Here is a 54757-nt window from a genome sequence, read left to right as displayed (position 1 = left end):
CACTGTTTCCCTTCTTTCTTCCCCCCTGTACGTATGTCTGCCTGGCTGTTGCCGGATCACATTGCCGATGTCTTGCCCTCCGAGGCGCGGCACATCGAAGAGCTGCGCCGCGGCCTGCTCGACACCGCGCGCTGCTATGGCTACGAGCTGGTCATGCCGCCGCTGCTGGAGCACCTGGAGTCGCTGCTGACCGGCTCGGGCGAGGCGCTGGATCTGCTGACCTTCAAGCTGGTCGACCAGCTCTCGGGGCGCACGCTGGGCCTGCGCGGCGACACCACGCAGCAGGTGGCACGCATCGACGCCCACCTGCTCAACCGCCGCGGCGTCACGCGTCTGTGCTATTGCGGGTCGGTGCTGCACACGCGCCCCGATCGTCCGCACGCCACGCGCGAGCCGCTGCAGTTCGGTGCCGAGATCTACGGCCACGCAGGCCTTGAGGCGGAGATCGAGGCGCTGCAACTGGCGCTGCACTGCCTGCGCGGCGCGCCGGTGGCCGATGTCAGCGTCGACCTGGCGGACGTGCGCATCGTGCGCAGCCTGCTGGCTGGCGTCCCGGTCGACGCGCAGGTGCTCGAACGCGTGCACGCGGCGCTGGCGGCCAAGGACGCCAGCGAGCTGGCGCAGCTCACGCGCAGCTTTCCGGTGGCCTCGCGCGAGGGGCTGCAGGCGCTCTTGCAGCTGTACGGCGGCGCCGAGGTGCTGGACGAGGCCGAAAAACGCCTGGGGGCGGTGGCCGGCGTGGCCCGCGTGCTGGCCGACCTGCGCAGCATTGCCGCGCGCCTGGCGCAGGTGCGCGTGAGCTTCGATCTGGCCGACCTGCGCGGCTACGCCTACTACAGCGGACTGCGTTTTGGCATGTACGTGCCCGGCGCCAGCGACGCGCTGGTGCGTGGCGGGCGCTACGACGAGGTGGGCGCGGTGTTCGGGCGCAACCGTCCGGCGGTGGGCTTCAGCCTGGACGTCAAACAACTGGTGGCCGTGGCGCGCTCGCGCCCGCTGCAGGCGGCCATTCGCGCGCCCTGGGGCGACGACGCGCTGCTCAACGCCGAGATTGCCGCGCTGCGCCAGCAGGGCCAGACGGTGGTGTGCACGTTGCCGGGCAGCGGCAGCGAAGTGGACGAATTCTCTTGTGACCGCGAACTGGTCAACGTGCAGGGCCGCTGGGTTGTGCGCGCGCTTTGATTTCTTCAGAAAAGTCGGGTTGAACATGAACACAGTCAAAGGACGCAACGTCGTCGTGGTCGGCACCCAGTGGGGTGACGAGGGCAAGGGCAAGCTGGTGGACTGGCTGACCGAGAGCGCGCAGGCCGTGGTGCGCTTTCAGGGCGGCCACAACGCGGGCCATACCCTGGTGATCAACGGCGCCAAGACGGCGCTGCATCTGATTCCCAGCGGCATCATGCGTCCAGGCGTCAAGTGCTACATCGGCAACGGCGTCGTGGTGGCGGTGGGCAAGCTGTTCGAAGAGATAGAAGGGCTGGAGCGGGCCGGCGTGCAGGTGCGCGACCGTTTGCGTGTCTCCGAGGCCTGTCCGCTGATCCTGGCCTTTCACCAGGCGCTGGACATCGCGCGCGAGGCTGCGCGCGAACGCGGCGGCCAGCAAAAAATCGGCACGACCGGCAAGGGCATCGGCCCTGCCTACGAGGACAAGATTGCCCGCCGCGCGTTGCGCGTGCAGGACTTGAAGCACCCCGAGCGCTTTGCCGCCAAGCTGTGCGACCTGCTGGCGCTGCACAACCACGTGCTGGTGCATGTGCTGGGCAGCCGCGAGCTGGACTTTCCGGAGGCGCTCAAACCTTATATGGCGGACGGCGAGGTGCAGTTTGGCGCCGTCTACGACGAGGCCATGCGCCAGGCCGACGCCCTGAAGCCGATGATGGCCGACGTCTCGCGCGAGCTCAACGACGCCTTTGCCGCCGGCGGCAACCTGCTGTTCGAGGGCGCGCAGGGCACGCTGCTGGACGTGGACCACGGCACCTACCCTTATGTCACGTCGAGCAACTGCGTGGCGGGCAACGCCGCCGCCGGAGCGGGCGTGGGCCCGGGCATGCTGCACTACATCCTGGGCATCACCAAGGCGTACTGCACGCGCGTGGGCAGCGGCCCGTTCCCGACCGAGCTGGACTGGGAAAAGCCCGGCACGCCCGGCTACCACATGAGCACCGTGGGCGCCGAGAAGGGCGTGACCACCGGTCGTGCGCGCCGCTGCGGCTGGTTCGATGCGGCGCTGCTCAAGCGCTCCGCGCAGATCAACGGCCTGTCGGGCCTGTGCATCACCAAACTGGACGTGCTCGACGGCCTGGACGAGCTCAAGCTGTGCGTGGGCTACGAGCTGGACGGCGAGCGCATCGACATCCTGCCGATGGGCGCCGACGACATCGAGCGCTGCCGGCCCGTCTACGAGACCATTCCCGGCTGGAGCGACTCCACCGTCGGCGTAACCGACTACGCGCGGCTGCCGGCCAACGCGCGCCGCTATCTCGATCGCATCCAGGAGGTGACCGGCGTGCCGATCGCCATGGTCTCGACCAGTCCGGACCGCGACCACACCATCTTGCTGCACAACCCCTACCAGGGCGCCTGAGCGCCGCGCTTTTCTCTCCCAAAGCCCAGGAGCCACGAACCATGCTCACCGAAGACGGCAAGCACCTGTATGTCAGCTACGACGAGTACCACAGCCTGATCGAGAAACTGGCACTGAAGGTGCACCAGTCGGGCTGGGACTTCGACACCATCCTGTGCCTGGCGCGCGGAGGACTGCGCCCGGGCGACATCCTCAGCCGCATCTTCGACAAGCCGCTGGCCATCATGTCCACCAGCTCCTACCGCGCCGAGGGCGGCAAGCTGCAGGGCCATCTGGACATCGCCCGCTTCATCACCACGCCCAAGGGCGAGATCGCCGGGCGCGTGCTGCTGGTCGACGACCTGGCCGACTCGGGCCACACGCTGCACTCGGTCGTGGACATGCTCAAGACCAACTACCCGCCGATCAGCGAACTGCGCAGCGCGGTGATCTGGACCAAAGGGCTGTCGACCTTCCAGGCCGACTACTCGGTCGATTTCCTGCCGACCAACCCCTGGATCCACCAGCCGTTCGAAGGCTATGACGACCTGACGCCGGCGAAGCTGCTGGACAAGTGGCGCGTCTGAGCGACGCATGAACGCCTGAGCGCGCACCCCGCTGCGGCCGGCCCACCTTCGCGCGACGCGGGTGGGGTCTTGCGGCGCAAGGGCATTGCCCCCCGGGTACCATCGCGCCTTGGGCCGGCGCAGCCGCCTTGCCGGCCAGTGAGACACCATGAGCGCTTCCACCTCTCCCACGCACACCATTACCCGCACCGCCCCGGGCACCAAGTTCGTCAGCCCCCAGGGCACGACGGCGATCAAGGACGGCATCAAGGTCAACGCCATTGCCCAAGTGCCCGACGCCCAGCGCAAGCCCGAGTGGCTGCGCATGAAGTTGCCCACCGGCGCCAAGTACCACGAGGTGATGGAGATCGTGCGCAGCCACCAGCTGGCCACGGTGTGCGCCGAATCCAAGTGCCCCAACATCGCCGAATGCTGGGGCCGCGGCACGGCCACGCTGATGCTGATGGGCTCGGTGTGTACGCGCGCGTGCAAGTTCTGTTCGGTCAGCACCGGCAACCCCAACGGTTGGCTGGACCACGACGAGCCGGCCAAGGTGGCCGACGCGGTGGCGCTGATGAATCTGCGCTACGTGGTGCTGACCTCGGTGGACCGCGACGACCTGGCCGACCTGGGCGCGGGCCACTACGCCGCCTGCATCCGCGCCATCCACGCGCGCACGCCTGACACGGCGGTGGAGGCGCTGACCCCCGACTTCCAGGGCCGCGAAGACCTGGTGGCCCAGGTGCTCGATGCTGGCCTTGCCACCTACGCGCAGAACCTGGAGACCGTCGAGCGCCTGACGCACCCGGTGCGCGACGTGCGCGCCGGCTACCGGGTGACGCTGGACGTGCTGGCATTTGCCAAGCGCCACGCACCGACCACCGTGACCAAGACCAGCATGATGCTGGGCCTGGGCGAGACCGATGCCGAGATAGAGCAGGCGCTGGCCGACGTGCGCGCGGCCAACGTCGATGTGGTGACCATGGGCCAGTACATGCGCCCGACCAAGAACCACCTGCCGGTGCAGCGCTACGTCACGCCTGACGAATTCAAGCGCTACCGCGACCTCGCGTTGTCTATGGGCTTTCTCGAAGCCGTGGCAGGCCCGTTCGTGCGTTCGAGCTACCGCGCCGAGCGCGTGCTGGAGCACAACAACGTCGGCCTGGATACGCACGCCGTGCTCGACGGCATCCGCGAGTCGGCTGCGTCCAGCATGCGTTGCTGATACCTATCGGCGCCTGTATGGCGCGTGTGTAGGCTGTCATGGAGCCTGCTTGCGGGCCATCGGAACATCCATCGCGGCGAGGGCGCTGCTCTCACCACAGCAGGCCCCGGTCAGCGTCCGGTAGGAGCGGTGTCCTCACCGCGATCAGCACTGGCGCAGCACTTGTCGACCTGCCCCCGGATCAGGCCGGCTCCCACGGATCGGCCTCGGCCAGCCAGGCGGCAAGTGCGGCGTCGTCGGCCGCGTCCAGCTGCTCCTGTGCCTGCGCCAGGTATTCGGCCTGCATCAGGTGCTGGCGAAAGCCGCTGCCGTGTTCCGGGCTGAAGATCAGCAGCACCTGGCCGTAGGAGGCCTCCAGCAGCGCCGCCTGCCAGCGCCGGTTCTGGGTGTCGTCGAACATTCGCATTGCAATCAACCTTCCTGGCGCAGATAGCGCACGAAATCGAACTGCAGGCCGCTGGCGTCCACCTGGTGGCTGCGCTGCGCCTCGCGCCATCCGGCGCCCAGCTCGGGGGCAAAGGTGTCGCCATCGAAGGCCTGGGCAATCTCGGTCACTTCGGCGCGCTGCGCCAGCGGCAGCGCGTCGGCAAAGACCTGTCCGCCGCCAATCACCCAGGCGGTGGCAGTGCCCGATTGCCGTGCCAGCTCCAACGCCTGCGCCAGGCTGGCTGCGCGCTGCGCGCCGTCGGCATGCCAGTCGGGCTGGCGTGTGATCACCAGGTTCAACCGCCCGGGCAGTGGCCGAAAGCGCGGCGGCAGCGAGTCCCAGGTCTTGCGCCCCATCAGCACCGGCGCGCCGTGGGTGAGCTGCTTGAAATGCGCCAGGTCCTGCGGCAGGTGCCAGGGCATGGTGCCGTGCTGGCCGATCACGCCATTGGTGGCGCGGGCGTAGATCAGTGCAATTTCCATCGTCATTCCTGTGTGCCGACGCGGGCCCAAACCTGGGCCTGCAGCGCCTCGGGAAGTTCCATCGCCAGCGCGTTGTGCTCGCGCTCATGGTGGTGTTCGATTACATGGCGCAGCGCATGGGCGCCGTCGATCAGCGCCAGAGCGGTGCGCCGCTGCTGCAGTGCGTCGGTCGGCGGGCTGGCGGCCACGGCCTGCAGGCGGGCCGTGTGTTCCTCGGCCAGCAGGTCGATGCGCTCGTGCTCCAGCAGGTAGACGCGCGCGGCCCAGCGGGCGCCTTCGGGCAGGTGGGGCAGCAGTTGCTGCTCTTCGACGGCAATGTGCTGCGCCAGCGCCTGGCGCCACGCCTGCAGCTGCGCGAGCGCCTGGACGAAGTCGCCGCCGATCACGTTGAGCAGGTGGGCGTGCAGCTGTTCTTCCAGGCGTTCGTGCTCGCGCTGGAAATACGGTGGGGCGCTGCGCTCGTCCATGGCGGAGCCTGTGTCAGACGGCTACCGGCGCCTTGATGGCCGGGTGGTGTTCGTAGCCAATCACCTCGAAGTCCTCGTATTCGTAATCGAAGATCGACGCCGGGCGGCGTTTGATGTGCAGGGTGGGGTAGGAGTAGGGCTGACGCGCCAGCTGCGTGCGCACCTGCTCGAAGTGGTTGCTGTAGATATGGCAGTCGCCGCCGGTCCAGATGAAGTCGCCCACGGCCAGGTCGCACTGCTGCGCCAGCATGTGGGTCAGCAGCGCGTAGGACGCGATGTTGAACGGCACGCCGAGGAAGATGTCGGCGCTGCGTTGGTAGAGCTGGCAGCTCAGCTTGCCGCCCGCCACGTAGAACTGGAAGAAGGCGTGGCAGGGCATCAGCGCCATCTGGTCGAGCTCGGCGACGTTCCAGGCGGAGACGATGATGCGGCGGCTGTCGGGGTTGGTCTTGAGCTGGTCGACCACCTGGGCGATCTGGTCGATGTGCGTACCGTCTGCCTTGGGCCAGCTGCGCCACTGCACGCCGTAGACCGGGCCGAGGTCGCCGTCTGCCCTGGCCCATTCGTCCCAGATGGTTACGCCGCGCTCCTGCAGCCAGCGGGCGTTGCCGTCTCCGCGCAGAAACCACAGCAGCTCCAGGATGATGCTCTTGAGGTGCACCTTCTTGGTCGTGACGAGCGGAAAGCCCTCCGACAGGTCAAAGCGCATCTGGTGGCCGAACACGCTGCGCGTGCCGGTGCCGGTGCGGTCGCCCTTGGCCACGCCGTGCTCGTAGACGTGGCGCATCAGGTCTTCGTATTGGTGGCGGATGGGGTGAGTCATCGGTCAATAGCTTCCGAACAGGAGATCCATGGCATTTTGAATGTCCAGCTGCTGCGATGCCAGGTTGCCGACTTTGCGGCGCAGAAAGCTGTCGGGAACGGCGCCCAGGGCGGCGGTTTCCATTACCACGCGCTGGCCGCCCACCTCCAGGGTGGGATGAAGATCTTGTGCACGTTGGCTGACCTGGCCTTCGGCGTACAGCGGCACCACGATGCGCGTATGCAGCCCCTGCACGAAGTCGCTCTGCACGTCCAGGAAGTACGGGATGCGCGACTGTTCCTCGGAGTCGGGATTGGTATAGACGTCGAAGCGGGCCATGCGATTCACTCGCCCGCCTTGCCGTCTCCCAGTTGCTTGCCGAAGCTGCGGTAGCGGGCCAGCGGCAGGCCATATTGCGCAATGCGTGCGTTGTAGGCGGCGATGGCGTCCTTGTTGCGCTCGTTCCATTGCTCCCGGTAGCGCCGCCTGACCTCCTCGGCCAGCAACTCGTCCACGGTCTGCGAGATATTGAGCCCCAGCTCGCGCGCCATCTCCAGCACCTTGCTGTTCAAGCTGAGGTTGGTGGCTTTCTTGGGGGCGTTGTCGAACTGGAGCATAAAACCCTCCATGGCGAATGCGCATATCTTATGCGCATTCGCTCGGGCGGTGAAGCCGTGCCGTACGCTGGGCCAGCCTTGGCGACCGGCCGGGCCGCTTGTCACTCCACCGCCAGAATGCACCCCGGGTTCATGAGGCCCTGCGGGTCGAGCGCCTGCTTGATCGCGCGCATCATCGACAGCGCCACCGGCGATTTGTAGTGCGTCAGTTCCCCGGTCTTGAGCTGGCCCACGCCATGCTCGGCCGAGAACGAGCCGCCAAACTTCGCTACCGCGTCGTAGACCAGCTGGTTGACGCGCGCTTCCTGCTCGCGCAGAAAGGCCTTGGCGTCGCCGCCCTCGGGCGCCTGCACGTTGTAGTGCAGATTGCCGTCGCCCAGGTGGCCGAAGTTGACCAGGCGCACGCCGGGGATCTCGCGCTGCAAGAGCGCGTCGGCGTATTCCACATAGGCAGGAATGCGCGATGCGGCAATCGAGATGTCGTGCTTGATGTTCAGCCCTTCCTCGGCCTGCGCCAGCGGGATGCTCTCGCGCACGTGCCACAGCTCATGCGCCTGGGCGAGACTCTCGGCCACCACGGCGTCGAGCACGCAGCCGTCGTCGATGGCCTGCTCCAGCAGGTGCTCGAAGCGCTCGCGCGCGTGGGCCTCGCTCTCGCTGTCGCTGTTTTCCAGCAGCACGCAGTAGGGCGCGCCCTCCATGCCGGCAAACGGCACGCGCAGCTGCGGCATGTGCCTGGCGACCAGCGACAGCGCGAACTGGCCCATGGCTTCGAAGCCGGTCAGCCCCGCGCCCAGGTGCCGGTGCGCCAGGCCCAGCAGGCGCACGGCGGCCTTCATCGACGGCACGGCGGCCCAGGCGGTGAGCTGGGCGGCGGGCTGGGGAAAGAGCTTCATCGTCGCCGCGGTGATCACGCCCAGCGTGCCTTCGCTGCCGATGAACAGATGGCGCAGGTCGTAGCCGGTGTTGTCTTTCCTCAGGCCGCTGAGGCCGTCCCAGACCTCGCCCTGCGGCGTGACGACTTCCAGCCCCAGGCACAGCTCGCGCGTGTTGCCGTAGCGCACCACCTGCGTGCCGCCGGCATTGGTGCCCAGGTTGCCGCCAATGGTGCAGCTGCCTTCGGCGGCCAGGCTGAGAGGGAACAGCAGGCCTTCCTTGTCGGCGGTTTCCTGCAGCGTCTGCAGGATGCAGCCGGCCTCTACGGTCATGGTCAGGTTGTCGCGGTCGATGGTGCGCACGCGGTTCATGCGCGTGAGGCTGAGCACCACCTGGGTGCCGGACTCGTCGGGCGTGCTGCCCACCGACAGGCTGGTGTTGCCGCCCTGGGGAATCAGCGGCGTGCCCGCATCGGCGCAGGCGCGCACCACGGCGGCCACCTCCTGCGTGCTGGCCGGGCGCACCACGGCCAGCGCGCGGCCGGTGCGGCGCCCGCGCCAGTCGCGCGTGTAGGCGGCAAGATCGCCGTCGGTCAGGACATGGTCGGCGCCGACGGCGGCGCGCAGGTGTTCAAGAAGTGCAGAGGTCATGGCGGCAATCTCAGGCGGCAGGAGCGGCTTGCGCCCGTGCCCTGGCCGCGCGCTGGCGCAGCCGGATGTGCAGGATGCAGGCGAGAAACAGAATCAGGGTCAACGCCACTTCGAGCAGTGCCAGCCAGCGGCTGGGCGCCGGGTCGCTCCAGGCACGCACCACGCCCTCGGTGAAATACAGCCACAGCACCAGGCTGAGCCAGCGGTAGGTGTACATGCGCCGCTTCAGGAGCCCCGCCAGCGGCAGCGCCAGCGGCAGCGCCTTGAGCACCAGCCATGAGCCGCCCGGGCGCAGCGGCGCCAGCCACAGCTCCCAGGCCAGGCACAGCAGCGCCAGCGCCAGCACGCTGGCGGCGGCCAGCCAGCGGGTGGCTTCAATGGCGGGGGCAATGGTTGCGTCGGCAGCGCGAAGATCGGCGGTGTGGGAAGTCATGGGAGCGTGCGGTGGCGAATCTGCGATCATATCGGCCATGCCTTTCCCCCAGACCCTGACGCAGCGTTTGCATGCGCTGCCCCACGATCTGCTGAATTTTCCCTGGCGCAACACGGCGCGCGTGCTGCTGGAGCGCTACCGCGAAGACCGCCTGGGGCAGACCGCATCCAGCCTCACCTTCACCACCTTGCTCGCGCTCGTGCCCTTCGTCACGGTGGCACTGGCGCTGTTCACCGCGTTCCCCATCTTTGCCGAGATGCAGGAGGTGCTGCAGAAGTGGCTGATGCAAAGCCTGATTCCCGAGAGCATCGGGCAGCAGGTGCAGGGCTATCTGACGCAGTTCGCCGCCAAGGCCAGCGGGTTGGGGGCGGCCAGCTTTTCGTTCCTGATCGTCACCGCGCTGTCGCTCATCCTGACGATGGATCGCACGCTCAACACCATCTGGCGCGTACCGCGCCTGCGCCCGCTGGGCCAGCGCGTGCTGATCTACTGGGCGGCGATCACGCTGGGCCCGCTGGTGCTGGCTGGCGGCCTGGCGCTGACCATGTCGGCTGCGTCGGCCGCATCGCACAGCCTGCGCGGCACGCTGCCCGGCGGCGTGCGCCTGCTGTTCGGCACCATCGAATTTCTCGTCATGGCCTGCGGCGTGGGGGCGCTGTACCGCTACGTGCCCAACACCCAGGTGCAGTGGCGCCACGCGCTGGCGGGCGGAGTGTTCGTCGCGCTGTGCCTGGCGCTGGCCAAGAAGGGCCTGGGCATGTACCTGGCGTCGGTGCCCACGTATTCGGTGATCTACGGCACCTTTGCCACGCTGCCCATCCTGCTGCTGTGGATTTACATCGCCTGGATCGTCGTGCTGCTGGGCGCGGTGGTTGCCGCCTACCTGCCCAGCCTGCTGGCCGGCGTGGCACGCAAAAGGCCGGCGCACGGCGGCGTCTTCCTGCTGGCGGTCGAGCTGCTGCAACTGTTGCACGCGGCGCGCGGCGGCGAGCGCCACGGCCTGACCGCGGCGCAGATGGCGCATGCGCTGCTGGTGGACGACCTGCAGCTGGTGCCGGTGCTGGACGCGCTGACCACACTGGACTGGGTGGCGCAGGTCAACGAGCAGGCCGGCGGTGCCGCGGCGTCCGAGCCCGCACGCTATGTGCTGCTGGCCGACCCGGCGACGACGCATATGGAGCCGCTGGTGCGCCGCCTGCTGATCGATCGCGGCGATGTGCTGGAGCGCTTCTGGGCCCATACGGGCATGGAGGTGCTCAAGCTGGCCGACGTGCTGCAACGGCCGGAGTGAGGCGCTGCTCGACATCGCTTTCGAGCAAGCCGGCTACTGCCGCGCCATCTCCGCCTGACCGATGCCGTGGCCGTCCAGCGGCTGCTGCGGCTGCAGATCCACCGTCACGCACAGAAGCCGCCCGGTGAAGACGAACGGCGCTGCGTAGTGCGACACCGGACTGGCGCGGTCGCGGCCGATGTCCAGACCCGACCAGGAGATCAGCGTGGCGAAGCCGAAGCGGCATGGCCCTTCGGCGACGCAGGCGTCGTCGATCCACAGGCGCGCATGGCGGCTGGCCGGGACGATGGCCTGGCCGTGGCCGGGCAGCGGCACGCGCTGCAGCGGGCCCAGTTCCATCTGCACCGCCAGGCGCCGGCGGCCGGGGGCGACCGGGCGGTCCGAGCGCAGCACCTGGTGCACGCCGCCGACGTTCAGGTCGTGCACCAGGTGGCCGTCCTGCAGGTACAGGCTGTAGCCGCTGGTGGCGTCGCCGTGGGCGACGAGCACGCCCTCGGCGCCGCCTTCGGGAATCAGCACCTGCGCTTCGATCCGGTAGGCGCGGGCGCGCAGGTCGGGCGCCACGTCGCTGGGCAGATGGCCCATGCCGTGGTGGAAGACGAAGCGCGTGCGCGCCCCCTGCGCGCGCTGCGCGTTCTCGGCAAAGCGCGCGCCGAAGCGGTCATCCAGCGGCAGCACCTGGTGCGCCTCGGCCTCCTGCCACCACAGCGCCTGCAGGCGCGCCAGGCGCTCGGGCTCGGCGGCGGCCAGGTCGTGGTTTTCGGCGAAGTCCTGGTCCAGGTGGTACAGCTCCCAGCGGTCTGCGTCGAACGGCGTGCCGGGCGCGTGCCAGGCGACGGCCTTCCAGCCGCCGTGCCAGAGACCGCGGTGGCCGAACATCTCGAAAATCTGCGCGCCCTGGCGGCTGCGCGGCGCGGGGTCGGCCAGCGTGGCGCGCAGGCTCTCGCCGGTGACGGGCTGCTGGGCGATGCCGTGGATCGTCTCGGGCGGCGTGACGCCGCAGACGTCCAGCAGCGTGGGCAGCAGGTCGCGCGCGTGCCAGAAGCCGTGGCGCAGCTCGCCGCGCGCGGCGATGCCCCGGGGCCAGGCCATGACCAGCGGGTCGCGGATGCCGCCGCCGTGCGTGTTCTGCTTGTAGCGCTTGAGGGGGGTGTTGGACGCCATGGCCCAGCCGTGCGGAAAGTTGGCGTGCGTGCCTGGGCCGCCGATTTCGTCGATGCGCGCGAGCTTCTCGGCCATCTCCTCGCGGCGCAGGTTGTACGGGCCCATGGCGTTGACGAAGCCGGCCACGCCGCCTTCCTGGCTGGCGCCGTTGTCCGACAGCACCAGCACCAGCGTGTCGTCCGCCATGCCGCTGGCGTCCAGAAACTGCATCAGCCGCGCCAGTTGCTCATCGGCGTGCGTCAGCATGCCGGCGTAGGCGCTTTGCAGCCGGGTGAAGACGCGCCGCTCGGCCTCGCCCAGGCTGTCCCAGGCGGGCACGCCGTCGTTCCTCGGCGGCAATTCGGTGTCGGGCGGCACCAGGCCCAGCGCCTTCTGGCGCGCCAGGCGCTGTTCGCGCTCCACGTCCCAGCCGTGGGCGAACTGCGCGTCGTAGCCGCGGATCAGCTCCTGCGGCGCCTGGTGCGGCGCGTGGCAGGCGCCCAGCGCGAGCCACAGCAGCCAGGGCGCATCGGGCGCATCGGCCTGGTGCTCGGCCAGCATGCGCATCGATTGGTCGACCAGGTCGCTGGTCAGGTGGTAGCCGCTCTCGAAGCTGCCGGGCGGGTCGACGTGGGTGTTGTCGCGCACCAGCTCGGGGGCGAACTGGTCGGTCTCGGCGTCGAGGAAGCCGTAGAAGCGGTCGAACCCCCGGCCCAGCGGCCAGCCGTCGAACGGCCCGGCCGGGCCGCTTTGCGTGAGCGGCGTGACGTGCCACTTGCCCACCATGTAGTTGCGCCAGCCGTGCGGGCGCAGCATCTCGGCGAGCGTGCCCGCGTCCGGACTGATCTTGCCGCGGTAGCCGGGAAAGCCGCTGTCGAAGTTGGCGAGGCACCCGACGCCGACCGCGTGGTGGTTGCGCCCGGTCAGCAGCGCGGCGCGCGTGGTCGAGCACATGGCCGTGGTGTGAAAGCCGCTGTAGCGCAGGCCGCGCGCGGCGATGGCGTCGATGGCGGGCGTGCGGATGCTGGAGCCGTAGCAGCCGAAGTCGGAGAAGCCCACGTCGTCGAACAGCACCAGCAGGATGTTGGGCGCGCCCGCCGGGCGCCGGGGCGCGGCGGGCCAGTGCGGCGTGGAATCGTGGATGGTCTTGCCGATGCGGGGCTGGGTCATGGAAGTCTCCCGATGGGGTGGCTGTTTTGATGGCTGCTGACGCTTGCTGGGTAAGCGCTAAATGGTGATTTGGCTTGAATTTCTCCCTCCTCCTCTGGGGGAGGGCTAGGGTGGGGCCAGCAGTGTCTTGTGGCTTCGCCTCCCTTGCCCATGGCCGGCCGGCCCCCATCCCGGCCTTCCCCCAGAGGGGGAAGGAGTCAAGCGGGGGCACTGCTGCGCCCCAGGATCAGATCGGCCGCGCGCTCGGCGATCATGATCGTGGGCGCGTTGGTGTTGCCGCCGATCAGGCTGGGCATCACGCTCGCGTCCACCACGCGCAGCGCCTGGACGCCGCGCACGCGCAGCGCGGCATCGACGACCGAGTCGGCGTCGGCGCCCATGCGGCAGGTGCCGACCGGGTGGTAGATGGTGTCCACGTGCGCGCGCAGGAAGGCTTCGATTGCCTCGTCACGGCCCTGCCAGTCGGGCTCGGGCTGCAGCGGTGTCTGCGCATACAGGCCGAGCGCCTTGGTGCGCAGCAGCTCGGCCGTCTTGCGGGCCGCGCGGGTGAGGGCCGCCACGTCGTCCGGGTGCGTCAGGAAGGCCGGGTCGATCAGCGGCGCGGCCAGCGGATCCGTGCTTGCCAGCTTCACGCTGCCGCGCGACTTGGGCCGCAGGATGCAGGCGTGCAGGCTGAAGCCGTGGCCCAGGTGGCGCTTGCGGCCGTGGCTGTCGACCATGCCCATCACGAAGTGCCACTGCGCGTCGGGCCGCTCCAGATCCGGCTGCGTGCGGAAGAACCCGCCGCTTTCGGCGTAGTTGGTCGAGAGCATGCCGGATTGATCTCGCTTGTATTGCCCCCAGGCGCTCCAGAGCGTGCGCAGCCCGGCGAGGCTCAGGCCGAAGAGCCGGGTGTCGTTCAAGCGGCGCGAGAGGATGGCGTCAGGATGGTCCTGCAGGTTGGCGCCCACCTGCGCGCGGTCGGCCACGCAGGCGATACCCAGGCGCTGCAGCTCGGCGCCCGGGCCGATGCCCGACAGTTGCAGCAGCTGCGGGCTGCCGAAGGCGCCGGCGCTCACGATGACCTCGCGGTGCGCCGCCAGGTGCCGCTTGCTGGCGCCCTCGATGATTTCGACGCCGCTGGCGCGCTGGCCGTCGAAGGTGATGCGTGCGGCGTGCGCGTTCGCCATCAGCGCCAGGTTGGCGCGGCCGCGCACCGGGTCGAGGTAGGCATGTGCCGCGTCCGAGCGCACGCCGCGCTCCTGCGTCACGTGGTACAGGCCCACGCCGTCCTGCTGTGCGCCGTTGAAGTCGCCGTTGCGCGCGTGGCCGCATTCGGCGGCGGCGTCGAGCATCAGCCGGTTGAAGCCGCTGGGCGAGCGCAGTTCGCTCACCTTGAGCGGCCCGTCGAAGCCGTGCACGCTTGCGTCCGCGTCGGGCACGAGGCAGCCTTCGGCGCGCTTGAAGTAGGGCAGCACCTCGCTCCAGCCCCAGCCGGTGCAGCCGCCCGCCGCCCAGTCGTCGTAGTCGCTGGCGTGGCCGCGGATGTAGCACATGGCGTTGATGGCCGAACTGCCTCCCATCACCTTGCCGCGCGGCTGGTAGCCCCTGCGCCCGTTCAGCCCTGCCTGCGGCACGGTGTCGAAGGCCCAGTTGAGCCTGTGCGTGGGCACGGTGCCGATCAGTCCCGCCGGGATGCTGACCCAGCGCCCGCCGCTGGCCGGGCCGGCTTCGACGAGAGCCACGCGCACGCCCGGGTCGCTGCTGAGCCGGTGCGCCAGCACGCAGCCGGCCGAGCCGCCGCCGACGATCACGTAGTCGAAGGTGAGTGCGTCATCCATCGCGCGTTCCTCATTGCTCTGCGTGGGCGGCATTGACCACGGGGAAGGCGCCGCTGAACCGATCCAGCAGCCCCAGGAAGCGCGCCAGCAGCGGCAGCTGGCCGCCGACCTGCAGGCGGCTGCCGGCCAGCGCGTCGGCGGGCGCGAGCTGCTGCGACAGCAGCGCGTCGAGCGTGGCGCGGTCGGTGCGCACGCTGGCGTCGGCGGCGGGCGGCGCGTCCAGCGCGATGCTGCTGAGCGCGCCGTGGGACAGGCTGGTCAGCCAGTGCTCGCCGCTGTCGCTGAAATGCCAGGCGATGTCGAAGGCCAGCCCCTCGGCGCGCGGCGCGACCACGCGCATCGCCAGCAGGTCGAACAGCAGGCCGTTGGGCAGCGCCCCCAGCATCGCCGCACCCGCGCCGGGCTGGGGCTTGGGCGGTCCGTTGCGGTATTCGTGCGCGCCCAGCAGGTAGGCGTTGCGCCAGGTGGCCGATTCGGCCTGGAAGCCCATCTGCTCCAGCGCCGCCGCCGCCAGCGCGCGGGCCGCCTCGTTCTGCGGCTCGGCGTAGACCAGGTGCGCCATGACTTCCGCCACCCAGCGGAATTCGCCGCGCTCGAAGTCCTCGCGCGCCCGCGCCAGCAGCGCGCCGGCGCCGCCCATGTAGGCGACGTACTTGCGCGCCGCATGAACCGGCGGCAGCCGGTTCAGGTTGGCCGGGTGCGCGTCGTACCAGCTCAGGTAGTGCTGGTAGATGGCCTTGACGTTGTGCGAGACGGTGCCGTAGAAGCCGCGCGCGTGCCAGCGGCCGGCCAGGCCCGGCGGCAGCTGCAGGCGCTCGGCGATCTCGGCGGGCTTGAGGCCGTGGTTCATCAGCCGCACCGTCTGGTCGTGCAGGTAGCGGTACAGGTCGCGCTGCTCGGCCAGGAAGCGCACGGCCCGCTCGCGGCCCCAGGTGGGCCAATGGTGCTGGCCCAGGATGACCTCGGTGCGCGGGCCGTAGCGGTGCAGCGCCTCGTTCAGGTATTTGGACCAGGCCAGCGCGTCGCGCACCTTGGCGCCGCGCAGCGGGCACAGGTTGTGCAGCGTGTGCGTGGCGTTCTCGGCCAGGTTGAGCGCGCCCTCGCTCGGGATGAACAGATGCATCTCGGCCGGCGCTTCGGTCTCGGGCGCCAGTTGAAACTCCAGCACCAGGCCGTCGATTTCGATCACCTCGTGCGGCTGGGCGATCTCGCGCGTCGGCGCGATCAGCCCCGGGCGCCCGCGCGGCATGTTCTTGCCCAGGCCGGAATCGACCTGCCCCGCCGGCCCGACGGGCAGCGTGTGGCCGAACTGGAACTGCGCGCGCCGCGCCATCGCCGGGCCGGCCATCACGTTCTCGGCCACCGCGGCGTGCAGAAAGCCCGCCGGCGCGATGATCTGCACGCGCCCGGCGTCCACGTCCGCCTGGCGCACCAGGCCCGGCGCGCCGCCGAAGTGATCGACGTGGCTGTGGCTGTAGATCACCGCCAGCAGCGGCCGCTCGCCCCGGTGCGCGCGGTAGAGCGCCAGCGCGGCGGCGGCGGTCTCGGGTACGGTGAGCGCGTCGAACGCGAGCACGCCGCTGTCGGTCTCGATGAAGGTGATGTTGGCCAGGTCGAAGCCGCGCACCTGGAAGATGCGCTTGGTGACCTGGAACAGCCCGTGCTCGCGGTTCAGCCGCGCCTGGCGCCACAACAGCGGGTTGACCGTGTCGGGCGCCTGTTCCTCGGCCAGGAAGCCGTAGGCCGCCAGGTTCCAGACCGGGGCGCCGTCGGGGCGCAGGATGGCCGCGTCCGGAATGCTGCCGAGAAAGCCGCGCCGGGCGTCGGCCGCGTCCTCGTCGTCCGGGGGCGGCTGCTGGCCGGCCACCAGGCGCTGGAAATCGACGGTGGCGGGGTGGGCGCAGTGGGTGGGGAGGTTCATTGCATGCATCCTTGTCGTCGCGCTCATTGCCAGCGCAGCAGCCAGCGCTCCAGCCGCGCCATGCCCTTGACCACGACCATGCCGAGCGCGGCCAGCAGGAACAGCAGCGCCATCACGCCGTCCATGTTGAAGTTCGATTGCAGATAGGCCAGCGTCTGGCCCAGGCCGTGCTCGGCGGCGATGATCTCGGCGCCGACCACGCCCAGCATCGAGAAGATCAGCCCCAGGCGCAGGCCCGAGAAGATCACCGGCACCGCAGACGGCAGCGTGACCTTCCAGAACAGCTGCAGCGGCGTCGCGCCCAGCGAGCGGCTGAGCGTGAGGAAGTCCTGCGGCACGCCGCGAATGCCGGCCACCGTGTTGGCCAGCACGATGAAGAAGCTCAGGCTGGTGCCCATGGCGATCTTGGACGGCAGGCCCAGGCCGAACCACAGCAAAAACAGCGGCGCCAGCGCAAAGCGCGGCATGGCGTTGATGACGGTCAGATACGGATCGAGTGCGCGCTCCAGCGGCGGCCACTGCGTGAACGCCAGCCCCAGCACGATGGCCGCGGCGCTGCCGAGCAGGAACGAGATGAAGGTGCCCGCCAGCGTGTAGCCCAGCTCCAGCCACAGGTCGCCGCGCACGAAGAAGCCGCGCCACAGGTACAGCGCGATCTCGCTGGGCTGGCCGAACAGCGTGCGGTCGAGCCAGCCGGCGCGACTGCCCCATTCCCACAGGCCGAAGAAGGCGATGAGGAACAGCAGGTGGCGCAGCGCGCTGGCGCCACGTCCGGTGCCAGCGGCGCGCGTGGTCGATGCCGGCAGCGCGGCGTTCAGGGGCGTTGCGCTCATGCCATCGCTCCTTCGGCCTGCGTTTCCGACAGGCGGATGCCGCGCTCCAACTGCTCCCATACCTGCGAGTACAGCTGCAGGAAGGCCGGGTCGCGCTGCAGCTCGCGCACGTGGCGCGGGCGCGGCAGGTCGATGGCCATGTCGGCGACGATGCGCCCGGGGCGCGCGCTCATCACCACCACGCGGTCGGCCAGTGCCACCGCCTCGGCCAGGTCGTGGGTGATGAAGACGACGGTGCGCCTGGTCTCGCCCCACAGCTGCAGCAACAGGTCTTCGAGCTGGATCTTGGTCTGCGCGTCGAGCGCGCCGAAGGGCTCGTCCATCAGCAGCACCTCCGATTCCAGGCAAAAGCCCCGCGCCAGGGCGCAGCGCTGGCGCATGCCGTGCGACAGCGCCTTGGGGTAGGCGTCGGCAAAGCGGCCCAGGCCCACGCGCTCCAACTCGCGGCGCGCCAGCGCCTCGCGTTCGGCCAGTGGCACGCCGCGCAGCTCCATGCCGAAGCAGACGTTCTGCAGCGCGGTGCGCCAGGGGAACAGGCAGTCGCGCGCCATGGTGTAGGTCACGCGCGGGCTGCCGGCGCGCGGCGCCTCGCCGCCGATGGCGATCTGCCCCTGCTGCACCGGCAGCAGCCCGGTCAGGTGGTTCAGGATCGTCGTCTTGCCGCAGCCGCTGGGGCCGACGATGGCGACGAACTGCCCGGAGGGAATCTCCAGGCTGACGTGGTCCACCGCCAGCACCGCGCCGCCGAAATCGACGCACAGGTCACGGATCGAGATGGCTGCCATGGCGCGTCTCCCTGAGGGGTGAAAGGGATGGATTCACTCTTGCGGCGCGCCGTCCCAGACCAGGTCTTCCACCTTGGGCGCGCCCGGCAACTGCTTGGTCTGCTGCAGATAGGTGAGCGTGGACTGCACCGCGCTGCGGCGCACCATGGCCTTGTAGGCGTTGCTGTCGATGCCCAGCTCCAGCGCGCGCTTGGCGATGGCGTCGCCCTGCGGCATGTCGTAGGGGAAGTACTGGGCGGAGATCTTCAGCACCTCGGCCTCATTGGCGCGGTCGTTGACGAAGTCGGCCGCCTGCTGCGAAATCTTCACCACCGCCTTTGCAATCTGCGGCTGCTCGGCGATTTGCTGGGCACGCATCACCAGGGCGACGCCGGCGCCGTACATCGAGCGCAGCAGCGCCGGTTTTTCGGCCGTGGCGCCGCGGTAGACCACGCGGCAGGCGCGGCTGACCTCGCACATCGTGCCGGCGGGCTCGAAGCTGGAGATCGCGTCTACCTGGCCCTGGCGCAGCGCGGCAAACGCGGTGTTGGGCGCGCCGACGGCGACGTAGGTCACGTCGTCGGCCTGGTGGCCGGCCTGCTGCATCAGCCAGGCGAAGAAGGATTCGCTGGCCGAGCCGCGCGCGACGACGCCGATCTTCTTGCCCTTGAAGTCCTGCATCAGCGCCGGATAGCCCTCGCCCTCGTGCGCCAGCGCGAGGCCGGCGGCGGCGTCGATCTGGAAGATGTTGGTGACTGCCGAACCGGCCACCGCGCGCAGCTTGGCGCCGCGCAGCACGGCCGAGGCCAGCACCTCGATGGGCGTCTGCGCGACGTCGATCGAGTTGCCGATCAGCGCCTGCACACCGAGCGGCGCCTGCGGGATGGGTTTGAGCTCGCAGGTGATGCCCGCCGCCTGGCACCAGCCCTTGCTGCGCGCGACGCGGATGAGCAGGTTGCCGTGGCCGGGGTAGTCCTGGAAGCGCACCACGGGCGGCGCGTCGGCGGCCAGGGCGGGCGCGGGCAGGAGGGCCGCGCCCGCCGCCAGGGCCAGGGCCGGCAGGAGCCGGGCCAGGGGGGATGGTGTCGTCATGGTGTCGTCTCCTGTGCGGGGGGTGGGGAGGGGCGCCGGCGCGCCCGTGTGGGCGGCGTGGCAGCGGGGGTGGCGGGAGGGGTGGGCGCCGGCGCCAGGCCCAGGTAGGCGTGGACCATGGCCGACAGTTCGGTCTCGAAGGCCGCGTCGTCCAGGTGCAGCGGCCCGGGGTCGGTGAGCACGGCGTTGATCAGCACGCCCTGCATCATCTGGTGCGCGAACACCAGGCGCTGCTGCGCGGACGGCGTGCTCCAGCCAGCGTGGCGCGCCATGGTTTGCAGCAGCCGGGCGCGGCTGGCCTCGCGCAGGCGCACCAGCGGCGAGGCGGCGCGCGCCGCAGGCTCCAGCCGGCGCAGCTTGAGCATGGCGGTGGCGTACAGGCCGCGGTGCTGGCGAAACGACTGCACGCCCATGTGCACCCAGTGGCCGACGAACGCGGCGGCGCTCTCGTGCTCGCGCTGCGGGTCGGCGTGGAAGGCCTCGGTGCGGCGCACCATGGCCTGCACCAGCAGGTCGAGCAGCACGTCGAAGTACGCGTCCTTGTTGTGAAAGCGGGTGTAGAAGGTGCCGGTGGAGCAGCCGATTTCCGCGGCGATGTCGCTGACCTTGACGTCGTCCCAGTCGCGCGTCTCGGTCAGGCGAAGGCCGGCGTGGATCAGCGCTTTTTCGCGTTCGTGGCCGCGCCGCTGCTGCGGTGCGCGCACTCGCGGAGCGGACGATGGGAAGCGGGGCGCAGTCATGGTCGTGAAGTTGTTTCAAAAGTATGAATATGAATTCATGTTCATAAATTTAAAACGCCAGCCAGCGGGTGCCAACGGGGTTTTCCCGTGGTGCAGGAAACGTGTTTTGCGGTGCCTGGCGAGCGGGCTGCTTCCGCTGGCCTCAGCCGCCGGGCATTAACGTCTGGCCATCAGCGCTGCAATTGGTGCGCAGCTGCAACGCCATGGCGCACCGCGCCTTCGAGCGTGGCCGGGTAGGGCCCGTCGACATAGTCGCCGCAGGCGAGCAGCCCCGGCGCGATGTGCAGCGGAGGGCGCTGCAGCGACGGGCTGCAGACGAAGGTGGCGCGTTTTTCCACGACGGTCTGCAGTGGGCGCAGTCCATCCAGTCCGAGCTGCGCGCGTGCCTGATCGAGCACCTGCGCCGCCAGCGCGCCGCGGTCGCCGTCGAACGCGCTGACGACGAAGGCCAGCACGCCGGCGCTGCCGTCCAGTTGTGCGCGGTCAAAAGCGAATTGCGCCGGATGTTGCGCGCTGGGCTGCAGCGTCACCATGGGCTGAGACAGCAGCGGGCCGCGCGCATGTGGCTGTTCGGCGTAGACGGTGGCGATCGCCGCGTGCCGCAGGCGCTGGGCGGTTGCGGCCCAGTCGTGCAGCGCGGCGTGTTTTTCGACATGCTCGCCGGAGTGTGCGCCGGCAGCATCCCCGGCGGCGGCCACCAGCCGGGCTGATTCGCCGGCGGGCGTGGCCAGTACGGCGGCGTCGAAGACCTGCTCGTCCAGGGCCCAGCCCTGGCCGCTGCGCTGCAGCCGTTGCACGCGCCGGCCCAGGTGCAGCGCGTGGCCGCGCGCCTGCAGCCAGGCGGCGGCGGGTGCGGGGAACAGGCCGGCCATGTCGGTGCGCGGCAGCAGCAGATGGGAGCCGCCGCGTCCGGCAAACAGGCTGTCGTGCAGCACGCGCAGAAATACCTGGCCGCTGGCCTGGCGCGCCGGTGTGTTCAGCGCCGACACGCACAGCGGGTCGATGAAATGCGTGAGCAGCCGCGGTGGCAGGCCGGCGCACAGGTCGGCCACGCTGGCCTGTGGCGCGCAGGCAAAGCCCTGCAGCCGCCAGCGCGCGGCGCGCGCCAGCAGCGCGGCGCGCTCGCCCCAACTCCAGCCGCGCGCGCGGGCAATGCCCCACAGCGCGTCCCAGGGCGGCGCCGCATGGGGCAGGCGCAGGCCGGCGCCTGCAGGGTCGGTCAGGGTGAGCGGCAGGCGCAGAAAGGCGCGCTCGGGTTGCACGCCCACGGCGCGCATGAGCCGCAGGCATTCGGCGTAGGCGCCGATCAGGATGTGCTGGCCGTTGTCCAGCGTGATTGGCGCGCCGTCGCTGCGTTGCGCGGCGACGGCGCGGGCGCGCCCGCCCAACTGGCGGCTGGCTTCGAACATGGTGATGCGGTGGCCGGCCTGCGCTGCGGTGACCGCCGCCGCCATGCCGGCCCAGCCGGCGCCGACGATGGCGACGTTCAACACCGGCATGCGCGGGCGGGTGTGTGGCCGCTCACATGCGCCCCAGCGCCTGCACCTTCCAGGCCAGCCAGAATTTGCGCAGCGGTGTCAGGCTGGTGCGGTGGTCGAGCACGCGAAAGCCGTCCGCCTCGATCTCGCGCAGCAGTGTGCGGTAGATGCTGGCCATCATCAGCCCGGGCTTCTGGCTGCGTCGGTCGGCGGTGGGCAGCAGCGCAAACGCTTCTTCGTACAACGCGTGGGCGCGTTCGGTCTCGAAGCGCATCAGCGCGCTGAAGGCGTCGCTGTAGCGGCGTTCGAGAATGTCTTGCGCGGTCACGCCATGCTGCTGCAGGTCGCTGATTGGCAGGTAGATGCGCCCGCGCAGCGCATCCTCGCCCACGTCGCGAATGATGTTGGTGAGCTGGAATGCCAGGCCCAGCTTGTGCGCGTACTGTGTGGTTGCCGGGTCGGTCTGGCCGAAGATCAGCGCCGACACCTCGCCGACGACGCCGGCCACCAGGTGGCAGTAGCTGGCCAGGCAGTCGAAGTCGTTGTAGCGGAACTGCTCCAGGTCGACCTGGCAGCCGCGGATGACCGCGTGCAGGTGCTCGCGCGTGATGCCGTAGACCGGCGCGTGCGACATCAGGGCCTTCATGGCCGGGTGGCTGGGCTTGCCGGCAAAGGATTTGTCGACCTCGCTGCGCCACCAGCCGAGTTTGGAGGCGGCCACGCCCGGGTCGCTGATGAAGTCGGCCACGTCGTCGACTTCGCGGCAGAACGCGTAGAACGCGGTGATTGCCGCGCGCCGGGGCTTGGGCAGGAAGAGAAAGGCGTAATAAAAGCTGCTGCCGGAGGCGGCGGCCTTGTCCTGGACGTACTGCTCGGGGGTCATTTGGGCGGCGATTGTCCCATGGCCGCGCTATGCCACAGGGCATGCCGGTTGTTGCGCGGCAGCGCTACATGCGCACTGCGCGCGTCAGCATGACAAGCCAGTCGCGCGCGCCGAGCGTGGGACGCTGGCACAGGTTGCCGCCCTGCAGCGCGTCGATGCGATCGAGGATGCGCAGGCCGCCCTGCACGACCAGGCGCAGTTCCCAGCCGATACGCCCGGGCAGGCGGCGCGCCAGTGGTGCGCCCTGCAGCATCAGCGCACGCGCGTGCGCCGACAGCGCGGCCAGCAGCGCCGTGGTCGGCGCGCTGGGCTGCAGCGCCTGCAGCTGCGCGCGGCTCACCCCGTGGGCGGTGCAGTCGGCGTCGGTAACGTAGTGGCGCCCGCGGGGAATGTCCACGCTCAAGTCCTGCCAGAAGTTGATCAATTGCAGCGCGCTGCAGATGGCGTCGCTCTCGCGCAGGCTTGGTGCGTCGTGCACGCCGTATAGGTGCAGCAGCAGCCGCCCGACGGGGTTGGCCGAGCGGCTGCAGTAGCCGAGCAGCGCCGCATGGTCTGCGTAGGTGGCGCCGCCCTGCGTCATCTCCACGTCCTGAACGAAGGCGTCCAGCAGGTCGTCGAGCAATTGCTGCGGCAGCCGGTGCGCCTGCATCTGTACCTGGAGCGCGGCAAACAGCGCCGCCCAGCGCGGCGACGGTGCGCCGCCGGCGGCAATTGCGTGCAGGTCGGCGCGAAAGGCTTGCAGGTCGGCCAGGCGCTGCCCGGCGCTGGCGTCGCCCTCGTCGGCCAGGTCGTCGGCGGTGCGTGCAAAGGCGTAGAGGGCGCGGATCGGTGCGCGCAACCGCGCCGGACACAGCAGGGAGGCGACGGGGAAATTCTCGTAATGCGCCACGCGTGGCGGCGTGGCGGCAGCTGGGATGGGGGGCGGGAGGTTCACGGCTGCCATTGTCGCGGCTGTGGCGCTTGGCCCCTCATGCTTGCCCGCGTGGGGGTTGCGGCTTGTCTACGGGCACGTTACTGGTGTCGATTGCCGATATTTTTGCTGCTGCTGCCACGGTTGGCGGACAAGGCGTGCGCGCAACACGCTAAAATCGCGCGTTTGGCCTTTTGCCGCAGCCGCCCGGGGTGCCCCGGAGCGCAGGCGCTGGCCACGAACCGCGCGGGTGGCGAAATTGGTAGACGCACCAGGTTTAGGTCCTGACGCCAGCAATGGTGTGGGGGTTCGAGTCCCCCCCCGCGCACCACTCACCTATGGACACCGGTTGAAGGTGGTTTGCACCACGGCCGGGGCCTGATTCATTCAGACATCGCAAGGAGCCAGCATGGCCATCACCGTTGAAACCCTTGAAAAGCTCGAGCGCAAGATCACGCTGCAACTGCCCGCCACGGCCATCCAGGCCGAGGTGGACAGCCGTCTGAAGCGCCTGGCGCGCACCGTGAAGATGGACGGCTTTCGCCCCGGCAAGGTGCCGATGAGCGTGGTCGCGCAGCGCTATGGCTACTCGGTGCACTACGAGGTGCTCAACGACAAGGTGGGCGAGGCCTTTGCCCAGGCGGCCAACGAGGCGCAGCTGCGCGTGGCCGGCCAGCCGCGGATCTCTGAAAAAGAGGGCGCTCCCGAGGGCGAGATCGCCTTTGACGCGATCTTCGAGGTCTTCCCCGAGGTCAAGATCGGCAACCTGACCGAGGTCGAGGTCGAGCGGGTGTCGGCCGAGGTGACCGACGAGGCGATCGACAAGACGCTGGACATCCTGCGCAAGCAGCGCCGCACCTTTGCCCAGCGCGCCAAGGATGCGCCTGCGCAGGATGGTGACCGCGTGACCGTCGACTTCGAGGGCAAGATCGACGGCGAGGCGTTCGCTGGCGGCAAGGCCGAGGACTTCCAGTTCCTGGTCGGCGAAGGCCAGATGCTCAAGGAATTCGAGGACGCGGTGCGCGGCATGAAGAGCGGCGAGAGCAAGACCTTCCCGCTGGCCTTCCCCGAGGACTACCACGGCAAGGACGTGGCCGGCAAGACGGCCGACTTCCTGGTCACCATCAAGAAGATCGAGGCGGCCCACCTGCCCGAAGTCAACGACGAGCTGGCCGCGTCGCTGGGCGTCGACGGTGGCACCGTCGAGGCGCTGCGTGCCGACATCAAGAAGAACCTGGAGCGCGAGGTCAAGTTCCGCCTGCTGGCACGCAACAAGCAGGCTGTGATGGACGCGCTGCTGGAGAAGGCCGAGCTGGACCTGCCCAACGCCAGCGTGCAGGGCGAGATCGAGCGCCTGAGCGATGCGGCGCGCGCCGATCTCAAGCAGCGCGGCATGAAGGACGCCGACAAGGCTGAACTGCCCGAGGACATCTTCCGCCCGCAGGCCGAGCGCCGCGTGCGCCTGGGCCTGGTGATGGCAGAGCTGGTCAAGGCCAACGAGCTGCAGGCCAAGCCCGAGCAGCTCAAGGCCCATGTGGACGAGCTGGCCGCCAGCTACGAGAAGCCCGAGGACGTGGCGCGCTGGTACTTCAGCGACCGCAACCGCATGGCCGACGTCGAAGCCGTGGTGATGGAGAACAACGTCACCGACTTCGTGCTGGCCCAGGCCAAGGTCACTGACAAGGCGATCTCGTTCGACGAGCTTATGGGCCAGCAGCAGGCCTGATCGGCACCGGCGCCGACCTTCTGGGGCTTGTGCCTGCGCGCACAGGCCCCATTTGCGTTTCTGGCCAGGCCGATGGATGGCCCGCGCCCGGCGCGGGCAAGCCCCCGGCCGGTACAAAAACTGAGGTTAAAGTAACCGACTGATTTGGAGAATTTATGAGCGCACTGGAAACCCAGGCCCTGGGCATGATCCCCATGGTCATCGAGCAGTCCGGCCGCGGCGAGCGGTCGTACGACATTTATTCGCGCCTCTTGAAGGAGCGCGTGATCTTTCTGGTGGGCGAGGTCAACGACCAGACCGCCAACCTGGTGGTTGCCCAGTTGCTGTTCCTGGAAAGCGAGAACCCGGACAAGGACATTTCGTTCTACATCAACTCGCCCGGTGGCAGCGTGACGGCCGGCATGGCGATCTACGACACCATGCAGTTCATCAAGCCCGACGTGTCGACGCTGTGCTGCGGCTTTGCCGCCAGCATGGGCGCCTTCCTGCTGGCCGCCGGCGCCAAGGGCAAGCGCTACTCGCTGCCCAACAGCAAGATCATGATCCACCAGGTGCTGGGTGGCGCGCGCGGCCAGGCGACCGACATCGAGATCCACGCCCGCGACATCCTGCGCACCAAGGAGCAGATGAACCGCATTCTGGCCGAACGTACTGGCCAGTCCTACGAGAAAATCGTCAACGACACCGAGCGTGACTACTTCATGACCGCCGACGAGGCGAGCGCCTACGGCATCGTCGACCAGGTGATCGCCAAGCGCCCCTGAGGGCGCTGAGAGCGCTCCCGCACACCCGCAGGCCGCCTGGGCGACGGCGTTTCCCCCTGCGGGAAGCGCCGTTTTTAATTCGCTATCATCCCATTACGTTCCCCGTCACAAGGCATTGCTCCATGGCCGAGAAAAAAGGCTCCTCCAGCGAAAAAACCCTTTATTGCTCCTTTTGCGGCAAAAGCCAGCATGAGGTCAAGAAGCTGATCGCCGGGCCGTCCGTCTTCATCTGCGACGAGTGCATCGACCTGTGCAATGAAATCATTCGCGACGAACTGCCGGCCGAGACGCAGCAGGCCGCGCGTGGCGACCTGCCCACGCCCGCCGAGATCAAGTCCAACCTGGATAACTACGTCATCGGTCAGGAGGGGCCTAAACGCACGCTGGCCGTTGCCGTTTACAACCACTACAAGCGTCTGCGCCACAAGGAAAAGGCGGGCAGGGACGAGGTGGAACTGTCCAAGAGCAACATCCTCCTGATCGGGCCCACCGGCTCGGGCAAGACGCTGCTGGCGCAGACGCTGGCGCGCCAACTGGACGTGCCTTTCGTGATGGCCGACGCCACGACACTGACCGAGGCCGGGTACGTCGGCGAGGATGTCGAGAACATCGTGCAAAAGCTGCTGCAAAGCTGCAACTACGATATCGATCGCGCCCAGCGCGGCATTGTCTACATCGACGAGATCGACAAGATCACGCGCAAGAGCGACAACCCCAGCATTACGCGCGACGTCTCGGGCGAGGGCGTGCAGCAGGCGCTGCTCAAACTCATCGAGGGCACGATGGCCAGCATTCCGCCGCAAGGCGGCAGAAAGCACCCCAACCAGGACTTTCTGCAGGTGGACACGACCAACATCCTGTTCATCTGCGGCGGCGCCTTTGCGGGGCTCGAAAAAGTCATCGAGAACCGCACCGAGGCCTCGGGCATCGGCTTTGGCGCCACGGTCAAGAGCAAGAAGCAGCGCTCGCTCACCGAGGTGTTCCAGGACATCGAGCCCGAGGATCTGATCAAGTACGGCCTGATCCCCGAACTGGTCGGGCGCATGCCCGTCGTCACCGCGCTGGCCGAGCTGGGTGAAGACGCGCTGGTGCGCATCCTCACCGAGCCCAAGAACGCACTGATCAAACAGTACAGCAAGCTGCTGGCGATGGAGGGCGTCGACCTGGAGGTGCGCCCCGCCGCGCTCAAGGCGATTGCCCGCAAGGCGATTGCGCGCAAGACCGGCGCGCGCGGCCTGCGCTCCATCCTGGAACAGTCGCTGATCGCCACGATGTTCGACCTGCCCAATAGCAGCAACGTCGAGAAGGTGGTGGTCGACGAGTCGACGATCGACGAAGGCAAGGCGCCTTTGCTGGTCTATCGCGAGGCAGCCAAGAAGGCCTGACACCCTGGGCTGGGCTGCCCGCACCGCGGACGGCCGCCCCTTGGCTCCGCCGAGCGCGAGTCTGCAGTCAACAGCGCTGCACGGGTTGATATTTACCGCTTCCAGCCCATATGTGCCTGGAAGTTTTTCAAGGATGAACCATGCCCGGACAACCCCCCCTGCCCGCCACGCCCGTTGATTTGCCGCTGCTGCCGCTGCGTGACGTGGTCGTGTTTCCCCATATGGTGATTCCGCTGTTCGTCGGCCGCGCCAAGAGCATCAAGGCGCTGGAGCTGGCGATGGAGGGCGAGCGCCGCATCATGCTGGTGGCGCAAAAGGCCGCCTCCAAGGACGAGCCCCAGGTCAGTGACCTGTTTGACGTTGGCTGCGTCTCCACCATTTTGCAGATGCTCAAGTTGCCCGATGGCACCGTCAAGGTGCTGGTCGAGGGGCTGCAGCGCGCCCAGCTGGAGTCGGTCGACGAAGGCGAGACGCATTTCTCGGCGGTCGTCGTGCCCCAAGTGGCCGAGGCGGCGCAGGACGACGTGCCGGCCAGCGAGATCGAGGCACTGCGCCGCGCCGTGATGCAGCAGTTCGACCAGTACGTCAAGCTGAACAAGAAAATCCCGGGCGAAATCCTGTCCTCGATCTCCGGCATCGAGGACGCCGGCCGCCTGGCCGACACGATTGCTGCGCACCTGCCGCTCAAGCTTGAACACAAGCAGGCGGTGCTGGGCCTGGCGGGCATCAAGCAGCGGCTGGAGAACCTGTTCGAGCAGCTCGACCGCGAGGTCGACATCCTCAACGTGGACAAGCGCATCCGCGGCCGCGTCAAGCGCCAGATGGAGAAAAACCAGCGCGACTTCTACCTGAACGAGCAGGTCAAGGCCATCCAGAAGGAACTGGGCGAGGGCGAGGAGGGTGCCGACCTCGAAGAGATTGAGAAACGCATCAAGGCCGCCAAGATGCCCGCCGAGGCGCGCAAGAAGGCGCAAGGCGAATTGAAGAAGCTCAAGCTGATGTCGCCGATGTCGGCCGAGGCGACCGTGGTGCGCAACTACATCGATGTGCTCACCGGCCTGCCCTGGAGCAAGAAGACCAAGATCCTGCAGGATCTGGCGCACGCCGAAGCCGTGCTCAACGAAGACCACTATGGCCTAGAGAAGGTCAAGGATCGCATCCTGGAATACCTTGCAGTCCAGCAGCGCGTGGACAAGGTCAAGGCGCCCATTCTGTGCCTGGTGGGGCCGCCGGGCGTAGGCAAGACGTCGCTGGGCCAGTCGATCGCCAAGGCCACCGGGCGCAAATACGTGCGCATGGCGCTGGGCGGCATGCGCGACGAGGCCGAGATCCGCGGCCATCGGCGCACCTACATCGGCGCGATGCCGGGCAAGGTGCTGCAAAACCTGAACAAGGTCGGCACCCGCAATCCGCTGTTCCTGCTCGACGAGATCGACAAGCTGGGCATGGACTTCCGGGGCGATCCGTCGAGCGCTTTGCTGGAAGTGCTTGATCCCGAGCAGAACCACAAGTTTGGCGACCACTACGTCGAGGTCGACTTCGACCTGTCGGACGTGATGTTCGTCGCCACGTCCAACTCGATGAACATCCCCCCGGCGTTGCTCGACCGCATGGAAGTCATCCGTCTGTCGGGCTACACCGAAGACGAGAAGACCAATATCGCGCTCAAGTACCTGCTGCCCAAGCAGATGGCCAGCAACGGCGTGCGCGAAGAGGAGCTGAGCGTGCACGAGAGCGCTGTACGTGACATCGTGCGCTACTACACCCGCGAGGCCGGCGTGCGCTCGCTCGAACGCGAGCTCTCCAAGATCTGTCGCAAGATCGTCAAGGGCCTGCTGCTGGGGCAGCTGACGCCGCAGGTCGTGATCTCGGCGGACAACCTGGGCGACTACCTGGGCGTGCGCAAATACACCTATGGCCATGCCGAGACGCAGAACCAGATTGGCCAGGTCATTGGCCTGGCGTGGACCGAAGTAGGCGGCGACCTGCTGACCATTGAGGTCGCAACCATGCCTGGCAAGGGCGCCATCCAGCGCACCGGGTCGCTGGGCGACGTGATGAAGGAGTCGGTCGAGGCCGCACGCACCGTGGTGCGCAGCCGCGCGCGCTCGCTGGGTATCCGGGATGAGGCTTTCGACAAGCGCGACCTGCACATTCACGTGCCCGACGGCGCCACGCCCAAGGACGGCCCGAGCGCCGGCGCCGCCATGGCCACGGCCATGGTGTCGGCGCTTACCGGCATTCCGGTGCGCGCCAACGTCGCGATGACTGGCGAGATCACGCTGCGCGGCGAGGTGACCGCCATCGGCGGGCTCAAGGAAAAGCTGCTCGCCGCGCTGCGCGGCGGTGTCAAGACGGTGCTGATCCCCGAGGAGAACGTCAAGGATCTGCAGGAGATCCCGGACAACGTCAAGCAGGGGCTGGAGATCGTCCCCGTGCGCTGGATCGACAAGGTGCTTGACATTGCGCTGGAGCGCCAGCCCACACCGCTGGGCGACGATGAACTGGCTGCCGAGGTGGCCGCAGCCGTAGCAGCGCCTGCGGTGGCCGCCAAGCCTGAGCGCGCTCGCAGCCGCTCAGTCAAGCACTGAAGGGCGGCATAGATTTTGAGAGCGTGGCAGGTTTGCGCAGAATTTTTCTGAAAGGGTCAGAAATTACGCTACAATTGCCACCATTGATGCTTCGCACGTTATAATGCAAGGCTTCGGTAAATGCGGGAATAGCTCAGTTGGTAGAGCGCAACCTTGCCAAGGTTGAGGTCGTCGGTTCGAGACCGATTTCCCGCTCCAGTTTTTACAGCAAAGGGAGGCTCAGGCTTCCCTTTTTGTCAAAAGCATGGCGCGGTAGCAAAGCGGTTATGCGTCGGATTGCAAATCCGTTGAGGCCGGTTCGACTCCGGCCCGCGCCTCCAGGATTGCAGCAGTTTTTTCTGAAATCAAGAAAATACTGCTACAATGCCAGACTTTCCTGATCGCGGATTGATGGATTAGGTTCAGAAAATGCGGGAATAGCTCAGTTGGTAGAGCGCAACCTTGCCAAGGTTGAGGTCGTCGGTTCGAGACCGATTTCCCGCTCCATAGATACACAAAGGGAAGCCCAGGCTTCCCTTTTTTATTGCGCCCTTTCCTTTTTGGCCAAGAGCGCGCGAAGGCGCATGAATGTGTCGCTCTTGCAGCACCATTGATGATGCTGTACCGTCTTTTTGCACGCTTGGCGTGCGTCGCCCCGATGGTGAAATTGGTAGACACTGCGGACTTAAAATCCGCCGCTTTCCTGCATAAGGGGCGTGCCGGTTCGACCCCGGCTCGGGGCACCACCAGATATTGCTATGTCGCACTACAACCCCCCGTTTGAAATTCACGTCCACGGTCAGGTGCTGTTGCGCCCGGGCATCGACTTTGCGCAGCTTCAGGAGGCTTTGCGTCCGCTGTGGAAGTACGCCGGTGCGCGCTCTCTGGCTGATGGTGCAGCCAGCTACTATGAGGAAGAGCCGGGCATCCAGTACGACGCGCGCGAGCGTACGCTGCAGATATGCTGGACTGTGTGCGGCGACGAGGATTTTCGCCAGTCGCTGGACGATATGTGCATGAGCCTGAATGAATTGGCCGAGCAGGGCGCGGCGATCGAGGTGACCTTCTACGACACCGAATTCGATGAGGACGAGGCGCCCGAGGATGCCGAATCGCGCGATGATTTCTTGATGCTGTTCGTCGGTCCCACGCCGGCGGCCATCATGCAGGTGCAGCGTGATTTGCTGGTGCAGGATGTGGTCGATCTGATGGAGCGTCACTTCGACGGCTCCGAACTGGGCGGGGTCGTCGCCGAGATCGACAAGCTGTTTTCGCAGCGTTTCGACGCACTGGTCAATTCGCTGGAGATCGGCAAGCCCCCACGTGGCGGCAACCCGGGTGGCAGCCACGGCGGCGGCGGGCGCCGCCCGCGTCATCTGCATTGAGCGCATGCGCGCGCGTCGCAGGCCGGCGCGCGCCAGCAGATTTTCAACTTTCCTGTTGCTCTGCCAGGTGGCTCATTCCACCTCGGCGGCGGTGCAGTGCGCCGCATCCAGCGCCAGCCAGCGCTGCGCCGCACTGGCCAGCGCCGCCAGCGCGCCGGTGGTCAGCAGCGTGGTGGCTCCGGCGGTGTCGCGGTGGGCCAGCAGGTCGCGCTGTGCCAGTAATTGATGCGTGTGCCGGGCCACGGCGGGGCCTGTTTCGATGATTTGTACCTGCGGGCCGGCCAGATCCTGCAGCCAGGGCAGCGCAAATACATAGTGTGTGCAGCCCAGCACCAGGGTGTCGATCTGTCCCGGTTGTTCGCCCAGGTTGCCCAACGCATGGACGTAGCGAGCACACAGCGCCTGGATACGCGCCTGCGCTTGTGCATCGTCCGCGGGGGCTGCCGTGCTTTGCTCGATGGCCCAGGCCAGCCCGTCGCAGGCCTGGATGGCGAACTGCGTGCCGCTGCCTTGGGCGGCCAGCAGCCGCGCAAAGCGCTCGCTGGTCACGGTGCCGCGCGTGGCCAGCACACCGACGTGGTGGGTACGACTGTGCGCGGCCGCGGGCTTGAGGGCGGGCTCCACACCCACGATGGGCAGGCCGGGCAATTCGCTGCGTAGCAATTGCACCGCTGCGGCGGTGGCGGTGTTGCAGGCGACGACGAATGCCTTGATCTGGTGGCGCTGGTGCAGGAATCGGGCAATCGTCAGGCTGCGCTGCTGCACCAGTGCGTCGCCTTTTTCGCCGTAGGGCGCATGGCTGCTGTCGGCCAGGTAGACGAAGTGCTCGTGCGGCATGCGGTTGCGCAGCGCGCGCAGCACGCTCAGTCCGCCCACGCCGCTGTCGAACACGCCAATTGGCGCGTCGCGCTCTGCCACCCCCTGTCGTTGCGGGATGCCGGCGGCGCTGGAGTCGGGGGGAGGGTGCATCGGGACGCGGAGCAGGTCAAAACCCGCCATTGTCCTCTTTTGTGCCGTGCTTCAAGGGGCAGCAGAGTGGGAGTGGCCGCGCCGCGCGGGTCGAGTTCAAGCCTCAGCTTCAGCCTCTCAAGGCCGCTGGGCAGTCTCGTCGGCACCGACGGCCACGCGCGCGCGAAAGCCCGCCAGCACGGTCTTCAGGCGCCTGGCGTTGTCCGCGCCCATGCGCAGCAGGATTTTCTGGCCGCTGGAGCGCTGCTGCAGGGCGGCATCGGCGAACTCGTAGCGCACCCAGGGGCGCAGTGACGGAACCTCGCCCGCGACCGGGGTGAGCTGCACGCGCAGCGGCTGGGCCGGCTCGGGCGTGGCCAGCAGGTGGTCGAGCACGGCCACCAGCCGGTCGTTGAAATACTGCTCGGGGTAGCCCAGATCTTCATAGGCCTGCTGGAACAGCGGGTACAGGTGGCGGTACAGGCGCGCCGCGCCGTCCAGCGGTAGAGACTCGGCCAGCGCGACCAGCGGGCGGTAGCGCGCCACATTGGCTTGTGCAATCACCAGGCCTTGCTCAGTCTGTTCGGCGCTGAAACGCCCCGGTGTGGGATGCACCGGCCACAGTTGCGCGGGCGCCAGCGGGCGCGCCAGGTTGTCCACCGTGGCGACGATGCGCCGAACCAGGGCGTCGAGCTGGAAAAACTGCAGCACTTGCGCCTTGCCAAGCAAGTCTTGCGCTGCCTGTGCAACCAGCGCATCGCCGTCGGCCTGGGCGGGCAGGGGTAGGGGCAGGGTGTCGTCACCGGCCTCGGGCGGCAGCGGGTACAACGGGGCCTCGGCGTCGGTGCTGGCCGGTTCGGCGGGCGGCTGGTCAGGCGAGGACTGTCCCGAGGTGGCGGTCGTGCTGGCCGCAGGCGTGTTGGCGGGCATTGGCAGTTCGGTCGGGCGCATCCACACCCACCAGGCGGCGGCCAGCGCCAGCAGGGCCAAGGCCAAGACCACCAACCAGGCTGGCCAACGGCTGGCGCGGGGCTGGTAACGCGAAGGAATGTTGGGCGAAGGGCGGTCAGACATGGGTGCATTGTGCAGCGCTTGCCGCGGCGCGGCCAGTGCCGCGGTGCCCGGCGGGGGGGGGGGCTGTCCGGCCATCGCCGCTGTTGATGGCTTGGTTCGGCGATTGCGCAGGGCGCGCCGGCGTCGGCTAGAGCCGCACGGTAGGGCGATCGGTGACACTGGCGTGTTCCCGCCCTTGTTTGCCATGACCGCCCTGTCCCGCCGCCAGCTCATTGGCCTGCTGCTGCTGACCTTGATGTGGGGCCTGAACTGGCCCGTGATGAAGTTGGCGCTGCGCGAGCTCTCGCCGCTGTACTTTCGTGCGCTGACCATGGGCCTGGGCGCACTGGCGCTGGCCTGGTACTTTGGCGCGCGCGGCCTGCCGATGCTGCCGCGCGGCGAGCGCCAGTGGCGCGACGTGGTGGTGCTGGGCCTGCCCAACATCCTGGGCTGGCACGCGCTGTCGATCATTGGCGTGGCGCACCTGCCGGCCGGGCGCGCGGCCACGCTGGGCTTTACCATGCCGGTGTGGACCGTGCTGCTGGGCGTGCTGTTCTATGGCGAGCGGCTGACCGGTCGGCTGGTATTGGCAGTGGCCGCGGTGCTTGCCGGCATTGCGCTGCTGCTGGGCAATGAGCTGGCGCAGCTGGCTGGCAGCCCGCTGGGTATTGCCTGGATGCAGGGCGCGGCGCTGAGTTGGGCGCTGGGCACGATTTGGATGCGCCGCGCGCATCTGACGATGCCGGCCGAGACACTGGTGGTGTGGATGATGGTGCTGTCCGCGCTGGTCATTGCCGCGCTGGCACTGTGGCTGGAGCCGCCGCAGAACTGGCATTTCAGCGCGGTAATGTGGGTGGTACTGGTCTGGACGGTGCTGATCAACTACGGTGCGGCGCAGGTAGTCTGGTTTGCGTTGGCGCGCGCGCTGCCGCCGGCCACCAGCGCGATGAGCGTGATGGCCGTGCCACTGATTGGCACGCTCAGCGCGCCTTTGGTCATTGGCGAGTGGCCGCACTGGCAGGACATGGCGGCGATGGTCTGTGTGGTCGTCGCCATCGGCGCGGTGCTGCTGCGCCGCGATTGACGCGCGCCGGTGCGAGGGCTGTCAGCCCAGCACGCGCAGCAGCGCCGCGTTGAACGTCTGCGGCTGCTCGTACTGCACCCAGTGCCCGGCATCCGCAATCAGCTGCAGGCCGCGGTAGGGCGCGCCGGTGGCGGCAAAGGCGCTGTCCAGGTGGCTGATCCAGGATTTGTACAGTGCGTCGTGGGCGCCGTAGATGGCGTGGACGGGGCTGGTCACCTGCGCGAGGGCACGCGCCAGCGCGTCGGTGTCCGAGGTGCGTCGCTGCGGCAGACGGTCGCGCAGCACGTTGTGCACATGCAGTTGCAACGTGGGTGCGTCGATGCGCGCGGCGTCGTGCAGCATCAGTTCGGCCAGGTTGTGATGGTGCACCGCGTTGCGGGCCTCTTCGTTCTTCAGGTGGCGCCAGCCGCGCAACTGGAACTGGCGCCGCGGAACCACGCCCATGGCCGGCGCGCCGGCCAGCACCAGGCGCTGAACCCGCTCGGGGTGGGCGCCGGCCAGCAGGCCGCCGGTGAGTCCGCCGAACGAGAAACCGACCAGGTCGCATTCCTGAGCGCCCAGCAGCAGCTGCAGGCCATCGGCCAGCGGCTGCACCATGGCCTGCGCGTCGCAGCCCTGCGGGGGCGGATCGGAGTCGCCAAAGCCCGGCAGGTCGGGCACCCACAGCGTGCGGCCGCTGGCGGCCAGCGCGTCGATGTTGTGCGCCCAGTGCGTCCAGCTGCCGCTGCCTCCGTGCAGCAGCACCAGCGGCGCGTGGTCGCTGGTATCCGTCCCCCAGTGGTGCCACACCATGCGCCCGCCTCCGGCCATGGCGGTGGCGTGGCGGCTGGCGCGCTGCTCCAGCGGTTGCAGCCACGCGGGCAGCTCCAGCGCGTGGCCTTGCGGCTTCACCATTGGGCGATGGCGTCGATCGCCAGGCCGTAGCCGGCAACGCCAAAGCCGCACATCACGGCGCGCGCCGCCGTTGCGATATAGGAGTGGTGGCGAAACGGCTCGCGCGCGTGGACGTTGCTGATGTGCAACTCGACCAGTGGCACGCCCGTGCCCTTGATCGCATCAAGCAACGCCACGCTGGTGTGCGTGTAGGCCGCGGCATTGAGCACCACGCCGGCCAGGCCGCCCGATGCGTGCAGGCGACCGGCTTCATGGATCCAGTCGACCAACTGGCCTTCATGGTTGCTTTGGTGAAACGCAAGCGTCAGGCCGTGGCGGGTGCAGGCGACCTCGCACAGCTGGCGTACGTCGTCCAGCGTCTGCGCGCCGTAGATGCCGGGCTCGCGCGTGCCCAGCAGATTCAGGTTGGGGCCATTGAGGACGTAGACGGTTTGGGGCATGGCGTGGGCTGAGAAGCAGTCAGCCGGCCATTATGCGGCTGTGGCCGACCCTCAGCGCCGGTGGCCGCCGTGGCCGCGGCCCGGGTGGCCATGGCCGTAGTGGTGGCCGCGTGGCGGAGCGTAATGCTTGTGCTTGCGGTGGTGCCCGCGCCAGACTGGCGGGGCATAGACCACCGGCGGCGGTGCGTAATACACCGGTGCCGGCGCGTAGTAGACCGGTGGCGTGGCGTAGACCACGGCCGGCGGCACACTGCCCACGCCAACGACCATGCCGGGGGCGTTCACGCCGACCGACCAGTACACGTCGCTGCGCGCCTGGGCGCTGCCGGCGGCGGCCAGCAAGGCTGTAGCCAGAACGGCTACGGCTGCGCGGGGGCGCCAGAGGGCGGAAAGCTTGGACATGGTGGTATCTCCTGGGCAGTGGCGCATGCGCCGGGTGCATGGGCAGACCGGGGCGCTGCCTGTGGCAGGCAGTCCTGGTCTTGATCGTGGTTCATTGTCTTAACGCGCGACAGGCCTTCAGGTTGGCAGGGTTGTGTTGCGTTTGTGTGTCCGTTGGTCAACAGGACGTGTCAGCCGGTTACTTGCGGCGCTGGTGAGCAGGTGCCGGGCAGCCGGGCGCGGAGCGCCTCCACACTAGAATCCCCGGGATGAGCACTCCTGCCCCTTTTGTACCGTCGGCTGAGCCGACCAAACCCAGCCATTTCCTGCGCCAGATCATCGAAGCCGACCTGGCCGCCGGCAAGCACGCACACAACCATTGGGCCGGCAGCCCCGGCGACGCGGCGCACCAGCGCGCCGGCGCGCTGGATGCTGCGGCGATTCGCACGCGCTTTCCGCCCGAGCCCAATGGCTATTTGCACGTGGGCCACGCCAAGAGCATTTGCCTGAACTTTGGCCTGGCGCGCGACTACCAGGGCGTGTGCCACCTGCGCTTCGACGACACCAACCCGGAGAAGGAAGACCAGGAGTACGTGGACAGCATCATCGATGCGGTGCACTGGCTGGGCTTTGACTGGAAGGACACCGACGGCGCCGAGCACCAGTATTTCGCCAGCGACTACTTCGACTTCATGTACCGCGCTGCCGAGTACCTGATCGAGGCCGGCCACGCCTACGTCGACGAGCAGACTGCCGACGAGATGCGCGCCAGCCGCGGCGATTTCAGCAAGCCCGGCGTGAACAGCCCGTTTCGCGACCGCACCCCGGCCGAGAGTCTGGCGCGCTTTCGCGCGATGCGCGACGGCCAGCTGCCCGACGGTGCGGCGGTGCTGCGCGCAAAAATCGACATGGCGTCGCCCAACATCAATATGCGCGACCCGGCGATTTACCGCATTCGCCGCGCCACGCACCACAATACCGGCGACCGGTGGTGCATCTACCCGATGTACACCTTTGCGCACCCGATCGAAGACGCGCTCGAATGCATCACGCACAGCATCTGCACGCTGGAATTCGAGGATCAGCGCCCGTTTTACGACTGGCTGCTCGACCGCCTGGCCGAGGGCGACCTGATTGCCACGCCCCAGCCGCGCCAATATGAATTTGCGCGGCTGAATCTCACCTACGTCATCACCAGCAAGCGCAAGCTCAAGCACCTGGTGGACAACGGCATCGTCGCCGGCTGGGACGACCCGCGCATGCCCACCATCGTCGGGTTGCGCCGGCGCGGATACACGCCGGCGGCCATCCGGCTGTTTTGCGACCGCATCGGCGTGACCAAGGACTACAGCTGGATCGACTATGCGACGCTGGAAGGCTGCCTGCGCGAGGATTTGGAGCCGCGTGCCCACCGCGCCATGGTGGTGCTCGACCCGGTGCCGCTGGTGCTGACCAACTGGGCCGAGGTCTTTGGCAGCGACGGCCACCTGGAGGACTGCCAACTGCCCGCGCTGCCGCACGCGGTGGACGGGCAGGAGGCGCCCGCGCCGCGCCGGTTCAAGCTGGGGCGGCAGGTGTGGATCGAGCGCGAGGACTTCGAGGAGACCCCGCCCAAGGGCTACAAGCGCCTGTTCCCGGGCAACCTGGTACGCCTCAAAGGCGGCTACGTCGTCGAGTGCACCGGCTGCGTGCGCGGCGCGGACGGCCAGGTGGCCGAAGTACACGCCAAGGTCATCGCCGACACCAAGAGCGGCACGCCCGGCGCCGACAGCGTCAAGGCCAAGTCCGCCATCACCTGGGTGGGCGCGCACGACGGCGTGCAGGCCGAGGTGCGGCTGTACGACCGCCTGTTCACCGACGCCCAGCCCGACGCCGGCGGCAAGGATTTTCTGACACTGCTTAACCCGGGCAGCCTGCGCGTGGCCACCGCCTGGGCCGAGCCCTCGCTGGCCGCAGCGCGGGCCGACGACAAATTCCAATTCGAGCGCCACGGCTACTTCGTCGCCGACCGCCACGACCATGCGTCCGGCAAGCCGGTGTTCAACCGCATCACCAGTCTCAAGGACAGCTGGGGCAAGTAAGCCCAGCATTGGCAGCGGGCTGTTCGCGCCCCGGGCCGATGCCGCGGAACTTGTGCCCCGCCGCATTACTCTGATTTCGCCATGATCCATTTCAAAAGCATTACCCGCATTGGCCTGCTGGCCGGCGCTGCCTTGCTGGCAGCCTGCGCGCAGCAGCCCGCCCAGACCATGAACCAGGCCGCCCCCACCGCCGAGCAACTGCAAGCCTATGTATGGGATTTGCGCACCGCGCACGACGGCGCCGGCCAGGCAACGCAGGCCTGGCAGTTGAAGGGCCGCAAGCCACTGCGTCTGCAGTTCAACGCCCGCCAGTTGTCGGTGCAGCAGCTGTGCAACATCATGAATGCCGGCTACCGAATCGATGGCACGCAGTTGCAGGTACAGCGCCCGATGAGCACGATGCGCGCCTGCGCCGAGGACGGCCTGATGCAGTTGGAGCATCGCGTCGGTCAGCAACTGCCCAGCGCGCGCAGCGCGCAGCTGGCGCAGGGTGGCGGCGCACCGGTGCTCACGCTCGGCTTTGCCGACGGCAGCCGCTGGGAGCTGGCGGGCACGCCTACGCCGCAGACGCGCTACGGTAGCGCGCCAGAGCGCGTCTTCTGGGAAGTTGCCCCCGACCGCGTGGCCTGCAGCCACGGCGTCGTCAAGGACGCGCAATGCCTGCGTGTGCGCGAGATCCGCTATGCCGACAACGGAGTCAAGCAAGGCGCAGGGCCGTGGGAGCTGTTCTACGGCCAGATCGAAGGCTGGCAGCACCAGGACGGCGTGCGCAACGTGCTGCGCCTGGATCGCTACCGCGTGAAGAACCCGCCGGCCGACGCCTCGTCGCTGGCCTATGTGCTGGACATGGTCGTCGAGTCCGAGCAGGTCAAAAAGTAACGGGCGCCCCTGTACGGCAAAGCCGCTCCGAGAGCGGCTTTTTTATTGTTCGTGCGCGCAGTGCAGGCGCTGGGCGGCGCCTGCCGGTTCAGGCCGTGGCCTTGAGCGCGCCGGCCTGCGTCAGCCGCTCGACCACGAGCAGTGCGCGCATTTCCTGCTGGCTCATGATGCCCAGATCCTCGGCCACCTGGGCGATCGGCTTGCCGCTGGCAATGGCCAGCTTGGCGATGGCCGCGGCCTTCTCGTAGCCGATCAGCGGGTTGAGCGCGGTCACCAGCGTCACCGACTCGGCAATGCGCTCGCTCAGCAGATCCTGGTTGGCCGTGATGCCCTCGACGCAGTTGACCTGCAGCGTGCGGCAGGCGTTGGCCAGGTGGGCCAGGCTTTTGTGCAGCGACCAGGCCATCAGCGGCTCGAAGGCGTTGAGCTGCAGCTGGCCGGCCTCCACCGCCATGGTGATGGCCACGTCGTTGCCGATGACCTCGAAGCACACCAGGTTCATCACTTCCGGGATCACCGGATTGACCTTGCCCGGCATGATGGACGAGCCCGCCTGGCGCGCCGGCAGGCGGATGTCGCGCACGCCGGCTTGCGGGCCCGAGGACAGCAGGCGCAGGTCGTTGCTGATTTTGGACAGCTTGGCGGCGATGCGCTTCAAGATGCCCGAGATGTCGACGAAGGCGCCAGTGTCGCTGGTGGCGGCGATCAGGTTGCCCGCCAGGTGCACCGGCACGCCCGACAGCGCGGCCAGGCGCTGCGTGACCACCTCGGCATAGCCCACCGGCGCGTTGATGCCGGTGCCAATGGCGGTGCCGCCCATGTTCACCTCGCACATCAGTGCGGCGCTGTCCTTCAGGCGCTGCTCGTCGTCGGCCAGCATGCTGGCAATCGCCTCGAACTCCTGGCCCAGCGTCATCGGCACCGCGTCCTGCAGTTGGGTGCGGCCGATCTTGAGGATGCCCTTGAACTCAACCGCTTTGGCCTCGAACGCGCCGCGCAGCCCGGCCAGGGCCTGCAGCAGCGTCTGGATCCCGAACCAGGTCGCCAGCTTGACCGCGGTGGGGTAGGCGTCGTTGGTGCTTTGCGAGGCGTTGACGTGGTCGTTGGGGTGGATGGCGTCGTAGTGGCCCTTGGCCAGCCCCAGATGCTCCAGTGCGCGGTTGGCGATCACCTCGTTGGCGTTCATATTGGTCGAGGTGCCGGCGCCGCCCTGCATCACGTCGACGACGAACTGCGCGTTCAGCTGCCCGGCGATCACGTCGTCGCAGGCGCGGGCAATGGCGTCGGCCTGGTGCGCCGTGATGGCGCCCAGCTGTGCGTTGGCCTGGGCCGCAGCCTTTTTGACGTAGCCGAAGGCGCGCACCAGGTCGGGCATCTGCGCCACGGTGTGGCCCGAGATCGGGAAATTCTCCACTGCGCGTGCGGTGTGCACGCCCCAGTAGGCGTCATCGGGGATGGGCATGCTGCCCAGGAAGTCTTGTTCTTGACGCATGGTCAACCACTCTTGAGACGGATCGGAAATTGAGGGAAACGGCCATCCACCCGCGGTGGATGGCTGCAGACAACGCAATGCCTGTGCCTTGTGGGCGCAGCCACGGCGCACGGCATGTGCGTGGTGCCAACGTGGGAATGCCCTGGCTGCCAGTGGTTCATCCGTTTGGCGGATGAGCCGCTGCAGCGCAGGGCATGGGCCGCGATTATGACCCAATGCGCAAATGATGCATTGCGGTAAAAGTTTTTTGCATAACGTGCGCCGACCGGCCGCGGCCTACACTCCAGGCGCCATGTCTGCCCATCCTCCCTACCGTTTGCTGCGCCTGAACAAGCCCTATGGCGTGCTCAGCCAGTTCACGCCGGAGGGGCGTTGGCGCGGTCTGAAGGATGTGCTGCCAGTTCCCGGCGTCTACGCCTGCGGGCGGCTGGACGCCGACAGCGAGGGGCTGTTGCTGCTGACTGACGATGGCCGGTTGCAGGCGCGCATCAGCGACCCGCGCCACAAGCTGCCCAAGACCTATTGGGTGCAGGTCGAGGGCGTGCCGGATACGCAGGCGCTGGATGCGCTGCGCCGCGGCGTCGCGCTGCGCGACGGGGTAACGCTGCCTGCGCAGGTGCGCCGGCTCGACCCGCCGCCTCTGCTGTGGCCGCGCGATCCGCCGATCCGCGTGCGCCAGAGCGTGCCCGACAGCTGGATCGAGCTGGTCATCAGCGAGGGCCGCAACCGCCAGGTACGCCGCATGACCGCCGCGGTCGGCCACCCCACGCTGCGCCTGGTGCGGGTGGCCATCGGCCCCTACACGCTGGATGGACTGGCGCCCGGCCAGTGGGAGGACGTGGCGCTGGACGCCAGGACGCGGGCTGCGCCCGGCAGTGTCAGCCGCCCGCGCGGCGCAGGCGCAGCGCGCCGTCGATGACCAGCACGCCGACGGCGACGAAAATCGGCCCGTAGGTGGGCCACTGCGCCGGCGAGATGCTCTCGCCCAGCGCCAGGGCTGCCAGCGCCAGCAGCACCGGTTCCACGTAGCTGAGCAGTCCGAACAGCCCCAGCGGCAACAGCCGGCTGGCGGCCATGTACAGCGCCAGCGCCACCGCGCTGATCACGCCCAGCACCGGCACCATGGCCCACAGGTGGGGCTGCTCCAGCACCAGCGGCAGCGACGACGGTGTGCGCAGCACGTACCACAGCGCGGGCGGCACCAGCAGCAGCATGTCCAGCCAGTGTCCGCCCAGATGGTCGCTGGCCAGCTGGCGGCGCGTGACGAAATACACCGTGTAGCCCAGCGCCACCAGCCAGGTCTCCCACGACATGTTGCCCGCGCGCAGCAGCTCGTGCGCAACGCCGGCGGCGGCCAGCAGCGTGGCCAGTGTCTGCAGCCGAGTGAGCCGCTCGCGGTAGAGCAGGCGGCCGGCCAGCACCATGACCAGCGGCAGCAAAAAATAGCCCAGCGACACCGGCAGCGCCCGCCCGTGCAGCGGTGCCCACAGAAACAGCCACAGTTGCACGCCCAGCATGGCCGCGCTGGCCAGCAGGCCCAGCGCCAGCAGTGGCGTGCGCCGTACGCGCTGCGCCAGCAGCCGCACCCGCTGCCACTGGCCCATGCCCAGCAGCAGCGCAGTGGTGAACGGCAGCGTGGCGATGACGCGCCAGCCAAAGATCTGCTCGCCGTCCAGCGGTGCCAGCAGCGGCGCCAGGTAGTACATGGCGCCAAACAGCACGGAGGCGATGAGCGATGCGGCCAGGCCTTTGATCACGGAGGTGGACGATGGGTAAAAGAGTGGGAAGACAGATGCAGGGGGCGATTGTCAGCGACGGCGGGCCCGCGGATTTGGTCACAATGCCAATCCAGGTGGCGCGGCAATGCGCGCCAAGTGCAAAGGACATTGGCATGAACATCTTGATTACCGGCGGCTGTGGTTTTCTGGGCGCGCGCCTGGCGCGTGAATTGCTGGCGCAGGGCAGCCTTGCGCTGGACGGCGCCGCACCCCGGCCCATTGCGCGGCTGTGGCTGGTGGATCGCGTGGCGCCGCCCGCCGACCTGCTGGCGGATGCGCGCGTGCAGGGCCTGCAGGGTGACCTGCTGGAGCAGATCGATGGGGGCGCGCTGCCGCTGGCCGACGCCGACTTGGTTTACCACCTGGCCGCGGCGGTGAGCGGCGAGTGCGAGGCCGATTTCGACCTGGGCATGCGCAGCAATGTGCGCACCACGCGGGCGCTGCTGCAGGCCTGCCGCAACGCGGGCCGCGCGCCGGTGTTCGTGTTCTCCAGCTCGGTGGCGGTGTTTGGCAGTGCGCCCGGCGTGCCGCTGCCCGCAGTGGTGCAGGACGACACGCTGCCCACGCCGCAAAACAGCTACGGCATTCAGAAGTTCATTGGCGAGCAGTTGGTGGCCGACTGCACACGCAAGGGCTTTGTGCGCGGGCGCAGCGTGCGCTTGATGACGGTGAGCGTGCGCCCGGGGCGGCCCAACGCAGCGGCGTCCAGCTTTTTGAGCGGCCTGCTGCGCGAGCCGCTGGCCGGTGAGCGCACCGTCTGCCCGGTGCCGCCCGAGACGGCGGTGGCGCTGTCATCGCCCGCCAGCGCGGTGCGCGGCCTGCTGCGCGCGGCCACGGCCGGCAGTGCCGAATGGGGGCCGCGCACCGCGGTCAACCTGCCGGCACTGACCACCACGGTGGCCGAGATGGTGCAGGCGCTGCACGCGCTGGCCGGCGACGCGGCAACGGCGCTGATCGACTGGCGGTGCGATGCGGCCATCGAGGCCATCGTGGGCAGTTGGCCCAGCCGCTTCGACGCGCGCCGCGCCGCAGCGCTGGGGCTGCTGCCCGACGAAGGCTTTGCCGCCATCCTGCGCGAATACGTGCGCGAGAACCCGCAGGCCATCCAGCTGGCGCTGAAAGGTTGACCATGGGCCAACTGCTGCTCGGCTGCATTGCCGATGACTTCACCGGCGCAACCGACCTGGCCAACAACCTGGTGCGCGCCGGCATGCGCGTGGTGCAGGCCATTGGCGTGCCCGCCGGCCCGCCGGCGGCCGATGTTGATGTGGTGGTCATCGCGCTCAAGTCGCGCACCATTCCCGCAAGCGAGGCGGTGGTGCAGTCGCTGGCCGCACTTGCCTGGCTGCGGGCGCAGGGCGCGCGCCAGATCTATTTCAAATACTGCTCGACCTTCGACAGCACGCCGGCCGGCAACATCGGCCCGGTGACCGAGGCGCTGATGGACGCGCTGGGCTGCGACTTCACCATCGCCACCCCGGCCTTCCCGGACAACCAGCGCACGGTGTTCAAGGGCCACCTGTTCGTCGGCGATCTGCTGCTGAGCGACAGCGGCATGCGCGACCATCCGCTGACGCCGATGACCGACGCCAATCTGGTGCGCGTGCTGCAGGCGCAGTGCCGGCGCAAGGTGGGGCTGATCGACCACGCCGTGGTTGCGCGCGGGCCGCAGGCCATCACCGAGCGCATCGCGCAGCTGCGCGCCGAGGGCGTGGGCATTGCCATCGTCGATGCGGTATCGAACGGCGACCTGCTGCGCCTGGGGCCGGCGCTGGCCGGCATGCCGCTGGTGACGGCCGGCTCGGGCGTGGCCATCGGGCTGCCGGCCAACTTCGGCTTGGTACCCTCGCGCGCTGCCAGCCAGCTGCCGTCCGCTCAGGGGCTGCGCGCCGTGGTGTCGGGCAGCTGCTCGCAGGCCACGCAGCGCCAGGTGCAGGACTTCATCGCGCGCGGCGGGCAGGCGCTGGCCATCGATCCGCAGCGCATCGCCGAGGGCGCGGACATGGCAGCCGAGGCGCTGGCCTGGGCCACACCGCTGCTGGCACGTGGCCCGGTGCTGGTCTATTCGACGGCGGACAGCGCCGCCGTGCAGTCGGTGCAGGCGCGCCTGGGCGTGGAAGCCGCCGGCGCGCTGGTCGAGCGCACGCTGGCCGCCGTCGCGCGCGGGCTGGTGGAGCACGGCGTGCGCCAGCTGGTGGTCGCCGGCGGCGAGACCTCGGGCGCCTGCGTGCAGGCTTTGGGCGTGGCGCAGATGCAGATCGGCGCGCAGATCGACCCCGGCGTGCCGTGGTGCCACGCGCAGGCGCTGGGCGGCGGGCTGCACCTTGCGCTCAAGTCCGGCAACTTTGGCGGCGACGACTTCTTCACGCGTGCTTTCGAGGTGCTGGCATGACCGAGACGCAGGCGCGCAAGGAGATTTGCCGCGTCGGCGCCAGCCTGTTCGCGCGCGGCTACGCGCACGCCACGGCGGGCAACATCAGCGTGCGGCTCGATGACGGCTTTCTCATCACACCCACCGACGCCTGCCTGGGTTTTCTCGATCCGGCGCGCCTGGCGCGGCTGGACGGCGAGGGCCGGCAGGTCAGCGGCGACCGCGCGAGCAAGACCATTGCGCTGCACGCGCGCATCTACGCCGCCGCTCGCGTGTTCGACGCGCAGACCGCCTGCGTGATCCACACCCACAGCACGCACTGCGTGGCGCTGACGCTGCAGCCCCAGGGCGGGGAGCTGCTACCCGCCCTCACGCCATACTTCGTGATGAAGGTCGGCCATGTGCCCGTCATCCCCTACCACCGCCCCGGCGCGCCCGAGGCCGCCGAGGCCGTGGCCCGGGCGATTGCGCGCTACGGCGCGCAGGGCGCTCCGCTGCGCGCCGTCATGCTGGCGCGCCTGGGGCCCAACGTGTGGCACGACAGCCCGGCCGCCGCGATGGCGGTGCTGGAGGAACTGGAGGAGACGGCGCGGCTGTGGCTGCTGTCGTCGCCCAAACCGGCCGCGCTGGACGCGGTACAAATTGATGAGTTGCGCGCTACTTTCAATGCGCGCTGGTGAGGAATAAAACATGCCGCGCTTTGCTGCCAATCTGACCATGCTCTACAACGAGCATGCCTTCCTCGACCGCTTCGCCGCCGCCGCCGCCGATGGCTTCAAGGGCGTCGAATACCTGTTCCCCTACGAGCACCCCGCTGCCGACATCGCCAAGCGCCTCCAGGATCACGGCCTGCAGCAGGTGTTGTTCAACGCCCCGCCCGGCGACTGGGCCGCGGGCGAGCGCGGCCTGGCTTGCCTGCCGGGGCGCGAGGCGGAGTTCCGTAATGGCATTGACCGCGCGCTGGACTACGCCGCTGCGCTCGACTGTCCGCGCATCCACGTGATGGCCGGCCTGGTGCCCGCCGGCCAGGCGCGCGAGGCGCTGCGCCTCCTGTACCTGGACAACCTGCGCTGGGCGGCCGAACAGGCGCAGCAGGTGGGGCGCTGCGTTCTGATCGAACCGATCAACCAGCGCGACATGCCCGGCTATTTCCTCAGCCGCCAGGACGAGGCGCACGCGCTGGTGCAGGCCGTGGGTGCACCCAACCTGCAGGTGCAGTTCGATCTCTACCACTGCCAGGTCACCGAGGGCGACGTGGCGATGAAAATCCGCCAATACCTGCCCACGGGCCGCGTCGGTCATTTCCAGATCGCCGGCGTGCCGGAGCGCCACGAGCCCGACCGGGGCGAACTGCACCACCCCTATTTGTTCTCCGTCATCGACGAGGTGGCAGCGCAGTGCGGCTGGCAGGGCTGGGTGGGCTGCGAGTACCGGCCCTGGCGCGGTGCAGTGCCGGGCGGCACCAGCACCGGGCTGGGCTGGATGGACGCTTTCAGGAACAAGGCCGCCCGCATTTGATAACGGAGGAAATTCTTATTTCTCCTTCCCCCTCTGGGGGAAGGCAGGAATGGGGGCCGCCAGCGGTGGTGGCTAAGGTGTGGGTTATGCGAACCGCGTATAAACGCCGGCCTGGCTTTCTCTGAAGGCCCGCCAATCAGGCGCCAGCCGGCCTGAACAGCGCATCGAGCACCGGCAGCAGCGTCGGAAACTCCTGCGCGAAGCGCGTGCGGTGCACGAAGTAGGCCTCGCAGGCTACGGCAAAGAATTCGGCCGGAGCAGTGGCGGCATAGGCGTCCAGCCAGGGCCAGTCACCGCCGAAGCGCTCGGCAAGAATGACCTTCTCGCGCAGTTGTTCGTAGGCCGGGTTCCATGCGTCGCGCCACAGCGCGTGTGCGGCGCGCGCGCTCGTCGTGCCCATGAAGCCCGCCGGCAGCGGAGGGCAGCCGTCGGCAGGGCCGTTCTTCATGTCGATCTTGTGCACGAATTCGTGGATCACCACGCTGTGCACCTGTTCGCCTGCCTGGCCAGCCTGCTCCACGGCCGGCCAGCTGAGCATCACCGGGCCATGCTCCATCGCCTCGCCCAGCAGCACCTCGTTGTAGTAGTGCACCACACCGGCCTCGTCGACCGCGGTGCGCCGCGCCACCGCCTCGGCAGGGTGCACGACGATGCCGACGAAGTCGTCGTACCAGGTCAGCGCCTGGCGCGGCGTGCCCCAGTGCAGTATGGGCAGGCAGGCCTGGGCGGCGATCGCCACGGCCATCGCGTCGGTGACGACGAGGCTGTGGGCACCGGTGAATTCCTTGTGGCGCAGGAAACGCGCGGCCAGCGCGCGCAGCTTGGCCTGGTCGGCCAGCGGCAGCGCGGCAAGAAAGCGGTAGTGCTGCACCGTGGGCAGCCACAGCGCGTCGTCGATCACCGGCTGCCCCGCCACCGTGGCGCGCAGCCGGTGGAGCAGGCGGCGCAGGCCGGCGGCAGCCATCAGAGCGCGCCCAGGCCCAGGCGCTTCAGGCTGCCATCAGTGCCCAGGCGCAGCACCTCGGCGCGGTGGGGGGCGTCGTCCAGATCCCAGTCGGTCAGCACGTGGCGCGTCCGACCGCCGGGCAGGGTGTGGTCGGCGGGGCGGTGGGTGTGGCCGTGGATCAGGGTCGGGGCGCGGGCCGCGCGCAGCCAGGCGAGGGCTGCGCCGGTGTCCACGTCGGCATAGATGGCGCGCGGGTTGCTCTTGCGCGCCTCGCTTTCGCTGCGGGCGGCCTTGCCATGGGCGCGGCGCGCGGTCAGCGGCTGGGCCAGCAATTGCGCCTGCCACGCTGGGTCGCGCGCCAGTGCGCGAAAGCGTTGGTATTCGACGTCGTCCAGGCACAGCGCGTCGCCGTGCGAGAGCAGCCAGCGCGCGCTGCCCAGCGTGAGCACCGTGGGGTCGTCCAGCAGCGCCACGCCGGTGGCGCGGGCAAAGCCGGCACCGACCAGGAAGTCGCGGTTGCCGTGCATGAAGTACAGCGGCCTTTGCGCGGCGGCGCGCTGCAGCAGCGCGCAGGCCTCGGCCTCGAAGCTGCCCGGCTCGTCGATGGCGTCGTCACCCACCCAGACCTCGAACAGGTCGCCCAGCAGCAGTATGGCGTCCGCCTGTGTGTGCTGCAGATAGCTAGCAAACGCGGCCAGCGTGGCCGGGTGCTGGCGGTCCAGGTGCAGATCCGACAGCAGGTCGACCGTGCGCCAGCCGGCCGGCGCCACGAGCTCGGCCATGGGCGGCACGGCCGGGGCCATGATCAGAGCGCGACGGCCTTGTCGATCACCACGGCGTCGAACGGCACGTCGTCGTGGAAGCCCTTGCGCGTGGTGCGCACCTTCTTGATCTGGTCGACGATGTCCTTGCCGTCGACCACCTTGCCGAACACCGCGTAGCCCCAGCCCTGGGGTGTGGGCGAGGTGTGGTTTAGGAAGCCGTTGTCGGTGACGTTGATGAAGAACTGCGCGGTGGCGCTATGCGGGTCGCTGGTGCGCGCCATCGCGATGGTGTAGTCGTCGTTCTTCAGGCCGTTGGCGGCTTCGTTCTCGATCGGGTCGAGCGTCGACTTCTGCTTCATGTCGGCGGTGAAGCCCCCGCCCTGGATCATGAAGCCCTTGATCACGCGGTGAAAGATGGTGCCGTCGTAGTGGCCGTTGTTTACGTAGGCCAGGAAGTTCTCGGTGCTCTTGGGCGCGTTGACAGCGTCCAGCTCCAGCGTGATCACGCCTTGCGTGGCGGTCTCGGCGACGTTGATGGTGACGTGCAGTTCGACTTTCGGGTTGCTCATGGGGGTGTCCTGTGAAAAAAATTAGGGGAGCACGGTGGCCGATTGGATCACGACCGCCGTAGTGGGCACGTTCTGGTGCATGCCGCGGTTGCCGGTGGCGACGGCGCGGATTTTGTCGACCACGGCCTGGCCCTGCACAACCTTGCCGAACACCGTGTAACCGTGGCCGTCGGGGTTGGGGGCGTTGAGCATGGTGTTATCAGCCACGTTGATGAAGAACTGCGCGGTGGCCGAGTTCGGATCCTGCGTGCGTGCCATCGCGATGGTGTAGCGATTGTTCTTCAGGCCGTTGGCCGCCTCCAGCGGGATGGGCGCGCGCGTGGGCTTTTGCGCCATGTCGGGTGTGAAGCCGCCGCCCTGGATCATGAAGCCGTCGATCACGCGGTGAAAGATGGTGCCGTCGTAATGCCCGTCCTGCACGTACTGCAGGAAGTTGGCCACCGTCTTGGGCGCCCTGGCTGCATTCAACTGCAGCACGATGTCGCCGGCGGTGGTGGCCAGCTTGACCTGTGCCGGCGCGTCCTGCGCCTGGGCTGCGCCCGTGGCGAGCAGGGCTGCCAGGGCCAGGGCGGTCAATCCGCCCAGGGCATTGCGTCGTGCAATCATCCAATCACTCCTTCATTGATCCAAATGCTGTGCCCCGGCCCGTTCGCGGGCTGCTCGTCGCGCCTGCAAACCAAAAGGTGTGACCGGGGTGGGGTGTGTTGGCCCAGCCATTGGAAAGGGGCGCTGCCGCCTGGTTTGGCGCCACTTGGCCGCTTCGGCGCGGCCCTCGCCCGAGTCCCTGGCGGGCCGGTTTATACTTGTCCGATTGTAATGGTGCGAGCATGCCCGGGCGGGACATGCACTCACTCTGGAATGCCGGCGCGGCGCCCTGGATGCGCATGCCGGCATGTTTTTTGCTGATTCCTACCCCTTTCATGAGCTTGCGTATCTACAACACGCTCACGCGTGCATTGGAGCGCTTTTCGCCGCTTCAGCCCGGCCATGTGCGCATGTACGTGTGCGGCATGACGGTGTACGACCTGTGCCACCTGGGCCATGCGCGCTCGATGGTGGCCTTTGACGTGGTGCAGCGCTGGCTGCGCGCGTCGGGCCTGGCGGTGACCTATGTGCGCAACATCACTGACATCGACGACAAGATCATCCGCCGCGCCGTGGAGAACGGCGAGAGCATCCGCAGCCTGACCGACCGCATGATCGACGCGCTGCACCAGGATGCCGACGCGCTGGGCATTGCGCGCCCCGACCACGAACCGCGGGCCACCGACTATGTGCCGCAGATGCAGATCATGATCGGCCGTCTGCAAGCCCATGGCCTGGCCTACCAGGCCGAGGGCGGCGACGTCAACTTTGCGGTGCGCAAGTTTCCAGGCTATGGCCGCCTGTCGGGCAAGTCGATCGACGAACTGCACGTTGGCGAGCGCGTGGCGGTGCTTGACGGCAAGAATGATCCGCTGGACTTCGTGCTCTGGAAGTCGGCCAAGCCCGAGGAACCGGCCGAGGTGAAGTGGGACAGCCCCTGGGGCCCCGGGCGCCCGGGCTGGCATATCGAGTGCTCGGCCATGGGTTGCGAGCTGCTCGGTGAGAGCTTCGACATCCATGGCGGCGGCGCCGACCTGGCCTTTCCGCACCACGAAAACGAGATTGCGCAAAGCGAGGGTGCCACGGGCAAGCCCTTTGTGCAGGTTTGGATGCACAACGGGTTCATCAACGTGGACAACGAGAAGATGTCCAAGAGCCTGGGCAATTTCTTCACGATCCGCCAGGTGCTGGAGCACTACGACGCCGAGGTCGTGCGCTTCTTCGTCGTGCGCAGTCACTACCGCAGCCCGCTGAACTACAGCAATGTGCACCTGGACGACGCGCGCGGCGCGCTCAAGCGCTTGTACACCGCGCTGAGCCTGGTGCCGGCCGAGGAGGGCGTCGCCATCGACTGGACCAACCCCTACGCGGCGCGCTTCAAGGCGGCGATGGACGAAGACTTCGGCACGCCCGAGGCCATTGCCGTGCTGTTCGACCTGGCCGGCGAGGTCAACCGCAGCCGCAGCCCGCAGGCAGCCGGCCTGCTCAAGGCGCTGGGCGCGATTCTGGGGCTGCTGCAGTCCGATCCGCGGGCTTATCTGCAGGCCGGGGCGGGCGTCGACGCCGCTGAGATCGAGGCCCAGGTGGCCGCGCGAGCGGCCGCCAAGGCGGCGAAAAACTGGGCCGAGGCCGACCGCATTCGCGATGCGCTGCTGGCGCGCGGCATCGTGCTCAAGGACGGGCCGGCAGGGACGACTTGGCAGGCGCAGGCGTGAGCGGCTTTGCCGCATGGATGTCTTGAACCATGGCAGCAACCGCGCACCCTCGGCACGCGTCTGACGACGGCTCGCCGATATATTGGGCCGATGCCTGCAAGCACCTGGCACGCAAGGATCGGGTGATGAAGCGCCTGATTCCACAGCATGGCGATGCAGCGCTGCAAACGCGCGGCGATGCGTTCGTTACGCTGGCGCGCAGCGTCATCGGCCAGCAGATCTCGGTCAAGGCGGCGCAGCGCGTCTGGGATCGCTTCGCCGCGCTACCTGCGGAGATGAACCCCACCGAGGTACTGCGCCTGCGCGTGGATGACATGCGCGCGGCAGGCCTGTCGGCGCGCAAGGTCGAGTACATCGTCGACCTGGCGTTGCATTTTGACGCCGGCAAGCTGCGCCCCGGGCAGTGGCAGGACATGGCTGATGAGGCCATCATCACCGAGCTGACCGCTATCCGCGGCATTGGCCGCTGGACGGCCGAGATGTTCCTGATCTTTCACCTGATGCGGCCCAACGTGCTGCCGCTGGACGACGTCGGCCTGCTCAAGGGCATCAGCCTCAATTATTTTTCTGGTGAATCGGTCAGCCGCAGCGATGTACGCGAGGTGGCCCAGGCCTGGCAGCCTTGGTGCAGCGTGGCCACTTGGTATATTTGGCGCTCTCTGGATCCTCTGCCGGTGAGCTATTGAACCGTGCGGCAGCCTGCCTGCCATCCACACAGACACACGCATTGCGCGCCCGTGCGGCGCCCCGGCCCGAGCGGCCAGACGAGGAGAACCACTTTGGCGAAAAAGACATTCCTGGATTTCGAGCAGCCCATTGCAGAGCTCGAAACCAAGATCGAGGAACTGCGCTATGTCCACAATGAAAGCGCAGTGGACATTTCTGAAGAGATCGACCAGCTGAGCAAGAAAAGCCACCAGCTGACCAAGGACATCTATAGCAGCCTGACGCCGTGGCAGATCACCAAGATCGCACGCCACCCCGATCGCCCCTACACGATGGATTATGTGAACGAAATCTTTACCGATTTCGTCGAAATGCATGGTGACCGGCATTTCGCCGATGACTTTTCCATGATCGGCGGTCTGGCGCGCTTCAACGGTCATCCCTGCATGGTCATCGGCCACCAGAAGGGGCGCAGCACCAAGGAGCGCGCGCTGCGCAACTTCGGCATGACCCGTCCCGAGGGCTACCGCAAGGCACTGCGGCTGATGAAGACGGCCGAGAAATTCAAGCTCCCGGTGTTCACCTTCGTCGACACACCGGGAGCGTTCCCCGGCATCGACGCCGAGGAGCGCGGCCAGTCCGAGGCGATTGGCCGCAACATCTTCGAGATGGCGCAGCTGGAAGTGCCGATCATCACCTCGGTGATCGGCGAGGGCGGCTCCGGCGGCGCGCTGGCCATTGCCGTGGGCGACCAGGTCATCATGCTGCAATACTCTGTGTATTCGGTGATCAGCCCCGAGGGCTGTGCGTCCATCCTGTGGAAGTCGAGCGAGCGCGCCAAGGATGCCGCCGAGGCCATGGGCATCACGGCCCACCGCCTGAAGGCGCTGGGCCTGATCGACAAAATCGTCAATGAGCCCGTCGGTGGCGCGCACCGAGATCACAAGCAGATGGCCGCCTTCCTCAAGCGTGCGCTGGGCGATGCCTGGCGCCAGCTGGCCGACCTGAAGGCCGAGGAACTGATCGAGCGCCGCTATGAACGCCTGCAAAGCTATGGGCGCTTCACCGATACCAAGGCCGACAGCCGCTGACCCGGTCTTGCGCGCAACTTGGTAGGCATTGCCGCGCGGCCACTGCGATGACGCAGTCATTCGATGCCGCCATGGCGGGTTTCTTTCCCGGCCTGCCGCTGGCCGTCGCGCTCAGCGGCGGCGCCGACTCGACGGCGCTCCTGATTGCCTGCCACGCGCGCTGGCCGAATCAGGTCGTGGCGCTGCATGTGCACCACGGCCTGCAGGCCGTCGCCGATGACTTCGAGCGCCATTGCCGTGAGCTGTGCCTACAGCTTGGCGTGCCGCTGCGGGTGCGCCGTGTGGATGCGCGAGCGCTCCAGGGGGAAAGCCCGGAAGACGCAGCGCGCCGCGCGCGCTACCAGGCCCTGCAGGAATTGGCGGGGCCTGTGCGCGATATTGCGCTGGCCCAGCACGCGGACGATCAGGTGGAGACGCTGCTGCTGGCGCTGTCGCGCGGCGCCGGTGTGCCAGGGCTGGCCGCGATGCCAACGTGCCGTGTGCGTGGCGGCATCGCTTGGCATCGGCCATTGCTCTCGGTTGCTGCGGACGAGGTGCGCGCCTGGCTGCGCGCGCGCGGCGTCGCCTGGGTCGAAGATCCGAGCAATGCTGATCTGCGCTATACACGTAATCGCATCCGTCGCCAGTTGCTGCCGGCGTTACAGCAAGTGTTCCCGCAGTTTCGCGACACCTTCACGCGCAGCAGCCGGCATGCGGCCCAGGCCGCTGAGCTGCTACAGGAACTAGCGGCGCTGGATCTGGCGCAGGTCGGCACGCCCCCATGTGTGGCGGCGCTGCAGGCCTTGAGCCAGGCACGCCAGGCCAATGTGCTGCGCCACTGGTTGCTGTGCAGCCATGGCGCCAGCGCCAGTGCGGCGCAATTGGCTGAACTGCAGCGCCAGATTGGCGCATGCACCACCCGAGGGCACCGCATCGATATCAAGGTGGGCATTGGCCATGTGCGGCGCGAAGGCCTGTATTTGACTTGGTACAATTGACAGGTTTTGGCTCACTCTATCGAGCGGATCGTCGGCGCACCAAAACAATTTTCTCGAATCGCGCCGTGAGTAACGCTCCGTCATCGCAGATTTTTCATGGCACTGTACGTTCACAAATACGGCGGAACGTCGATGGGCTCGACCGAGCGCATCCGCAACGTCGCCAAACGTGTCGCCAAATGGGCGCGCGCCGGCCACCAGATGGTGGTGGTGCCCAGCGCCATGAGTGGCGAAACCAACCGCCTGCTGGGCCTGGCCAAGGAGCTTTCTCCGGGCAAGGCCAGCGACGCCTATCACCGCGAGCTTGACCAACTGGCAGCCACGGGCGAGCAGGCCTCATCGGCCTTGCTGGCCATTGCACTGCAGGGCGAAGGCATGCAGGCGGTGAGTTACACCGGCTGGCAAGTGCCGGTGCGCACCGACAACAGCTACACCAAGGCGCGCATTGAATCCATCGACGACCAGCGGGTGCGCGCGGATCTGGATGCGGGCAAGGTCGTAATCATCACGGGCTTTCAGGGTATTGATGCGCAAGGCCACATTACGACACTGGGGCGTGGAGGTTCCGACACCTCGGCCGTGGCCATTGCGGCGGCGCTCAAGGCCCACGAGTGCCTGATCTATACCGATGTCGATGGCGTCTACACCACTGATCCGCGCGTAGTTCCCGAAGCGCGCCGCCAGGCGACGCTCAGCTTCGAGGAAATGCTCGAAATGGCCAGCCTCGGCTCCAAGGTGCTGCAGATCCGCTCGGTTGAATTTGCGGGCAAGTACAAGGTGCCGTTGCGCGTGCTGTCCAGCTTTACGTCCTGGGACGTCGACATCGACGAAGAAGCCAGGTCAGGCACATTGATCACCTTTGAGGAAGATGAACAAATGGAAAAAGCCATTGTCTCGGGCATCGCGTTTTCGCGCGACGAAGCTAAAATTTCCGTGCTTGGCGTGCCGGACACGCCTGGCATCGCATATCAAATACTGGGGCCGGTGGCGGCTGCCAACATCGACGTGGACGTGATCATCCAGAACGTCGGCAAGGAGGGCAAGACCGACTTCAGTTTCACGGTCAACCGCAATGACTACCAGCGTGCCACCGAACTGCTCAAGAGCAAGGTACTGCCTCAGCTCGGCGCGCAAGAGGTCATTGGTGACGACAAGATCGCCAAGGTCAGCATTGTCGGCATCGGCATGCGCAGTCATGTCGGGGTTGCCAGCCAGATGTTCCATGCGCTGAGCGAAGAGGGAATCAACATCAAGATGATTTCGACATCAGAGATCAAGACCTCAGTGGTGATTGACGACAAGTACGTTGAGTTGGCCGTGCGTTGCCTGCACAAGGCGTTCAATCTGGACAAGGCCTGACTTTGAATCGTTGAATGTTTCTTTGTGACACTAAAAATTGAGCTACAATTCCATCCCTTCGCTGCTTGTGGCGCTTCTCTTTTGGGTAGCTGTTGCGGGTGGTTGAAGAGGAGGGCGAATAAAAAGTTCTTCGGTGGTTGCAAGAGGTGTAAAAGCTGATGTACACTACAAGGCTTCGCTGAT

Annotated in this window: 52 protein-coding genes and 5 tRNA genes; 28 read left to right on the top strand and 29 right to left on the bottom strand. The window is 68.0% G+C overall.

Annotated features, from left to right (window positions below; genetic code table 11):
- Nucleotides 1-33: 33 nt before the first annotated feature.
- The 4 genes from ABD767_RS08555 to lipA all read left to right on the top strand — a co-directional run bounded on the left by ABD767_RS08555 (nucleotide 34) and on the right by lipA (nucleotide 4354).
- Entirely contained in the window at nucleotides 34-1182 is a 1149-nt protein-coding gene (locus tag ABD767_RS08555; protein WP_103043842.1) for an ATP phosphoribosyltransferase regulatory subunit, read from the top strand.
- Between the two features lie 25 nt (nucleotides 1183-1207).
- Nucleotides 1208-2584 (top strand): adenylosuccinate synthase, encoded by a 1377-nt coding sequence (locus tag ABD767_RS08550; protein ID WP_103043843.1) that lies wholly within the window; start codon nucleotides 1208-1210, stop codon nucleotides 2582-2584.
- Nucleotides 2585-2625: 41 nt separating this feature from the next.
- Nucleotides 2626-3150: a phosphoribosyltransferase family protein gene (locus tag ABD767_RS08545; protein ID WP_103043844.1), complete on the top strand. Its 525-nt coding sequence runs from the start codon at nucleotides 2626-2628 to the stop codon at nucleotides 3148-3150.
- A gap of 148 nt (nucleotides 3151-3298) precedes the next feature.
- On the top strand, nucleotides 3299-4354 hold the full coding sequence (gene lipA / locus ABD767_RS08540; RefSeq protein ID WP_103043845.1) for a lipoyl synthase: 1056 nt from the start codon (nucleotides 3299-3301) through the stop codon (nucleotides 4352-4354).
- Between the two features lie 181 nt (nucleotides 4355-4535).
- Here lipA and ABD767_RS08535 read toward each other — a convergent pair whose 3' ends face one another.
- The 8 genes from ABD767_RS08535 to ABD767_RS08500 form a co-directional block, all read right to left on the bottom strand.
- A complete protein-coding gene (locus ABD767_RS08535; protein WP_146031434.1) occupies nucleotides 4536-4760 on the bottom strand; it encodes a hypothetical protein in 225 nt (74 codons plus the stop codon).
- A gap of 5 nt (nucleotides 4761-4765) precedes the next feature.
- Nucleotides 4766-5263 carry a dihydrofolate reductase gene (locus ABD767_RS08530; protein ID WP_103043847.1) on the bottom strand — a complete coding sequence of 166 codons (498 nt, stop codon included), beginning with the start codon at nucleotides 5261-5263 and terminating at the stop codon, nucleotides 4766-4768.
- A gap of 2 nt (nucleotides 5264-5265) precedes the next feature.
- Complete coding sequence (locus tag ABD767_RS08525) at nucleotides 5266-5730, bottom strand: hypothetical protein (RefSeq protein ID WP_103043848.1); 465 nt, start codon at nucleotides 5728-5730, stop codon at nucleotides 5266-5268.
- A gap of 13 nt (nucleotides 5731-5743) precedes the next feature.
- Complete coding sequence (locus tag ABD767_RS08520; RefSeq protein ID WP_103043849.1) at nucleotides 5744-6553, bottom strand: thymidylate synthase; 810 nt, start codon at nucleotides 6551-6553, stop codon at nucleotides 5744-5746.
- Nucleotides 6554-6556: 3 nt separating this feature from the next.
- Nucleotides 6557-6871: a CcdB family protein gene (locus ABD767_RS08515; RefSeq protein WP_344869232.1), complete on the bottom strand. Its 315-nt coding sequence runs from the start codon at nucleotides 6869-6871 to the stop codon at nucleotides 6557-6559.
- A gap of 5 nt (nucleotides 6872-6876) precedes the next feature.
- On the bottom strand, nucleotides 6877-7149 hold the full coding sequence (locus ABD767_RS08510; protein WP_103043891.1) for a type II toxin-antitoxin system CcdA family antitoxin: 273 nt from the start codon (nucleotides 7147-7149) through the stop codon (nucleotides 6877-6879).
- A gap of 101 nt (nucleotides 7150-7250) precedes the next feature.
- Nucleotides 7251-8675, bottom strand: coding sequence for an FAD-linked oxidase C-terminal domain-containing protein (locus tag ABD767_RS08505; RefSeq protein WP_103043851.1), 1425 nt, complete (start codon nucleotides 8673-8675; stop codon nucleotides 7251-7253).
- Between the two features lie 10 nt (nucleotides 8676-8685).
- Complete coding sequence (locus ABD767_RS08500; RefSeq protein ID WP_103043852.1) at nucleotides 8686-9108, bottom strand: DUF2069 domain-containing protein; 423 nt, start codon at nucleotides 9106-9108, stop codon at nucleotides 8686-8688.
- Nucleotides 9109-9145: 37 nt separating this feature from the next.
- Here ABD767_RS08500 and ABD767_RS08495 point away from each other — a divergent pair, with 37 nt between their 5' ends.
- On the top strand, nucleotides 9146-10399 hold the full coding sequence (locus ABD767_RS08495) for a YihY family inner membrane protein (protein WP_103043853.1): 1254 nt from the start codon (nucleotides 9146-9148) through the stop codon (nucleotides 10397-10399).
- A gap of 33 nt (nucleotides 10400-10432) precedes the next feature.
- Here ABD767_RS08495 and ABD767_RS08490 read toward each other — a convergent pair whose 3' ends face one another.
- The 10 genes from ABD767_RS08490 to hpnC all read right to left on the bottom strand — a co-directional run bounded on the left by ABD767_RS08490 (nucleotide 10433) and on the right by hpnC (nucleotide 23186).
- Nucleotides 10433-12712: a sulfatase-like hydrolase/transferase gene (locus tag ABD767_RS08490; protein WP_103043854.1), complete on the bottom strand. Its 2280-nt coding sequence runs from the start codon at nucleotides 12710-12712 to the stop codon at nucleotides 10433-10435.
- A 197-nt stretch (nucleotides 12713-12909) separates the two neighbouring features.
- Nucleotides 12910-14532: a GMC family oxidoreductase N-terminal domain-containing protein gene (locus ABD767_RS08485; RefSeq protein WP_103043892.1), complete on the bottom strand. Its 1623-nt coding sequence runs from the start codon at nucleotides 14530-14532 to the stop codon at nucleotides 12910-12912.
- A gap of 10 nt (nucleotides 14533-14542) precedes the next feature.
- Nucleotides 14543-16453: an alkyl sulfatase dimerization domain-containing protein gene (locus tag ABD767_RS08480; RefSeq protein ID WP_103043855.1), complete on the bottom strand. Its 1911-nt coding sequence runs from the start codon at nucleotides 16451-16453 to the stop codon at nucleotides 14543-14545.
- Between the two features lie 23 nt (nucleotides 16454-16476).
- Complete coding sequence (locus ABD767_RS08475) at nucleotides 16477-17286, bottom strand: ABC transporter permease subunit (RefSeq protein ID WP_103043856.1); 810 nt, start codon at nucleotides 17284-17286, stop codon at nucleotides 16477-16479.
- Nucleotides 17283-18071, bottom strand: a complete 789-nt coding sequence (locus ABD767_RS08470) for an ATP-binding cassette domain-containing protein (protein ID WP_103043857.1) — start codon at nucleotides 18069-18071, stop codon at nucleotides 17283-17285. Before ABD767_RS08470 ends, ABD767_RS08475 begins: the two co-directional genes overlap by 4 nt.
- A gap of 33 nt (nucleotides 18072-18104) precedes the next feature.
- A complete protein-coding gene (locus ABD767_RS08465) occupies nucleotides 18105-19142 on the bottom strand; it encodes an ABC transporter substrate-binding protein (RefSeq protein ID WP_103043858.1) in 1038 nt (345 codons plus the stop codon).
- A complete protein-coding gene (locus ABD767_RS08460; RefSeq protein ID WP_103043859.1) occupies nucleotides 19139-19882 on the bottom strand; it encodes a TetR family transcriptional regulator in 744 nt (247 codons plus the stop codon). Before ABD767_RS08460 ends, ABD767_RS08465 begins: the two co-directional genes overlap by 4 nt.
- A 170-nt stretch (nucleotides 19883-20052) precedes the next feature.
- A complete protein-coding gene (gene hpnE / locus ABD767_RS08455; RefSeq protein ID WP_103043893.1) occupies nucleotides 20053-21372 on the bottom strand; it encodes a hydroxysqualene dehydroxylase HpnE in 1320 nt (439 codons plus the stop codon).
- Between the two features lie 31 nt (nucleotides 21373-21403).
- Nucleotides 21404-22243, bottom strand: a complete 840-nt coding sequence (hpnD, locus tag ABD767_RS08450) for a presqualene diphosphate synthase HpnD (RefSeq protein ID WP_103043860.1) — start codon at nucleotides 22241-22243, stop codon at nucleotides 21404-21406.
- Nucleotides 22244-22307: 64 nt separating this feature from the next.
- On the bottom strand, nucleotides 22308-23186 hold the full coding sequence (gene hpnC / locus ABD767_RS08445) for a squalene synthase HpnC (protein WP_103043861.1): 879 nt from the start codon (nucleotides 23184-23186) through the stop codon (nucleotides 22308-22310).
- 211 nt (nucleotides 23187-23397) lie between these two features.
- Here hpnC and ABD767_RS08440 point away from each other — a divergent pair.
- From ABD767_RS08440 to ABD767_RS08395, 10 genes are all read left to right on the top strand, one after another.
- Nucleotides 23398-23484: transfer RNA gene (locus ABD767_RS08440), tRNA-Leu, on the top strand.
- A gap of 78 nt (nucleotides 23485-23562) precedes the next feature.
- Nucleotides 23563-24879: a trigger factor gene (gene tig / locus ABD767_RS08435; protein ID WP_103043862.1), complete on the top strand. Its 1317-nt coding sequence runs from the start codon at nucleotides 23563-23565 to the stop codon at nucleotides 24877-24879.
- Nucleotides 24880-25034: 155 nt separating this feature from the next.
- Nucleotides 25035-25643: an ATP-dependent Clp endopeptidase proteolytic subunit ClpP gene (gene clpP / locus ABD767_RS08430; protein WP_103043863.1), complete on the top strand. Its 609-nt coding sequence runs from the start codon at nucleotides 25035-25037 to the stop codon at nucleotides 25641-25643.
- Nucleotides 25644-25765: 122 nt separating this feature from the next.
- Nucleotides 25766-27028, top strand: a complete 1263-nt coding sequence (gene clpX / locus ABD767_RS08425) for an ATP-dependent Clp protease ATP-binding subunit ClpX (RefSeq protein WP_103043864.1) — start codon at nucleotides 25766-25768, stop codon at nucleotides 27026-27028.
- A gap of 140 nt (nucleotides 27029-27168) precedes the next feature.
- The gene (lon, locus tag ABD767_RS08420) at nucleotides 27169-29619 is read left to right on the top strand and encodes an endopeptidase La (protein WP_103043865.1); all 2451 of its coding nucleotides are present in this window, start codon (nucleotides 27169-27171) and stop codon (nucleotides 29617-29619) included.
- A 122-nt stretch (nucleotides 29620-29741) separates the two neighbouring features.
- Nucleotides 29742-29817: transfer RNA gene (locus ABD767_RS08415), tRNA-Gly, on the top strand.
- 48 nt (nucleotides 29818-29865) lie between these two features.
- Nucleotides 29866-29939: transfer RNA gene (locus ABD767_RS08410), tRNA-Cys, on the top strand.
- A 90-nt stretch (nucleotides 29940-30029) separates the two neighbouring features.
- Nucleotides 30030-30105, top strand: a tRNA-Gly gene (locus tag ABD767_RS08405).
- A gap of 145 nt (nucleotides 30106-30250) precedes the next feature.
- Nucleotides 30251-30344 (top strand) — tRNA-Leu (locus tag ABD767_RS08400).
- A gap of 12 nt (nucleotides 30345-30356) precedes the next feature.
- The gene (locus ABD767_RS08395; protein ID WP_103043866.1) at nucleotides 30357-30983 is read left to right on the top strand and encodes a DUF6806 family protein; all 627 of its coding nucleotides are present in this window, start codon (nucleotides 30357-30359) and stop codon (nucleotides 30981-30983) included.
- A gap of 72 nt (nucleotides 30984-31055) precedes the next feature.
- Here the strand turns inward: ABD767_RS08395 and murI are convergent, their stop codons facing one another.
- On the bottom strand, nucleotides 31056-31952 hold the full coding sequence (gene murI, locus ABD767_RS08390; protein ID WP_103043867.1) for a glutamate racemase: 897 nt from the start codon (nucleotides 31950-31952) through the stop codon (nucleotides 31056-31058).
- Nucleotides 31953-32069: 117 nt separating this feature from the next.
- A complete protein-coding gene (locus ABD767_RS08385) occupies nucleotides 32070-32933 on the bottom strand; it encodes a DUF3014 domain-containing protein (protein WP_344869275.1) in 864 nt (287 codons plus the stop codon).
- Nucleotides 32934-33189: 256 nt separating this feature from the next.
- On the opposite strand from ABD767_RS08385, the gene ABD767_RS08380 reads away from it, so the two are divergent.
- On the top strand, nucleotides 33190-34068 hold the full coding sequence (locus tag ABD767_RS08380; protein WP_103043869.1) for an EamA family transporter: 879 nt from the start codon (nucleotides 33190-33192) through the stop codon (nucleotides 34066-34068).
- A gap of 21 nt (nucleotides 34069-34089) precedes the next feature.
- Here the strand turns inward: ABD767_RS08380 and ABD767_RS08375 are convergent, their stop codons facing one another.
- From ABD767_RS08375 to ABD767_RS08365, 3 genes are read right to left on the bottom strand one after another with little or no spacing between them, the layout of a single operon-like run.
- On the bottom strand, nucleotides 34090-34962 hold the full coding sequence (locus ABD767_RS08375; RefSeq protein WP_103043870.1) for an alpha/beta fold hydrolase: 873 nt from the start codon (nucleotides 34960-34962) through the stop codon (nucleotides 34090-34092).
- Nucleotides 34956-35402, bottom strand: a complete 447-nt coding sequence (aroQ, locus tag ABD767_RS08370) for a type II 3-dehydroquinate dehydratase (RefSeq protein ID WP_103043871.1) — start codon at nucleotides 35400-35402, stop codon at nucleotides 34956-34958. Before aroQ ends, ABD767_RS08375 begins: the two co-directional genes overlap by 7 nt.
- 51 nt (nucleotides 35403-35453) lie before the next feature.
- Entirely contained in the window at nucleotides 35454-35804 is a 351-nt protein-coding gene (locus ABD767_RS08365; protein WP_103043872.1) for a hypothetical protein, read from the bottom strand.
- 248 nt (nucleotides 35805-36052) lie between these two features.
- On the opposite strand from ABD767_RS08365, the gene ABD767_RS08360 reads away from it, so the two are divergent.
- Together ABD767_RS08360 and ABD767_RS08355 are read left to right on the top strand one after the other, a co-directional pair.
- Complete coding sequence (locus ABD767_RS08360; protein WP_103043873.1) at nucleotides 36053-37864, top strand: glutamine--tRNA ligase/YqeY domain fusion protein; 1812 nt, start codon at nucleotides 36053-36055, stop codon at nucleotides 37862-37864.
- An 81-nt stretch (nucleotides 37865-37945) separates the two neighbouring features.
- The gene (locus tag ABD767_RS08355; RefSeq protein WP_103043874.1) at nucleotides 37946-38743 is read left to right on the top strand and encodes a DUF4377 domain-containing protein; all 798 of its coding nucleotides are present in this window, start codon (nucleotides 37946-37948) and stop codon (nucleotides 38741-38743) included.
- Between the two features lie 88 nt (nucleotides 38744-38831).
- Here the strand turns inward: ABD767_RS08355 and ABD767_RS08350 are convergent, their stop codons facing one another.
- Entirely contained in the window at nucleotides 38832-40235 is a 1404-nt protein-coding gene (locus ABD767_RS08350; RefSeq protein WP_103043875.1) for an aspartate ammonia-lyase, read from the bottom strand.
- A 292-nt stretch (nucleotides 40236-40527) separates the two neighbouring features.
- Between ABD767_RS08350 and ABD767_RS08345 the strand changes: the two genes are divergently transcribed.
- Nucleotides 40528-41154: a pseudouridine synthase gene (locus ABD767_RS08345; protein ID WP_103043876.1), complete on the top strand. Its 627-nt coding sequence runs from the start codon at nucleotides 40528-40530 to the stop codon at nucleotides 41152-41154.
- On the opposite strand, the gene rarD is transcribed toward ABD767_RS08345, so the two are convergent.
- Complete coding sequence (gene rarD / locus ABD767_RS08340) at nucleotides 41114-41992, bottom strand: EamA family transporter RarD (RefSeq protein WP_103043877.1); 879 nt, start codon at nucleotides 41990-41992, stop codon at nucleotides 41114-41116. The two genes, ABD767_RS08345 and rarD, sit on opposite strands and share 41 nt — an antisense overlap.
- A 134-nt stretch (nucleotides 41993-42126) precedes the next feature.
- On the opposite strand from rarD, the gene denD reads away from it, so the two are divergent.
- From denD to otnI, 4 genes are read left to right on the top strand one after another with little or no spacing between them, the layout of a single operon-like run.
- Nucleotides 42127-43140 carry a D-erythronate dehydrogenase gene (gene denD / locus ABD767_RS08335; protein ID WP_103043878.1) on the top strand — a complete coding sequence of 338 codons (1014 nt, stop codon included), beginning with the start codon at nucleotides 42127-42129 and terminating at the stop codon, nucleotides 43138-43140.
- Between the two features lie 2 nt (nucleotides 43141-43142).
- Nucleotides 43143-44405, top strand: a complete 1263-nt coding sequence (gene otnK, locus ABD767_RS08330; protein WP_103043879.1) for a 3-oxo-tetronate kinase — start codon at nucleotides 43143-43145, stop codon at nucleotides 44403-44405.
- On the top strand, nucleotides 44402-45064 hold the full coding sequence (locus ABD767_RS08325) for a class II aldolase/adducin family protein (RefSeq protein WP_103043880.1): 663 nt from the start codon (nucleotides 44402-44404) through the stop codon (nucleotides 45062-45064). The genes otnK and ABD767_RS08325 overlap by 4 nt, the downstream gene beginning before the upstream one ends.
- Before the next feature lie 10 nt (nucleotides 45065-45074).
- A complete protein-coding gene (gene otnI / locus ABD767_RS08320) occupies nucleotides 45075-45902 on the top strand; it encodes a 2-oxo-tetronate isomerase (RefSeq protein WP_103043881.1) in 828 nt (275 codons plus the stop codon).
- Between the two features lie 136 nt (nucleotides 45903-46038).
- On the opposite strand, the gene ABD767_RS08315 is transcribed toward otnI, so the two are convergent.
- The 4 genes from ABD767_RS08315 to ABD767_RS08300 are packed head-to-tail and all read right to left on the bottom strand — an operon-like array spanning nucleotide 46039 to nucleotide 48787.
- Nucleotides 46039-46866: a zinc-dependent peptidase gene (locus tag ABD767_RS08315; RefSeq protein WP_103043882.1), complete on the bottom strand. Its 828-nt coding sequence runs from the start codon at nucleotides 46864-46866 to the stop codon at nucleotides 46039-46041.
- Nucleotides 46866-47651: a UDP-2,3-diacylglucosamine diphosphatase gene (locus ABD767_RS08310; protein WP_103043883.1), complete on the bottom strand. Its 786-nt coding sequence runs from the start codon at nucleotides 47649-47651 to the stop codon at nucleotides 46866-46868. The genes ABD767_RS08315 and ABD767_RS08310 overlap by 1 nt, the downstream gene beginning before the upstream one ends.
- 2 nt (nucleotides 47652-47653) lie before the next feature.
- The gene (locus tag ABD767_RS08305; protein WP_103043884.1) at nucleotides 47654-48181 is read right to left on the bottom strand and encodes a peptidylprolyl isomerase; all 528 of its coding nucleotides are present in this window, start codon (nucleotides 48179-48181) and stop codon (nucleotides 47654-47656) included.
- Nucleotides 48182-48202: 21 nt separating this feature from the next.
- Nucleotides 48203-48787, bottom strand: a complete 585-nt coding sequence (locus tag ABD767_RS08300) for a peptidylprolyl isomerase (RefSeq protein WP_103043885.1) — start codon at nucleotides 48785-48787, stop codon at nucleotides 48203-48205.
- Between the two features lie 314 nt (nucleotides 48788-49101).
- On the opposite strand from ABD767_RS08300, the gene cysS reads away from it, so the two are divergent.
- The 5 genes from cysS to ABD767_RS08275 all read left to right on the top strand — a co-directional run bounded on the left by cysS (nucleotide 49102) and on the right by ABD767_RS08275 (nucleotide 54574).
- Nucleotides 49102-50481 (top strand): cysteine--tRNA ligase, encoded by a 1380-nt coding sequence (cysS, locus tag ABD767_RS08295; RefSeq protein ID WP_103043886.1) that lies wholly within the window; start codon nucleotides 49102-49104, stop codon nucleotides 50479-50481.
- Nucleotides 50482-50510: 29 nt separating this feature from the next.
- Nucleotides 50511-51167 (top strand): DNA glycosylase family protein, encoded by a 657-nt coding sequence (locus ABD767_RS08290; RefSeq protein ID WP_103043887.1) that lies wholly within the window; start codon nucleotides 50511-50513, stop codon nucleotides 51165-51167.
- Nucleotides 51168-51260: 93 nt separating this feature from the next.
- Nucleotides 51261-52238: an acetyl-CoA carboxylase carboxyltransferase subunit alpha gene (locus ABD767_RS08285; protein WP_103043888.1), complete on the top strand. Its 978-nt coding sequence runs from the start codon at nucleotides 51261-51263 to the stop codon at nucleotides 52236-52238.
- 47 nt (nucleotides 52239-52285) lie between these two features.
- Nucleotides 52286-53215 carry a tRNA lysidine(34) synthetase TilS gene (gene tilS, locus ABD767_RS08280; RefSeq protein ID WP_103043889.1) on the top strand — a complete coding sequence of 310 codons (930 nt, stop codon included), beginning with the start codon at nucleotides 52286-52288 and terminating at the stop codon, nucleotides 53213-53215.
- A 96-nt stretch (nucleotides 53216-53311) separates the two neighbouring features.
- Nucleotides 53312-54574: an aspartate kinase gene (locus ABD767_RS08275; RefSeq protein ID WP_103043890.1), complete on the top strand. Its 1263-nt coding sequence runs from the start codon at nucleotides 53312-53314 to the stop codon at nucleotides 54572-54574.
- Nucleotides 54575-54757: the final 183 nt, after the last annotated feature.

The organism is Comamonas faecalis (assembly GCF_039538025.1).
Lineage (GTDB): Bacteria > Pseudomonadota > Gammaproteobacteria > Burkholderiales > Burkholderiaceae_C > Comamonas_C > Comamonas_C faecalis.
The sequence above is the reverse complement of the archived record's forward strand: the minus strand, read 5'-3'. Positions and strand labels throughout refer to the sequence as shown.

Bases quoted from the DNA above. Each gene is read 5' to 3' on its own strand.
- ABD767_RS08555 (WP_103043842.1), top strand. From the start codon at position 34: ATGTCTGCCTGGCTGTTGCCGGATCACATTGCCGATGTCTTGCCCTCC.
- ABD767_RS08550 (WP_103043843.1), top strand. From the start codon at position 1,208: ATGAACACAGTCAAAGGACGCAACGTCGTCGTGGTCGGCACCCAGTGG.
- ABD767_RS08545 (WP_103043844.1), top strand. From the start codon at position 2,626: ATGCTCACCGAAGACGGCAAGCACCTGTATGTCAGCTACGACGAGTAC.
- lipA (WP_103043845.1), top strand. From the start codon at position 3,299: ATGAGCGCTTCCACCTCTCCCACGCACACCATTACCCGCACCGCCCCG.
- ABD767_RS08535 (WP_146031434.1), bottom strand. From the start codon at position 4,760: ATGCGAATGTTCGACGACACCCAGAACCGGCGCTGGCAGGCGGCGCTG.
- ABD767_RS08530 (WP_103043847.1), bottom strand. From the start codon at position 5,263: ATGGAAATTGCACTGATCTACGCCCGCGCCACCAATGGCGTGATCGGC.
- ABD767_RS08525 (WP_103043848.1), bottom strand. From the start codon at position 5,730: ATGGACGAGCGCAGCGCCCCACCGTATTTCCAGCGCGAGCACGAACGC.
- ABD767_RS08520 (WP_103043849.1), bottom strand. From the start codon at position 6,553: ATGACTCACCCCATCCGCCACCAATACGAAGACCTGATGCGCCACGTC.
- ABD767_RS08515 (WP_344869232.1), bottom strand. From the start codon at position 6,871: ATGGCCCGCTTCGACGTCTATACCAATCCCGACTCCGAGGAACAGTCG.
- ABD767_RS08510 (WP_103043891.1), bottom strand. From the start codon at position 7,149: ATGCTCCAGTTCGACAACGCCCCCAAGAAAGCCACCAACCTCAGCTTG.
- ABD767_RS08505 (WP_103043851.1), bottom strand. From the start codon at position 8,675: ATGACCTCTGCACTTCTTGAACACCTGCGCGCCGCCGTCGGCGCCGAC.
- ABD767_RS08500 (WP_103043852.1), bottom strand. From the start codon at position 9,108: ATGACTTCCCACACCGCCGATCTTCGCGCTGCCGACGCAACCATTGCC.
- ABD767_RS08495 (WP_103043853.1), top strand. From the start codon at position 9,146: ATGCCTTTCCCCCAGACCCTGACGCAGCGTTTGCATGCGCTGCCCCAC.
- ABD767_RS08490 (WP_103043854.1), bottom strand. From the start codon at position 12,712: ATGACCCAGCCCCGCATCGGCAAGACCATCCACGATTCCACGCCGCAC.
- ABD767_RS08485 (WP_103043892.1), bottom strand. From the start codon at position 14,532: ATGGATGACGCACTCACCTTCGACTACGTGATCGTCGGCGGCGGCTCG.
- ABD767_RS08480 (WP_103043855.1), bottom strand. From the start codon at position 16,453: ATGAACCTCCCCACCCACTGCGCCCACCCCGCCACCGTCGATTTCCAG.
- ABD767_RS08475 (WP_103043856.1), bottom strand. From the start codon at position 17,286: ATGAGCGCAACGCCCCTGAACGCCGCGCTGCCGGCATCGACCACGCGC.
- ABD767_RS08470 (WP_103043857.1), bottom strand. From the start codon at position 18,071: ATGGCAGCCATCTCGATCCGTGACCTGTGCGTCGATTTCGGCGGCGCG.
- ABD767_RS08465 (WP_103043858.1), bottom strand. From the start codon at position 19,142: ATGACGACACCATCCCCCCTGGCCCGGCTCCTGCCGGCCCTGGCCCTG.
- ABD767_RS08460 (WP_103043859.1), bottom strand. From the start codon at position 19,882: ATGACTGCGCCCCGCTTCCCATCGTCCGCTCCGCGAGTGCGCGCACCG.
- hpnD (WP_103043860.1), bottom strand. From the start codon at position 22,243: ATGACCCCCGAGCAGTACGTCCAGGACAAGGCCGCCGCCTCCGGCAGC.
- hpnC (WP_103043861.1), bottom strand. From the start codon at position 23,186: ATGGCAGCCGTGAACCTCCCGCCCCCCATCCCAGCTGCCGCCACGCCG.
- tig (WP_103043862.1), top strand. From the start codon at position 23,563: ATGGCCATCACCGTTGAAACCCTTGAAAAGCTCGAGCGCAAGATCACG.
- clpP (WP_103043863.1), top strand. From the start codon at position 25,035: ATGAGCGCACTGGAAACCCAGGCCCTGGGCATGATCCCCATGGTCATC.
- clpX (WP_103043864.1), top strand. From the start codon at position 25,766: ATGGCCGAGAAAAAAGGCTCCTCCAGCGAAAAAACCCTTTATTGCTCC.
- lon (WP_103043865.1), top strand. From the start codon at position 27,169: ATGCCCGGACAACCCCCCCTGCCCGCCACGCCCGTTGATTTGCCGCTG.
- ABD767_RS08395 (WP_103043866.1), top strand. From the start codon at position 30,357: ATGTCGCACTACAACCCCCCGTTTGAAATTCACGTCCACGGTCAGGTG.
- murI (WP_103043867.1), bottom strand. From the start codon at position 31,952: ATGCACCCTCCCCCCGACTCCAGCGCCGCCGGCATCCCGCAACGACAG.
- ABD767_RS08380 (WP_103043869.1), top strand. From the start codon at position 33,190: ATGACCGCCCTGTCCCGCCGCCAGCTCATTGGCCTGCTGCTGCTGACC.
- ABD767_RS08375 (WP_103043870.1), bottom strand. From the start codon at position 34,962: ATGGTGAAGCCGCAAGGCCACGCGCTGGAGCTGCCCGCGTGGCTGCAA.
- aroQ (WP_103043871.1), bottom strand. From the start codon at position 35,402: ATGCCCCAAACCGTCTACGTCCTCAATGGCCCCAACCTGAATCTGCTG.
- ABD767_RS08365 (WP_103043872.1), bottom strand. From the start codon at position 35,804: ATGTCCAAGCTTTCCGCCCTCTGGCGCCCCCGCGCAGCCGTAGCCGTT.
- ABD767_RS08360 (WP_103043873.1), top strand. From the start codon at position 36,053: ATGAGCACTCCTGCCCCTTTTGTACCGTCGGCTGAGCCGACCAAACCC.
- ABD767_RS08355 (WP_103043874.1), top strand. From the start codon at position 37,946: ATGATCCATTTCAAAAGCATTACCCGCATTGGCCTGCTGGCCGGCGCT.
- ABD767_RS08350 (WP_103043875.1), bottom strand. From the start codon at position 40,235: ATGCGTCAAGAACAAGACTTCCTGGGCAGCATGCCCATCCCCGATGAC.
- ABD767_RS08345 (WP_103043876.1), top strand. From the start codon at position 40,528: ATGTCTGCCCATCCTCCCTACCGTTTGCTGCGCCTGAACAAGCCCTAT.
- denD (WP_103043878.1), top strand. From the start codon at position 42,127: ATGAACATCTTGATTACCGGCGGCTGTGGTTTTCTGGGCGCGCGCCTG.
- otnK (WP_103043879.1), top strand. From the start codon at position 43,143: ATGGGCCAACTGCTGCTCGGCTGCATTGCCGATGACTTCACCGGCGCA.
- ABD767_RS08325 (WP_103043880.1), top strand. From the start codon at position 44,402: ATGACCGAGACGCAGGCGCGCAAGGAGATTTGCCGCGTCGGCGCCAGC.
- otnI (WP_103043881.1), top strand. From the start codon at position 45,075: ATGCCGCGCTTTGCTGCCAATCTGACCATGCTCTACAACGAGCATGCC.
- ABD767_RS08315 (WP_103043882.1), bottom strand. From the start codon at position 46,866: ATGGCTGCCGCCGGCCTGCGCCGCCTGCTCCACCGGCTGCGCGCCACG.
- ABD767_RS08310 (WP_103043883.1), bottom strand. From the start codon at position 47,651: ATGGCCCCGGCCGTGCCGCCCATGGCCGAGCTCGTGGCGCCGGCCGGC.
- ABD767_RS08305 (WP_103043884.1), bottom strand. From the start codon at position 48,181: ATGAGCAACCCGAAAGTCGAACTGCACGTCACCATCAACGTCGCCGAG.
- ABD767_RS08300 (WP_103043885.1), bottom strand. From the start codon at position 48,787: ATGATTGCACGACGCAATGCCCTGGGCGGATTGACCGCCCTGGCCCTG.
- cysS (WP_103043886.1), top strand. From the start codon at position 49,102: ATGAGCTTGCGTATCTACAACACGCTCACGCGTGCATTGGAGCGCTTT.
- ABD767_RS08290 (WP_103043887.1), top strand. From the start codon at position 50,511: ATGGCAGCAACCGCGCACCCTCGGCACGCGTCTGACGACGGCTCGCCG.
- tilS (WP_103043889.1), top strand. From the start codon at position 52,286: ATGACGCAGTCATTCGATGCCGCCATGGCGGGTTTCTTTCCCGGCCTG.
- ABD767_RS08275 (WP_103043890.1), top strand. From the start codon at position 53,312: ATGGCACTGTACGTTCACAAATACGGCGGAACGTCGATGGGCTCGACC.